The sequence below is a fragment of the Bradyrhizobium sp. 155 genome (assembly GCF_023101105.1).
In the GTDB taxonomy this organism is placed as follows: domain Bacteria; phylum Pseudomonadota; class Alphaproteobacteria; order Rhizobiales; family Xanthobacteraceae; genus Bradyrhizobium; species Bradyrhizobium canariense_D.
The window spans coordinates 921,694-977,661 of record NZ_CP064704.1; the positions used below are offsets into that span (position 1 = coordinate 921,694).

General features: G+C 63.9%; 51 protein-coding genes and 1 pseudogene (1 of these 52 only partly in view). 26 read left to right on the top strand and 26 right to left on the bottom strand.

The genetic code is table 11. The annotated features are described in order from the left end of the window. Nucleotide 1, top strand: a 1-nt sliver of a protein-coding gene (locus IVA93_RS04455) for a Rieske (2Fe-2S) protein (RefSeq protein WP_018453372.1). Its footprint begins 413 nt before the window's first position; a 1-nt sliver of its 414-nt coding sequence is all that appears in the window; its start codon lies off the left edge, out of view; its stop codon straddles the left edge of the window (only 1 of its three bases is visible, at nucleotide 1). A gap of 71 nt (nucleotides 2–72) precedes the next feature. After that, on the top strand, nucleotides 73–279 hold the full coding sequence (locus IVA93_RS04460; RefSeq protein WP_007615092.1) for a hypothetical protein: 207 nt from the start codon (nucleotides 73–75) through the stop codon (nucleotides 277–279). A gap of 164 nt (nucleotides 280–443) precedes the next feature. On the opposite strand, the gene IVA93_RS04465 is transcribed toward IVA93_RS04460, so the two are convergent. Beyond that, nucleotides 444–1,289, bottom strand: coding sequence for an SDR family NAD(P)-dependent oxidoreductase (locus IVA93_RS04465; protein WP_018453373.1), 846 nt, complete (start codon nucleotides 1,287–1,289; stop codon nucleotides 444–446). A gap of 194 nt (nucleotides 1,290–1,483) precedes the next feature. On the opposite strand from IVA93_RS04465, the gene IVA93_RS04470 reads away from it, so the two are divergent. From IVA93_RS04470 to IVA93_RS04485, 4 genes are all read left to right on the top strand, one after another. After that, nucleotides 1,484–2,980 carry an aldehyde dehydrogenase family protein gene (locus tag IVA93_RS04470; protein ID WP_247299325.1) on the top strand — a complete coding sequence of 499 codons (1,497 nt, stop codon included), beginning with the start codon at nucleotides 1,484–1,486 and terminating at the stop codon, nucleotides 2,978–2,980. Between the two features lie 119 nt (nucleotides 2,981–3,099). Next, the gene (locus IVA93_RS04475) at nucleotides 3,100–4,227 is read left to right on the top strand and encodes an alkene reductase (protein WP_026232520.1); all 1,128 of its coding nucleotides are present in this window, start codon (nucleotides 3,100–3,102) and stop codon (nucleotides 4,225–4,227) included. 217 nt (nucleotides 4,228–4,444) lie between these two features. After that, nucleotides 4,445–4,948, top strand: a complete 504-nt coding sequence (locus IVA93_RS04480) for a GFA family protein (protein ID WP_018453376.1) — start codon at nucleotides 4,445–4,447, stop codon at nucleotides 4,946–4,948. A 105-nt stretch (nucleotides 4,949–5,053) separates the two neighbouring features. Then, complete coding sequence (locus tag IVA93_RS04485; protein WP_018453377.1) at nucleotides 5,054–6,715, top strand: thiamine pyrophosphate-binding protein; 1,662 nt, start codon at nucleotides 5,054–5,056, stop codon at nucleotides 6,713–6,715. A gap of 160 nt (nucleotides 6,716–6,875) precedes the next feature. On the opposite strand, the gene IVA93_RS04490 is transcribed toward IVA93_RS04485, so the two are convergent. Next, the gene (locus tag IVA93_RS04490) at nucleotides 6,876–8,255 is read right to left on the bottom strand and encodes an LLM class flavin-dependent oxidoreductase (RefSeq protein WP_018453378.1); all 1,380 of its coding nucleotides are present in this window, start codon (nucleotides 8,253–8,255) and stop codon (nucleotides 6,876–6,878) included. A 241-nt stretch (nucleotides 8,256–8,496) separates the two neighbouring features. Here IVA93_RS04490 and IVA93_RS04495 point away from each other — a divergent pair, with 241 nt between their 5' ends. From IVA93_RS04495 to IVA93_RS04520, 6 genes are all read left to right on the top strand, one after another. Beyond that, nucleotides 8,497–9,906 (top strand): M20 family metallopeptidase, encoded by a 1,410-nt coding sequence (locus IVA93_RS04495; protein ID WP_018453379.1) that lies wholly within the window; start codon nucleotides 8,497–8,499, stop codon nucleotides 9,904–9,906. A gap of 99 nt (nucleotides 9,907–10,005) precedes the next feature. Then, nucleotides 10,006–10,917 (top strand): amino acid ABC transporter substrate-binding protein, encoded by a 912-nt coding sequence (locus IVA93_RS04500; RefSeq protein ID WP_026232521.1) that lies wholly within the window; start codon nucleotides 10,006–10,008, stop codon nucleotides 10,915–10,917. A 115-nt stretch (nucleotides 10,918–11,032) separates the two neighbouring features. After that, nucleotides 11,033–11,764, top strand: a complete 732-nt coding sequence (locus tag IVA93_RS04505) for an amino acid ABC transporter permease (RefSeq protein ID WP_026232522.1) — start codon at nucleotides 11,033–11,035, stop codon at nucleotides 11,762–11,764. A 4-nt stretch (nucleotides 11,765–11,768) separates the two neighbouring features. After that, nucleotides 11,769–12,461, top strand: coding sequence for an amino acid ABC transporter permease (locus IVA93_RS04510; RefSeq protein ID WP_018453382.1), 693 nt, complete (start codon nucleotides 11,769–11,771; stop codon nucleotides 12,459–12,461). A gap of 8 nt (nucleotides 12,462–12,469) precedes the next feature. Further along, on the top strand, nucleotides 12,470–13,201 hold the full coding sequence (locus IVA93_RS04515) for an amino acid ABC transporter ATP-binding protein (protein WP_018453383.1): 732 nt from the start codon (nucleotides 12,470–12,472) through the stop codon (nucleotides 13,199–13,201). A 122-nt stretch (nucleotides 13,202–13,323) separates the two neighbouring features. After that, the gene (locus tag IVA93_RS04520; protein ID WP_018453384.1) at nucleotides 13,324–14,184 is read left to right on the top strand and encodes a D-amino-acid transaminase; all 861 of its coding nucleotides are present in this window, start codon (nucleotides 13,324–13,326) and stop codon (nucleotides 14,182–14,184) included. Nucleotides 14,185–14,342: 158 nt separating this feature from the next. Here IVA93_RS04520 and IVA93_RS04525 read toward each other — a convergent pair whose 3' ends face one another. The 3 genes from IVA93_RS04525 to IVA93_RS04535 all read right to left on the bottom strand — a co-directional run bounded on the left by IVA93_RS04525 (nucleotide 14,343) and on the right by IVA93_RS04535 (nucleotide 17,746). Further along, a complete protein-coding gene (locus IVA93_RS04525) occupies nucleotides 14,343–14,804 on the bottom strand; it encodes a carboxymuconolactone decarboxylase family protein (RefSeq protein ID WP_247541490.1) in 462 nt (153 codons plus the stop codon). A gap of 29 nt (nucleotides 14,805–14,833) precedes the next feature. After that, complete coding sequence (locus tag IVA93_RS04530; protein ID WP_018453386.1) at nucleotides 14,834–16,447, bottom strand: MDR family MFS transporter; 1,614 nt, start codon at nucleotides 16,445–16,447, stop codon at nucleotides 14,834–14,836. Between the two features lie 117 nt (nucleotides 16,448–16,564). Then, entirely contained in the window at nucleotides 16,565–17,746 is a 1,182-nt protein-coding gene (locus IVA93_RS04535) for an HlyD family secretion protein (protein WP_247541488.1), read from the bottom strand. Between the two features lie 275 nt (nucleotides 17,747–18,021). Between IVA93_RS04535 and IVA93_RS04540 the strand changes: the two genes are divergently transcribed. Continuing rightward, nucleotides 18,022–18,933 (top strand): LysR family transcriptional regulator, encoded by a 912-nt coding sequence (locus tag IVA93_RS04540; protein ID WP_018453388.1) that lies wholly within the window; start codon nucleotides 18,022–18,024, stop codon nucleotides 18,931–18,933. Here IVA93_RS04540 and iaaH read toward each other — a convergent pair. Both iaaH and IVA93_RS04550 read right to left on the bottom strand, forming a co-directional pair. Continuing rightward, entirely contained in the window at nucleotides 18,928–20,352 is a 1,425-nt protein-coding gene (gene iaaH / locus IVA93_RS04545; RefSeq protein WP_018453389.1) for an indoleacetamide hydrolase, read from the bottom strand. The genes IVA93_RS04540 and iaaH overlap by 6 nt on opposite strands. Before the next feature lie 75 nt (nucleotides 20,353–20,427). After that, nucleotides 20,428–23,877 carry an indolepyruvate ferredoxin oxidoreductase family protein gene (locus IVA93_RS04550; RefSeq protein WP_018453390.1) on the bottom strand — a complete coding sequence of 1,150 codons (3,450 nt, stop codon included), beginning with the start codon at nucleotides 23,875–23,877 and terminating at the stop codon, nucleotides 20,428–20,430. Nucleotides 23,878–24,030: 153 nt separating this feature from the next. Here IVA93_RS04550 and IVA93_RS04555 point away from each other — a divergent pair, with 153 nt between their 5' ends. Then, nucleotides 24,031–24,486, top strand: a complete 456-nt coding sequence (locus IVA93_RS04555; protein ID WP_018453391.1) for an Lrp/AsnC family transcriptional regulator — start codon at nucleotides 24,031–24,033, stop codon at nucleotides 24,484–24,486. Between the two features lie 103 nt (nucleotides 24,487–24,589). Here the strand turns inward: IVA93_RS04555 and IVA93_RS04560 are convergent, their stop codons facing one another. From IVA93_RS04560 to IVA93_RS04575, 4 genes are all read right to left on the bottom strand, one after another. Further along, nucleotides 24,590–25,375, bottom strand: coding sequence for a fumarylacetoacetate hydrolase family protein (locus IVA93_RS04560; protein ID WP_018453392.1), 786 nt, complete (start codon nucleotides 25,373–25,375; stop codon nucleotides 24,590–24,592). Between the two features lie 15 nt (nucleotides 25,376–25,390). Then, complete coding sequence (locus IVA93_RS04565) at nucleotides 25,391–26,758, bottom strand: LLM class flavin-dependent oxidoreductase (protein WP_018453393.1); 1,368 nt, start codon at nucleotides 26,756–26,758, stop codon at nucleotides 25,391–25,393. Nucleotides 26,759–26,794: 36 nt separating this feature from the next. Further along, the gene (locus tag IVA93_RS04570; RefSeq protein ID WP_018453394.1) at nucleotides 26,795–27,847 is read right to left on the bottom strand and encodes an Ldh family oxidoreductase; all 1,053 of its coding nucleotides are present in this window, start codon (nucleotides 27,845–27,847) and stop codon (nucleotides 26,795–26,797) included. A 72-nt stretch (nucleotides 27,848–27,919) separates the two neighbouring features. Continuing rightward, nucleotides 27,920–28,096 carry a hypothetical protein gene (locus IVA93_RS04575; protein ID WP_157642888.1) on the bottom strand — a complete coding sequence of 59 codons (177 nt, stop codon included), beginning with the start codon at nucleotides 28,094–28,096 and terminating at the stop codon, nucleotides 27,920–27,922. 46 nt (nucleotides 28,097–28,142) lie between these two features. Between IVA93_RS04575 and IVA93_RS04580 the strand changes: the two genes are divergently transcribed. Beyond that, on the top strand, nucleotides 28,143–32,258 hold the full coding sequence (locus IVA93_RS04580) for a sensor domain-containing phosphodiesterase (protein WP_018453395.1): 4,116 nt from the start codon (nucleotides 28,143–28,145) through the stop codon (nucleotides 32,256–32,258). Here IVA93_RS04580 and IVA93_RS04585 read toward each other — a convergent pair. The 4 genes from IVA93_RS04585 to IVA93_RS04600 all read right to left on the bottom strand — a co-directional run bounded on the left by IVA93_RS04585 (nucleotide 32,232) and on the right by IVA93_RS04600 (nucleotide 37,120). Next, nucleotides 32,232–32,573, bottom strand: a complete 342-nt coding sequence (locus tag IVA93_RS04585; protein WP_018453396.1) for a hypothetical protein — start codon at nucleotides 32,571–32,573, stop codon at nucleotides 32,232–32,234. The two genes, IVA93_RS04580 and IVA93_RS04585, sit on opposite strands and share 27 nt — an antisense overlap. A 283-nt stretch (nucleotides 32,574–32,856) precedes the next feature. Next, entirely contained in the window at nucleotides 32,857–33,666 is an 810-nt protein-coding gene (locus IVA93_RS04590) for a WecB/TagA/CpsF family glycosyltransferase (RefSeq protein ID WP_018453397.1), read from the bottom strand. Next, a complete protein-coding gene (locus tag IVA93_RS04595; RefSeq protein ID WP_018453398.1) occupies nucleotides 33,659–36,028 on the bottom strand; it encodes an exopolysaccharide transport family protein in 2,370 nt (789 codons plus the stop codon). Before IVA93_RS04595 ends, IVA93_RS04590 begins: the two co-directional genes overlap by 8 nt. Before the next feature lie 291 nt (nucleotides 36,029–36,319). Next, nucleotides 36,320–37,120 (bottom strand): class I SAM-dependent methyltransferase, encoded by an 801-nt coding sequence (locus IVA93_RS04600; protein ID WP_018453399.1) that lies wholly within the window; start codon nucleotides 37,118–37,120, stop codon nucleotides 36,320–36,322. Nucleotides 37,121–37,514: 394 nt separating this feature from the next. Between IVA93_RS04600 and IVA93_RS04605 the strand changes: the two genes are divergently transcribed. Continuing rightward, nucleotides 37,515–38,543, top strand: a complete 1,029-nt coding sequence (locus tag IVA93_RS04605) for a glycosyltransferase family 2 protein (protein ID WP_018453400.1) — start codon at nucleotides 37,515–37,517, stop codon at nucleotides 38,541–38,543. Between the two features lie 15 nt (nucleotides 38,544–38,558). Here the strand turns inward: IVA93_RS04605 and IVA93_RS04610 are convergent, their stop codons facing one another. Then, nucleotides 38,559–39,545: a glycosyltransferase gene (locus IVA93_RS04610; RefSeq protein ID WP_018453401.1), complete on the bottom strand. Its 987-nt coding sequence runs from the start codon at nucleotides 39,543–39,545 to the stop codon at nucleotides 38,559–38,561. Nucleotides 39,546–39,791: 246 nt separating this feature from the next. Here IVA93_RS04610 and IVA93_RS04615 point away from each other — a divergent pair, with 246 nt between their 5' ends. The 4 genes from IVA93_RS04615 (at nucleotide 39,792) to IVA93_RS04630 (ending at nucleotide 44,472) form a co-directional block, all read left to right on the top strand. Next, a complete protein-coding gene (locus tag IVA93_RS04615; RefSeq protein ID WP_018453402.1) occupies nucleotides 39,792–40,859 on the top strand; it encodes a glycosyltransferase in 1,068 nt (355 codons plus the stop codon). A 41-nt stretch (nucleotides 40,860–40,900) separates the two neighbouring features. Beyond that, nucleotides 40,901–42,301 carry an O-antigen ligase family protein gene (locus tag IVA93_RS04620; RefSeq protein WP_018453403.1) on the top strand — a complete coding sequence of 467 codons (1,401 nt, stop codon included), beginning with the start codon at nucleotides 40,901–40,903 and terminating at the stop codon, nucleotides 42,299–42,301. Between the two features lie 65 nt (nucleotides 42,302–42,366). After that, nucleotides 42,367–43,512: a GNAT family N-acetyltransferase gene (locus tag IVA93_RS04625; RefSeq protein ID WP_247299339.1), complete on the top strand. Its 1,146-nt coding sequence runs from the start codon at nucleotides 42,367–42,369 to the stop codon at nucleotides 43,510–43,512. Nucleotides 43,513–43,587: 75 nt separating this feature from the next. Next, entirely contained in the window at nucleotides 43,588–44,472 is an 885-nt protein-coding gene (locus tag IVA93_RS04630; RefSeq protein WP_085350128.1) for a protein-L-isoaspartate O-methyltransferase family protein, read from the top strand. Between the two features lie 3 nt (nucleotides 44,473–44,475). Here IVA93_RS04630 and IVA93_RS04635 read toward each other — a convergent pair whose 3' ends face one another. The 4 genes from IVA93_RS04635 to IVA93_RS04650 all read right to left on the bottom strand — a co-directional run bounded on the left by IVA93_RS04635 (nucleotide 44,476) and on the right by IVA93_RS04650 (nucleotide 46,956). Continuing rightward, on the bottom strand, nucleotides 44,476–44,703 hold the full coding sequence (locus IVA93_RS04635; RefSeq protein ID WP_157642889.1) for a hypothetical protein: 228 nt from the start codon (nucleotides 44,701–44,703) through the stop codon (nucleotides 44,476–44,478). Between the two features lie 31 nt (nucleotides 44,704–44,734). Next, nucleotides 44,735–45,334, bottom strand: a complete 600-nt coding sequence (wrbA, locus tag IVA93_RS04640) for an NAD(P)H:quinone oxidoreductase (protein ID WP_018453406.1) — start codon at nucleotides 45,332–45,334, stop codon at nucleotides 44,735–44,737. Nucleotides 45,335–45,468: 134 nt separating this feature from the next. Further along, nucleotides 45,469–46,167: a pirin family protein gene (locus IVA93_RS04645; RefSeq protein ID WP_018453407.1), complete on the bottom strand. Its 699-nt coding sequence runs from the start codon at nucleotides 46,165–46,167 to the stop codon at nucleotides 45,469–45,471. A gap of 36 nt (nucleotides 46,168–46,203) precedes the next feature. Then, nucleotides 46,204–46,956, bottom strand: coding sequence for an SDR family NAD(P)-dependent oxidoreductase (locus tag IVA93_RS04650; protein WP_018453408.1), 753 nt, complete (start codon nucleotides 46,954–46,956; stop codon nucleotides 46,204–46,206). A 117-nt stretch (nucleotides 46,957–47,073) separates the two neighbouring features. Here IVA93_RS04650 and IVA93_RS04655 point away from each other — a divergent pair, with 117 nt between their 5' ends. Further along, nucleotides 47,074–48,009: a LysR family transcriptional regulator gene (locus IVA93_RS04655; protein ID WP_018453409.1), complete on the top strand. Its 936-nt coding sequence runs from the start codon at nucleotides 47,074–47,076 to the stop codon at nucleotides 48,007–48,009. A gap of 129 nt (nucleotides 48,010–48,138) precedes the next feature. Here the strand turns inward: IVA93_RS04655 and IVA93_RS04660 are convergent, their stop codons facing one another. Beyond that, nucleotides 48,139–48,396 (bottom strand): hypothetical protein, encoded by a 258-nt coding sequence (locus tag IVA93_RS04660; RefSeq protein WP_026232525.1) that lies wholly within the window; start codon nucleotides 48,394–48,396, stop codon nucleotides 48,139–48,141. A gap of 154 nt (nucleotides 48,397–48,550) precedes the next feature. On the opposite strand from IVA93_RS04660, the pseudogene IVA93_RS04665 reads away from it, so the two are divergent. After that, a pseudogene (locus tag IVA93_RS04665) lies at nucleotides 48,551–49,533 on the top strand (tripartite tricarboxylate transporter substrate binding protein). Between the two features lie 95 nt (nucleotides 49,534–49,628). Beyond that, nucleotides 49,629–49,985, top strand: coding sequence for a hypothetical protein (locus IVA93_RS04670; RefSeq protein ID WP_018453412.1), 357 nt, complete (start codon nucleotides 49,629–49,631; stop codon nucleotides 49,983–49,985). A gap of 68 nt (nucleotides 49,986–50,053) precedes the next feature. Here IVA93_RS04670 and IVA93_RS04675 read toward each other — a convergent pair whose 3' ends face one another. From IVA93_RS04675 to IVA93_RS04690, 4 genes are all read right to left on the bottom strand, one after another. After that, the gene (locus IVA93_RS04675; RefSeq protein WP_018453413.1) at nucleotides 50,054–50,893 is read right to left on the bottom strand and encodes an adenylate/guanylate cyclase domain-containing protein; all 840 of its coding nucleotides are present in this window, start codon (nucleotides 50,891–50,893) and stop codon (nucleotides 50,054–50,056) included. A 55-nt stretch (nucleotides 50,894–50,948) separates the two neighbouring features. Continuing rightward, a complete protein-coding gene (locus IVA93_RS04680) occupies nucleotides 50,949–51,416 on the bottom strand; it encodes a YbaK/EbsC family protein (RefSeq protein WP_018453414.1) in 468 nt (155 codons plus the stop codon). A gap of 21 nt (nucleotides 51,417–51,437) precedes the next feature. After that, nucleotides 51,438–52,187 (bottom strand): haloacid dehalogenase type II, encoded by a 750-nt coding sequence (locus IVA93_RS04685; RefSeq protein ID WP_018453415.1) that lies wholly within the window; start codon nucleotides 52,185–52,187, stop codon nucleotides 51,438–51,440. 92 nt (nucleotides 52,188–52,279) lie between these two features. Further along, nucleotides 52,280–53,290 (bottom strand): zinc-dependent alcohol dehydrogenase family protein, encoded by a 1,011-nt coding sequence (locus IVA93_RS04690; protein ID WP_026232526.1) that lies wholly within the window; start codon nucleotides 53,288–53,290, stop codon nucleotides 52,280–52,282. 84 nt (nucleotides 53,291–53,374) lie between these two features. Between IVA93_RS04690 and IVA93_RS04695 the strand changes: the two genes are divergently transcribed. Beyond that, nucleotides 53,375–53,722, top strand: coding sequence for a MerR family transcriptional regulator (locus IVA93_RS04695; RefSeq protein WP_018453417.1), 348 nt, complete (start codon nucleotides 53,375–53,377; stop codon nucleotides 53,720–53,722). Between the two features lie 112 nt (nucleotides 53,723–53,834). Here the strand turns inward: IVA93_RS04695 and IVA93_RS04700 are convergent, their stop codons facing one another. Continuing rightward, complete coding sequence (locus IVA93_RS04700) at nucleotides 53,835–54,719, bottom strand: amidohydrolase family protein (RefSeq protein ID WP_247299343.1); 885 nt, start codon at nucleotides 54,717–54,719, stop codon at nucleotides 53,835–53,837. Between the two features lie 322 nt (nucleotides 54,720–55,041). Between IVA93_RS04700 and ykgO the strand changes: the two genes are divergently transcribed. Together ykgO and IVA93_RS04710 are read left to right on the top strand one after the other, a co-directional pair. Further along, nucleotides 55,042–55,167, top strand: a complete 126-nt coding sequence (gene ykgO, locus IVA93_RS04705) for a type B 50S ribosomal protein L36 (protein ID WP_006611362.1) — start codon at nucleotides 55,042–55,044, stop codon at nucleotides 55,165–55,167. Nucleotides 55,168–55,284: 117 nt separating this feature from the next. After that, the gene (locus IVA93_RS04710) at nucleotides 55,285–55,923 is read left to right on the top strand and encodes a tetratricopeptide repeat protein (protein WP_026232527.1); all 639 of its coding nucleotides are present in this window, start codon (nucleotides 55,285–55,287) and stop codon (nucleotides 55,921–55,923) included. Nucleotides 55,924–55,968: the final 45 nt, after the last annotated feature.

The following is a 55,968-nucleotide window of genomic DNA, read 5'->3' on the forward strand; positions in this document are numbered from 1 at the left end:
AGCAGCCGTTTCGGATTGTGATTTCGCCGCAGGTGGGATAAGCCTCGCCCGCATTTATGGCGGAGACGAGCTTTGTCGAAACAATCACTGCGTGAGGAGGCCGAGCGCCTGATCCGCGAATCGATGGAAAAGAAAACCGTCGTCGTCAAGCAGGGCGATACTCGCATCGAGGCCGTCTGTGGTAAATGCGGCGCCCCGAACCGTGTGCAGGCGCCAAAGGGCCAGACCCGCATCAAGTTCGCCTGCAAGAATTGCGGGCATCAGCAAGAGACGCTGTAGGTTTCTTCGCCCTCTCCCCCTGTGGGAGAGGGTGGCTCGCCGCATAGCGGCGAGACGGGCGAGGGGTTTCTCTCTGCGAGAGACACTGCTCCTGAATTTGCGGATGCAACCCCTCATCCGGCGCTTCGCGCCACCTTCTCCCACAAGGGGAGAAGGAAAAACGCCTAATCCCCCTTCACGAACTTCGCGAATGCATCCGCATGGTCCGGGTGCCAGCGTGACAGCGGCGGGCGGTTCTCCACGATGTCGCCGGCGGCCCACAGCATGCGCTTTTCATCGAGCGCGCGCGGGACATCGTTGTCCGGGCACAGAATGTAGAAATCCCCGGCCTCCAGCCGCGCCAACATGAAATTCACGGTCTGCTCGGCCGTCCAGGCGCCGGCCGGCTTCTCTGTGCGGCCCTTCGCGGTAAGGCCCGTAAAGACGAAGCCGGGAATCAGCAGATGCGCGGTGATGCGGCAACCCGCAGTGTTGCGCAGCTCGTGCTGGAGCGCTTCCGTAAAAGCTTTCACGCCTGCCTTGGAGACGTTGTAGGCGGGATCGCCGGGCGGGGTGGTGATGCCCTGCTTCGACCCGGTGTTGATGATGAGCCCCGCGCTGCCGCGCGCGATCATGTTGGGCGCGAAGGTGCGCGAGCCGTTGATGATGCCCCACATGTTGACGCCGATGATGCGCTGCCAGTTGTTGGGTTCGCCGAACAGCGTGCTGCCGGGCTGGATGCCCGCATTGTTCATGAGGATGTCGGTGCCGCCGAAGCGCTCGTGGACGGCGCGCTCCAGTTCCATCACGCTCTCGGCCTTGCTGACGTCAATCGCGAAGGTCATCACATGTGCGGCGGACGTGAGGGATGAGAGTCTTGTCGCGGCGTCCGCCAGCCGCGCCTGATCCACATCGGCGATACACACCTTCACGCCGTTTCGCGCGAAGGCTGCGGCGGCGGCGAATCCGATGCCGGACGCGCCACCGGTGATCACGGCAACATTGTCTTTGATGATCGCGGGATGTGGCATGGATCGGTCTCCGGGGAGGGGCTCGGTCGTGCTATAACATGGCACTCGCGCGACCCCGCACAAGTCGGCATGGGAGGTGTTCGTTCCGCGCCGACTCTACGCCTCTACTTTACGCCTGTCCGGCATCGCAGTATTCTATCGATCAACGATCCCACCCAGATCGAACCAATCAATCATTGACAGGGAGTTCAGCCATGGCTGTGTCGCAGGCTATTCCGATCACGCGCCATCCATTCGCCAACGGATCCTACAAGCAGATGCTGATCGACGGGAAGTGGGTCGATGCTGCCTCAGGCAAGCGCTTCGAGACCCACAACCCCGCGACCGGCGAACTGCTCGCAACAGTGGCCGAGGGCGACAAGGAAGATATCGATCGCGCAGTTGCTGCCGCTCGCCGCGCCTTCGAAGGGCCCTGGAGCAAGGTCAAGCCGTTCGAGCGGCAGAATCTGCTCCTGAAGCTTGCCGACCTCGTCGAGAAGAATTTCGACGAATTGTCGCAGCTCGACACGCTCGACATGGGCGCGCCGCTCAGCCGTACCCGTGCCTATCGCCTGCGCGCCGTCGGCATGCTGCGCTATTATGCCGGCCAGACCACCGCGATCCATGGCGAGACCATCGAGAACTCGCTGCCCGGCGAAATCTTCTCCTACACGCTGAAGGAGCCGATCGGCGTCGTCGGCGCCATCATTCCCTGGAATGGTCCGCTGACTGCGACGATCTGGAAGATCGGTCCGGCGATCGCGACCGGCTGCACCGTCGTGCTCAAACCGGCCGAAGAAGCGCCGCTGACCTCGCTGCGCATCGCCGAGCTGGCGATGGAAGCGGGCGTTCCGCCCGGCGTCATCAACGTCGTGCCTGGCTATGGCGAGACTGCGGGCGCGGCGCTTGCCGCACACCACGACGTCGACAAGGTTGCCTTCACCGGCTCGCATGTCACGGGCCAGTCGATCATCCGCGCCTCGGCCGGCAACCTCAAGCGCGTCTCGCTCGAGCTCGGCGGCAAGTCGCCGGACATCGTGTTCGCGGATGCCGATCTCGATGCGGCCGTGCCGGGCGCTGCGATGGCGGTGTTCGCCAATTCGGGACAGATCTGCAGCGCCGGCACCCGGCTTTTCGTCGAGCAGTCGATCTATGAGGAGTTCGTCGGCCGCGTGGCCGAGTTCGGCAAGAAACTGCAGGTCGGCAACGGCCTCGATCCCAACACCCAGATCGGACCGCTGGTGTCCGAGCAACAGCTCGAGCGCGTCACCAGCTATCTCGACATCGGCCAAAAGGAAGGCGCGCGGGCGCTTGCCGGCGGTGGCCGCGTCACCGAAGGCGCGCTTGCAAAAGGCTTCTTCGTCTCGCCGACAGTGTTCGCGGGCGTCCAGGACAATATGCGCATCGCGCAGGAGGAGATCTTTGGTCCCGTCATTTCGGCGATCGCGTTCAAGGACATGGACGAGCTGGTCAAGCGCGCCAACGCCACCACGTTCGGTCTCGGCTCGGGCCTGTGGACGCGGGACGTCAGCAAGGCGCATGCGGTCGCGAAGAGGCTCCGTGCCGGTTCGGTGTGGGTGAACTGCTACCAGGCGATGGACCCGGCCGTGCCCTTCGGCGGCTACAAGATGAGCGGCTACGGCCGCGAATCCGGCAAGCAGCACGTCGAGGAATATCTCAACGTGAAGGCGGTGTGGATCAAGACGGCGTAACACTGGTCTTTCCCGCGTTCCGCGGGAGGGAATATCTGCTTTTGCAGGGGCGGCGCCTTCTCTCGGTAGCCGCCCCTCGCTATATGATGCGCATCCTTCCTTCGCCATTCGAGGCCAGCATGAAATTCGAGGCGTTGTTTCAACCGTTGCAGGTCGGTCCGTACACGCTCGCGCATCGCGTCGCGATGGCGCCGTTGACGCGCATGAGGGCCGAGCGCGAGAGCTTTTCGCCGCGGCCGCTCAACGCCGAATATTACGGCCAGCGCGCCACCCAAGGCGGCCTGCTCATCGCCGAGGCCTCGCCCGTGCTCTCGCACGGCCGCGGTAATCCAGCGACGCCCGGCATCTATTCGGAGACGCAGATCGCGGGCTGGCGCAAGGTGGTCGACGCCGTGCACGCCAAGGGCGGCATCATCTTTCTCCAGCTCTGGCACGTCGGCCGCGTCTCGCATTCCTCCTTCCACGGCGGGGAGCTGCCGGTCTCGGCCTCCGCGATCCCGATCAAGGCCGAAGGCATGAAGGCGATGACTGCCGACGGCAAGATCTCCAACTATGAGACGCCGCGCGCGCTGGACACGGATGAAGTCAAGGGCATCGTCGAGGCCTTCAGGCAGGGTGCGAAGAACGCGCTGGCCGCCGGCTTCGACGGGGTCGAGATCCACGGCGCCAACGGCTATCTGCTCGAGCAATTCCTGCAATCACGCAGCAACCAGCGCACCGATCAATATGGCGGTTCGATCGAGAACCGCGCGCGGCTTCTGCTCGAAGTGACCGAGGCCGCGATCGACGTCTGGGGCGCGGGCCGCGTCGGCGTGCGGCTGTCGCCCCACGGCATCGCCAATGATTCCGGCGAGCCCGATCCGATGCCGCTCTACACGCACGTGGTCAACGCGCTCGACAAGCTCGGTCTTGCCTATCTGCATTTCATCGAACCGCGCTCCAGCGGCTCGGGGCGCGCCGAAGTCAACTGGCAGAACGTGCCGTCGGCGATGCTGCTGTTCCGCCCGCTCTACAGCGGCGTGCTGATGACCGCCGGCGGATTTACCGGCGAGACCGCGAACGCCGCCATTGCGGAGGGGCATGCTGACATCATCGCCTTCGGCCGCATCTTCATCTCCAACCCCGATCTGCCGCTCCGCCTGCAGCACGATTACCCTCTCACGCCGTATAACCGTGCGACGTTTTACGGTGGCGAGGAGAAGGGTTATACGGATTATCCCGCGTACGACGAACTGACGCCGGTCTGACACTGCTGTAGCCCGGATGAGCAAAGCGATATCCGGGGTTCACTCAAGCTCTGGTCTTCCCGGATGTCGCTTCGCTCATCCGGGCTACAGAGTTATTGTGTTGCCCCGACTGACACCACGAACTCCGTCATTGCGAGCGCAGCGAAGCAATCCAGACTGCCTCGGCGGCAAGACTCTGAATTGCTTCGCTGCGCTCGCAATGACGAGAGGAGAGACAATGGCCAAAGCCGCAGCCGCCGCAGGTATAGCCACCGGCCAGTGCCTCTGCGGCAGGGTTACCTTCGAGATCGACGTTCCCGCACGCTGGGCCTGGCACGATCACTCCGCCGCCAGCCGTCGCGCCCACGGCGCCGCCTATGCAACCTATGTCGGAAGCTGGAAGAAGCGGTTTCGCATCACCGCAGGTAAGACGGCGCTGACGCGCTACGAGGACAAGGCAACGAAGACCGCGCGCAGCTTCTGCGCGCATTGCGGCACGCCGATCGCATATGAGCGCCCGCGCGGGCCGCATATGGTCAACATCCCCCGTGCGCTGTTTAGGGAACGCACCGGCCGCCAGCCGCTCTATCACATCGCGATCGAAGAGCTGCAGGAATGGACCTATACCGGCGAGCCGCTGGTGCCGCTGAAAGGCTTTCCCGGTGTGGTCTGGCAGCGCTCGAAAAAAAAGAAGCGGGCGAGCGGCGAGGATCCGTTCGAGTTGGGGCGCGAGGAGATGTAGCGCTGTCCCACGCAACGCAGCCATGACCGCGCTTCCTTGCGCGCCTCCCGCGATTTCGGCCATCATGCTTTTTGCCTTGCGGCAACGTCCGCCTCTGGAGGAAACATGAAGAACAAGATCACCGGCCGCTCCGCCTTTCTCGCGTTGCTCAAGGACGAGGGCATCACGCATCTGTTCGGCAATCCCGGCACCACCGAGCTGCCGATCATGCATGCGCTGAAGGATCACCCTGACCTCGCCTATGTGATGGCGATGCAGGAGAGCCTGGTGGTGGCGATCGCGGATGGCTATAGCCGCGCCTCCGGAAAGCTGGTCGCCTGCAACGTCCATGTCGCGCCCGGCCTCGGCAACGCGATGGGCTCGCTCTACAACGCCCAGTTCACGGGCACGCCGATGATCCTGACCGCGGGCCAGCAGGAGCAGGGCCACGGACTGATGGAGCCGGTGCTGTATGGGCCGCTGGTGCGCATGGCCGAGCCGCTGGTGAAATGGGCGGTCGAGGTGACGCGGCTCGAGGATCTGCCGCGCATCGTGCGCCGCGCCGCAAAAGTCGCAACCACCCCGCCGACCGGGCCGGTGTTCATTTCATTGCCCGGCGATATCCTCAACAGCGAGGCAGGGATCGATCTCGGTCGCTCCACCCGCATTGACGCTCGCACAAGACCATCGGATGAGGCACTGAAGGCGTTCGCCGCCCGACTGCTCAGGGCCGAGCGTCCCGTGATCGTCACCATGGACGAAGTGGTCAAGAGCGATGCGCTGATGGAGGCCGCCGAACTCGCAGAACTACTCGGCGCGGCTGCCTACCAATCCTCGACGCCCTATGGCTCGCACTTCCTCTCGGAGAGCCCGAGCTTCGTCGGCACGCTGGCACGTGTCCAGAAAGTCGCGCGCGACACGCTTGCGCCCTTCGACCTCTTGATCGCGCTCGGCGGCGATCCCTTGCGGATGTCGGTCTACAGCGAGGTCGACGCGCTGCCGGAGGGCCTTGGCATCGTGCAGATCGGCCTCGGCGATTGGGAGATCGCCAAGAACTACGGGGCTGAGATCGCGCTGAAGGCGGATTTGAAGGAAACGCTGCGCGCGCTGATCCCGGTGTTGAAGGAGATGGGCGGCGCTGCCCTGGCGAGCCGCGCGAAGCAACGGCTGACCGAACTCGCGCCGAGGAACTGGACCGCGCGGCGCACCGCGCTGGTCGAGCAGATCGGCAAGGCCGCGGACCGCAGCCCCATCGATCCGGACTGGCTGGTGCTGCAAATGGTCGAGGCCATGCCCGCTAATGCCATCCTCGTGGACGAAGGCCTCACCTCGAGCCGCCAGATCACGGCCTTGCGTGCGCACCGCGATCGCTTCGGCTATCACGGCCTTGCCTCCGGCGGCATCGGCTGGGGCCTGCCGGCCTCCGTCGGCGCCAGCATCGCCAATCCCGATCGCCCGGTGGTCTGCTTCTCCGGCGACGGCAGCGCGATGTATTCGATCCAGTCTCTGTGGACAGCGGCGCATCACAAGCTGCCGCTCAATGTGGTCATTGCCAACAATGGCGGCTACCGCATCATCAAGCAGCGCCTGCTCGCCTTCCACGGCGACGACAATTACGTCGGCATGGATTTTGTCGATCCGCCGGTGGATTTCGCGGGCGTGGCTAAGGCGCTGGGATGTGAGGCAATCAAAGTCAGCGATCCCCGAGAGTTGAAGGCGACGCTGGCGTCGGCGTTTGGCCGGCCGGGGACGAAACTGATCGAGGTGATGGTGGACGGGAAGCTGTAGGGCAGCGTCACCTGCGGCATTGGTGCCGCCACATTATCAGTCGTGATCACCCGCGAAGGCGGCTGATCCAGTATTCCAGAGCCGGCGGTGATTGAGTCGAGACGCTGCGGCGTACTGGATGTCCCGGTCAAGCCGGGGCATGACAGCGTACCTAGCGGCGCTACCCCTTTCTCCCCACTCTGAACCCTGCCGCCGGATGCGGCGCACCTAGCCGCGCCCGCCCCTCGCCGAACAGCTTCTCGCGTAGCGTGCCCTGCGCGTACTCCGCCTTGTACCGCCCGCGTCGCGTCAGCTCCGGCACCAGCATGTCGGCGATGTCCTCGAAATCGCCGGGTGAGATCGCGAAGGCGACGTTGAGGCCGTCGACATCGGTCGCCTCGAACCACGCCTCGATCTTGTCCGCGACCATTTCCGGCGTGCCGACCACGACGGGACCTGCGCCGCCGACGCCGACATGCTCGATGACGTCGCGCACGGTCCAGACGCGATCGGGATCGGCGCGGGTGACGTTATCGAGTGCGCTGCGGCCGGCATCGTTCTGAACATGGCGCACCTGCTGATCGAGCTCGTAGCCGGAGAAGTCGATTCCGGTCCATCCCGACATCAGCGCCAGCGCGCCTTCCGGGCTGATGTGGCGGCGATAGTCGGCATATTTTTCGTTCGCTTCGGCTTCCGTCCGCCCGAGGATGATCGTCATCATCGAGAACATCAGGATTTCCGCCGGATTGCGGCCGAACGCGGCGGCCTCCTGACGGATCGCCGATACGCGCGGCGCGATCACCTTGGCTGACGGCCCCGACATGAACACGCATTCGGCGTGCCGTGCCGCGAACTGCCGTCCGCGCGGCGAGGTGCCGGCCTGATACAGCACGGGCGTCCGCTGCGGCGACGGTTCGCTCAGGTGGATGGTGTTGTTGATGCGGTAGTTCGCGCCCTCGTGGTTGACGCGATGGACCTTTGTGGGATCGGTGAAGATGCCGCGCGTGCGGTCGCGCAGCACGGCGTCGTCCTCCCAACTCCCTTCCCAGAGCTTGTAGACGACCTCCATATATTCGTCCGCGATCTCGTAGCGGTCGTCGTGCCCGATCTGCTTGTCCTTGCCGGCGCCGCGCGCGGCGCTGTCGAGATAGCCGGTGACGACGTTCCAGCCGATACGCCCCTCGGTGAGATGATCGAGCGTCGACATCCGCCGCGCGAACGGATAGGGCGGCTCGAAGGAGAGATTGCTGGTGACGCCGAAGCCGAGATTCTGCGTCACGGCGGCCATTGCCGACAGCAGCAGCAGCGGATCGTTCGAGGGCGACTGGGCTGCGTTGCGCAAGGCTGCGTCAGGACTGTTGCCGTAGACGTCATAGACGCCGAGCACGTCGGCCAGGAACAGTCCGTCGAAACGGCCGCGCTCCAGCGTTCTGGCAAGATCGATCCAATAGGGCAGGCGGTTATATTCGGCAGTGCGGTCGCGCGGATGGGTCCACAAGCCCGGTGATTGGTGCGCGACGCAATTCATCGCAAATGCATTGAGCCTGATCTGCTTGGCCATGATGGTCCCCCGGCGCCCTGTACCGGGCGCTCTTCGAATGATAGAGCTGCGCCCGAACTTGGCGAAGTTCTTGCATATAACGCGACGTTGGCAAGGCCAAAATCAGCGGCGCTGCCGCGCTTGGCAAGCCAATCTCAAGAGAGCAAGAACGAAATCCCAAGACTATCGAAGTCCCCGCCACTTTCGGAGGCCTGCCCGTATCGGGTATGCTCCTTCGCCTCGCAACCTAAAAAAGAAAATAATGACCAGAGCCGATGCCATCGCCCGCGCCCGTGACGATTTTGAATCGGGCGCGTTCCTCGCCGAACTCGACCGCCGCGTCGCCTACCAGACCGAGAGCCAGAATCCGAACCGGAGCGTCGAGCTGCGCGCCTATCTGGAACAGGAGATGGTGCCCGCTTTTGCCGCGCTCGATTTCGAAAGCCGGATGATCGAATCTCCCAGCGGCAAGGCGCCGTTCCTGTTCGCCGAACGCCGCGAAAGTGAGACGGCGCCGACCGTGCTGATCTACGGCCATGGCGACGTCGTTGACGGGATGGAAGGCGAGTGGCGCGACGGCCGCGATCCCTGGCGCACCACGGTTTCGGGCACGCGTCTCTACGGTCGCGGCACCGCCGACAACAAGGGCCAGCACAGCATCAACATGGCGGCACTCCGCGCGGTGCGCGAGGCCCGCGGCGGCAAGCTCGGCTTCAACGCCAAGTTCATCCTCGAGATGGGCGAGGAGATCGGCTCGCCGGATCTCGGCAAGGTCTGCGATCTCAATCGCGATGCGCTCAAGGCCGATCTGTTCGTGGCCTCCGACGGGCCGCGCCTGTCCGCCGACCGTCCGACCCTATTCCTCGGCTGCCGTGGCGGCATCCGCATTCATCTCGATGTGAACCTTCGCGACGGCGGCCATCACTCCGGCAATTGGGGCGGTGTGCTCGCCAACCCAGCGACCATTCTGGTCAACGCGATCTCGACGCTGGTCGACGGCCACGGCCGCCTTCAGCTGGACGCGCTGAAGCCGCCGCGCCTCACCAACCAGATCCGCAGCTATCTTGCGGACGTGCAGGTGGTGCCGACCGAGGACGAGCCGGCGTTGGCCGAGAACTGGGGCGAGGAGGGTCTTTCGGCGGCCGAGCGGCTCTATGCCTGGAACACGCTCGAAGTGCTGGCGATGTCGTCGGGAAACATCGAGAAGCCGGCTAACGCCATTCCCGGCCACGCCAATGCCGTGCTGCAACTGCGCTTCGTGGTCGGCACCAAGGTCGACGGCCTGATCGAAGCCGTCCGTGCGCATCTGGTCGAAAGGGGTTTTCCGATGGTCGAAGTGCGGGCCGCACAGAGCTTCGCGGCATCGCGCACCGATTTCGACAGCCCCTGGATCGCATGGGCGGCGAATTCGGTGAAGGAGACCACCGGCAAAGTGCCGGCGGTGCTGCCGAATTTCGGCGGCTCGCTGCCCAATGACGTGTTTTCCGAGATATTGGGCCTGCCGACGATCTGGGTGCCGCACTCCTATCCCGGCTGCTCCCAGCATGCGCCCAATGAGCACATCCTGCTGCCATTGACCGAAGAGGCCTTGACGGTGATGGCCGGCCTGTTCTGGGATCTCGGGGAATTGCCAAGCCCGCTAACAAGCCCGCTAACGCGCCCGCCGGCCTGAGCCGTTAACCGGAGCCGCGATCCAGCCAAAAGTCACATTCTATTCCAACCCAATTTGTGCTTGCATCCCGCCGGCATCATCCTGAAAGGGGACCAAAACGTGAAACATTTCCGTAGCATCGGCCTCGCGCTCGCCGCGACCTTCGCCGTCGGCCAGGCCGGGGCCGAGGAGCTGACCGGCACGCTCAAGAACATCAAGGACACCGGCGCCATTACGCTCGGCTTCCGCGACTCCTCGATCCCGTTCTCTTATCTCGACGACAACCAGAAGCCCATCGGCTACGCGATGGACATCTGCTACAAGATCGTCGACGCCGTGAAGAAGGAGCTCAAGCTCGACAAGCTCGAGGTCAAGCTCAATCCGGTGACCTCGGCGACCCGGATCCCGCTGATGGCGAACGGCACCATCGATCTCGAATGCGGCTCGACCACCAACAATGCCGAGCGCCAGAAGCAGGTTGCCTTCACCAACACCCATTATTTGACCGCCAGCCGCTACGTCTTCAAGAAGTCGAGTGGCCTGAAGGCGATTGACGACCTCAAGGGAAAATCGGTGGTTTCCACTGCCGGCACCACCAACATCAAACAGCTCACCGAGGCCAATGTTGCAAAAAGCCTCGGCGCAAACATCATTCCGGCCAAGGACCACGCCGAGGCCTTCCTGATGGTCGAGACCGACCGTGCGGTCGCCTTCGTGATGGATGATATCCTGCTCGCGAGCCTCGTTGCCGGCTCGAAGTCGCCCGATGACTACGTCATCTCCAAGGACGCGTTCTCCAAGCCTGAGCCCTACGGCATCATGCTGCGCAAGGACGACGCGGCCTTCAAGAAGGTCGTCGACGCGGCGACCGCTGCGCTCTACACCTCCGGCGAGGGCCAGAAGATCTACGACAAGTGGTTCACGCAGAAGATCCCGCCGAAGGGCCTCAATCTCAACACGCCGATCTCGGCCGAGCTGAAGAACGAGTTTGCCAAGCCGACGGACTCGCCAAACCCGGACGATTATAAGTAAGCTATAACCTCGATCTTTCGATCGGGATCGTGTCCGGCCATCTTGACTCCAGGATGGCCGGACATTTGCATAGGCGCCAGGACATCGATGACTGGCGCGTTCGCGCGGGGGACACGTGAACTACAACTGGAACTGGGGAATCTTTTTCCAGCCGAACCCGATGGGGACCGGCACCTATCTCGACATGCTGTTGTCGGGCCTGGTGCTGACCCTCAAGACGGGTGCGCTCGCCTGGATCATCGCGCTGATCACCGGATCGATCGTCGGCGTGATGCGCACACTGCCGTCGAAGGGAGCGTACTGGTTCGGCTTTGCCTATGTTGAATTCTTCCGCAATATGCCGCTGCTGGTGCAGCTCTTCCTGTGGTTTTTCGTGCTGCCGGAAGTGTTGCCAAGGTCCGCGGGATTGTGGCTGAAACAACTGCCGAACGCGCCGTTCTGGACGGCCGCGATTGGCATCGGGTTCTTCATGTCGGCGCGCGTCGCCGTGCAGTTGCAGGCCGGCATCGGATCGCTGCCGCGCGGGCAGAAGATGGCGGCGACCGCACTCGGCCTGACGACCCTGCAGGCTTATCGCTACATCCTGCTGCCGATGGCTTTTCGCATCATCCTGCCGCCGCTGACGTCCGAGTTCCTCAACACCATCAAGAACACGGCTGTGGCCATCACCATTGGTTTGCTCGAACTGACCGGCCAGGCGCGCTCGATGCAGGAATTCTCGTTCCAGGTGTTCGAGGCCTTCACCGCTGCGACCATCCTCTATCTCCTCGTCAACGCCGTCGTCGTGACCGCGATGCGCTTCCTCGAGCGCTGGGTCGCGATCCCCGGCTACATCACGGGGAAGTAGCGCCATGTTCAGCAATTTTGATTTCGGGGTCATCATCCGCACGCTGCCCTATCTATTCTATGAGGGCATGACGTTCACGCTGATGCTGACCGGGCTTGCTGCACTCGGCGGCCTCGTCTTCGGCACGGCGATCGCGCTGATGCGGCTGTCCGGCTACAAGGTGCTGGGCCGCATCGCGGGCGTCTATGTCGACTTCATGCGCTCGCTGCCGCTGGTGCTGGTGATCTTCTGGTTCTACTTCCTGGTGCCCTATATCGGGCAATGGGTAACTGGCGCGTCGCGTCCGATCAGTGTCGGCGCGTTCGCGTCCTCGCTCATCACCTTCATCATGTTCGAGGCCGCGTACTTCTCCGAGATCATGCGTGCCGGCATCCAGTCGATCTCGCGCGGCCAGCCGGCCGCAGCCAACGCGCTCGGCCTGACCTACGCCCAGACCATGCGCTACGTCGTTCTGCCGCAGGCCTTCCGCAACATGCTGCCGGTCCTGATCACGCAGACCATCGTGCTGTTCCAGGACACCTCACTGGTCTATGTGCTGTCGATCACCGATTTCCTCGGTGCGGCTAGCAAGGTCGCGCAGCGCGACGGCCGTCTGGTCGAAATGTATCTATTCGCAGCGATCGTCTACTTCACCATCTCCTGTATCGCGTCCTTCGGCGTTCGCCGCCTGCAGGCGCGCATCGCCATCATTCGATAGAGTTTGCCATGATCGAGATCAGCCACGTCGACAAATGGTACAGCCCGGCCTTCCAGGTGCTGACCGACTGCACCACCAGCGTCGCCAAGGGCGAGGTGGTCGTGGTCTGCGGTCCGTCGGGATCAGGCAAGTCGACGCTGATAAAATGCGTCAACGCGCTGGAGCCATTCCAGAAAGGCGACATCAGCGTCGATGGCACTAAGGTCAACGACCCCAGGACCAATCTGCCCAAGCTGCGCGCGCGTGTCGGCATGGTTTTTCAGCACTTCGAGCTGTTTCCGCATCTGAAGATCATTGATAATCTCTGCCTCGCGCAGCAGAAGGTGCTCGACCGGTCGCGCGACAAGGCGGTGGCGAAAGGCATGCAGCTGCTGGAGCGGGTCGGCCTGAAGGAACAGGCGCAAAAATTTCCCGCGAACCTGTCCGGCGGCCAGCAGCAGCGCGTGGCGATCGCCCGCGCGCTCGCGATGGATCCCATCGTCATGCTGTTCGACGAGCCGACCTCGGCGCTCGACCCCGAAATGGTGAGCGAGGTGCTCGACGTCATGGTAGACCTCGCCCATGAGGGCATGACCATGATGGTCGTGACGCACGAGATGGGCTTTGCCCGCAAGGTCGCCAACCGCGTGATCTTCATGGACCGCGGCGAGATCGTCGAGGACGCCCCGAAGGACGATTTCTTCGGCAAGCCCCGCAGCGACCGCGCGCAGAAGTTCTTGTCGAAGATTCTGTCGCATTGATCCCACTGTCATTCCGCGACGTGCCTCCTGGCGCCGGTCGGGAATGACGGGTTGAGGGTTTCGTGGCACCGACAAATCCCTTATACCAGCGGGTAATCCCTATTCCCGCCAGGAGACCTGCCTTGGATCCGATCGCCTATGTCAACGGCTCATTCGTCCCGCTTTCGGACGCCAAAATTTCGGTCCTCGATCGCGGCTTCCTGTTCGCCGACGGCATCTATGAGGTCTCGGCCGTGCTCGACGGCAAGTTGGTCGACAATGCCTCGCATCTGGCGCGGCTGGAGCGCTCGGTCGGCGAGATCAAGCTGAGGCTCCCGGAGACGGTCGAGCGCATCACCGAGATCCAGCAGGAGCTGATTGCACGCAACAAGGTCGAGAACGGCCTCGTCTATCTCCAGGTCACCCGCGGCGCCGACAAGGGCCGCGACTTCGCCTTCCCCAAGGGCGACGTCAAGTCGAGCCTGGTGATGTTCACGTCGGAGAAGGACATCATCAACGCCGCCTCGGCCAAGACCGGCATCAATGTGATCACCGTGCCCGACATCCGCTGGGAGCGGCGTGACATCAAGAGCGTAGCATTGCTGGCGCAAGTGCTGGCAAAGCAGGCCGCGGCCGAAGCCGGTGCGGGCGAAGCCTGGATGCTGGAAGACGGTTACGTCACCGAAGGCGGTTCGTCTTCAGCGTTCATCCTGACCCAGGACGACGTCATCGTGACCCGCAAGAACTCCAACGCGATCCTGCCGGGCTGCACCCGCAAGGCGGTGGTGGCGCTGGCGGAAGAGCGTCAGCTCCGCGTCGAAGAGCGTTCCTTCACGGTCGCCGAGGCGCTCGCCGCCAAGGAAGCCTTCGCCACCTCGGCGTCGCTGTTCGTCCAGCCGGTGGTTGCGATCGACGGCAAGAAGGTCGGCGACGGCAAGCCCGGCCCGATCGCCATGCGGCTGCGCGAGATCTACGTGGAGTTCGCGAAGGCGACGGCGGTTTAAGCTACCTACCGCCGTCATCGCCCGGCTTGACCGGGCGATCCAGTACTCCGTGACGGGAGTGCTGGACTCGAGAAGCCGCGGCGTACTGGATGCCCCGGTTAAGCCGGGGCATGACAGGCGAATGTATTGAGGCAGTTTGGCCTCCACACATCAGCACCTCACGCCACCGATGCCTTCACCTTCACCGGATGAACCGCACGGAACGCGATCGCGATTCGGTTCCAGGCATTGATGGCGCCGATCAGCATGGTCAGGTTCACCGTCTCCGAGTCGGAGAATTGCGGGCGGACCTGCTCGTAGACGTCATCAGGCGCGTGCGTCTCGGAGATCAGCGTCACTGATTCCGTCCAGGCCAGCGCCGCGCGCTCGCGGTCGGTGTAGAGCGGTGATTCGCGCCAGGCGTTGAGCAGATAGATGCGCTGCTCGGTCTCGCCGCGCTTGCGGGCGTCCTCGGTGTGCATGTTGATGCAGAAGGCGCAGCCGTTGATCTGTGACGCCCGGATCTTGACGAGCTCGATCAACGATTTCTCAAGGCCCGTCGACTGGATCTGCTCTTCCAGTGCCATCAGCGCCTTCATCGTGTCGGGTGCGGCCTGGTAGAAATTCATGCGGGGTTTCATGGTCGTTCTCCTTGCTGGCTGGGTTGACGTCAGTGGGCGCCGCCGGCCGAGGCGTGGCCGGCCTTCTTCAGGAAGAGGGTGGCGATCAGCGCGACGATCAGGGCCACGCCGAGCAGATAAAAGGTGTCGCTGAAGGCGAGGATATAGGCCTGCTTCTGCACGATATGGCCGATCGCAACATAGGCGCGATGCAACGCGTCCGCCCGATCGAGAATGCCGTGATTGACGAAGTATTGGGTGAGCTGTTCCAGCCGCGTCCGCGTCGCCTGCTCGAACAGCGAGACTGACTGCATCAGCACGTTGGAGTGATACTGCTCGCGCTTGGTCAGCAGGGTCTGCAACAGCGCGATGCCGACGGCGCCGCCGAGGTTGCGCATCATGTTGAACAGGCCGGAGGCCGAGCCCGCGTTCTCCGGTTCGATGCCTGAGGTCGCCACCGCAGACAGCGGCGCCATTACCAGCGCCTGGCCGATCGCACGAACCACATTGGGCCAGAGCAATTGATCGGCGGCATAGTTGCCGGTCATGTAGATGTTCATAAAGTTGGAGGCCGCGAACAGGACGAAGCCGACGCCGATGATGAGCCGCGCATCGAGCTTCTGCATCAACCGCGGGACCAGCGGGATCAGCACCAGCTGCGGCAGGCCGGTCCAAGCCAGCACCATGCCGATCTGCTCGGCATTGTAGCCCTGGATGCGGGCCAGATATTGCGGCAGGATGAACACCGAGCCGTAGAGCGCGATTCCCAGCAGGAAATTCGCGAGCATGCCGAAGCCGAAATTGCGGCGGACCAGCAGACGCAGGTTCAGGAGCGGCTTCTTCACGGTGAGCTCGATGATCAGGAAGGCGCTCAGCGCCACGGCCGCGATGACGGACAGCTTGACGATGAAGGGCGAGCCGAACCAGTCGTCTTTGTTGCCTTCCTCGAGCACGGTCTGCAGCGCCGACAATCCGATCGCCATGGTGATGATGCCGGCCCAGTCGCCGTCGCGCAGCAACGACAGCTTCATGGGCTTTGCATCGAGCGCGTACCAGAGCATGCCGACCATGATCGTGCCGGGGACAACGTTGACATAGAAGATGTACTGCCAGCCAAAATTCTCGGTGAGATAGCCGCCGATGGTCGGGCCGATCGCGGGCGCGAACGTCGCCGACAGCGCGAACAGCGCAAGGCCCACGGGTTGCTTGGCGCGCGGCAGCAATGTGATGATGAGTGTGAACGCCATCGGAATCAGCACGCCGCCGGTAAACCCTTGCACCGCCCGCAGCACGATCATCTGCGGCAGGTCTTGCGCCAACGCACAGGCGGCTGACAGGACCAGGAACAGGACCGCATTGGTGAGGAGATAGATGCGGATCGAGAACACCTGCGCCAGCCAGCCGGACAGCGGGATCACCACGATCTCCGCGATCAGATAGGAGGTCGAGATCCAGCCGCCGTCATCAATGCCGGCGCCGATCGCGCCCTGGATATCGGCGAGTGAGGCATTGACGATCTGGATGTTCAGCACCGCCATGAAGGCGCCGAGCGTCGCGCCGATCACGGCGATCCAGGTCTTGGTCGAGACGGCGGGCGTTGCGGGGGCCGCGACGGGAGCGGGGATATCGGCCGTGGTATTAACGGTCGGTTGGAGCGTGCTCATGGAAGCCTCGTCTCGGTTACGGAGACAGGATGGATCAGGCAGTTCGTTTCGATAATCGACCAAGTTTGGGAAGGATCATCCGGTAGGACTTGATAGTCCCGCCGGACCTTTCCGGCTTCAACCGCCGTTCGGACGGGCCGCGTTGTCGGCGAGATGCTTCGCCGTCTCACGCTCGGCCAGCACGGTCTGCTTGGTGTCGACGGTCGGCACCGCGGACATGCCGGGGCGCAGCAGGCCGGTCAGGCTGTGGTCGTCGAGCACGATCTTCACCGGCACCCGTTGCACGATCTTGGTGAAATTGCCGGTGGCGTTGTCGGGCGGCAGCAATGCGAATTCAAGGCCGCTCGCCGGCGACAGGCTGTCGACATGGCCGCGCAGGGTCTGGTTGCGGAAACTGTCGACGTGCAGCTCGACCGGCTGGCCGGCGCGGACATGTGTGAGCTGCGTCTCCTTGAAATTCGCCACGACATAGACCGCATCGAGCGGCACCACCACCATCAATTGCGTGCCGGCCTGCACGAACTGTCCCACGCGCAGTGAGCGGGCGCCGACCGTTCCGTCGACCGGCGCGGTAATCTCGGTGTAGGAGAGATTGAGCGTCGCCTGCTCCGCGACCGCACGCGCATGTTCGAGCTGGGCAGTAGCCTGCGCGCGCTGGGTCGTGAGCACGTCGACCTTGCGTTGCGCGGCCACGAGGCCCGACATGGCATGTTGCAGTTGCGCGTTGCTGGCGCGCAACGCGGCGTCAGTCTGTTGCGCGCGCTGAATCGTGCCGGAGCCCGACTTCATCAGGTCGTCGTAGCGGGCGCGCTCCTCCTGCGCAAATTTCAGATTCGCGTCCGCAGCAGCGACATCGGCTGTGCTCTGCTCGATGATCGGCTGCTGGAGTTCGAGCTGGGCGTCGAGGTTCCGCACTGCCGCTTCCGCCGCAGCGACATCGGCGCGGGCCTGATTGAGCGCCGCCTTGAAGTCGCGGTCGTCGATCTTCGCCAGCAGCTGGCCCGCTTTGACCTTTTCGTTGTCGCTGACCAGCACCTTGGCGATGTAGCCCGAGACCTTTGGCGCGATGATCGTGGAGTCGGCCTTCACATAGGCGTCGTCGGTTGTCTCGAGATAACGGCCGTTGACCCAGTAGTCGTGTCCGTAATGGACAACCGCAGCCGTGCCCGCAAGGAACGCGAGCGCCAGCGCCGCCCGCCGGACCGTATTCCGGGCGGGACCACGCACCGGCGCCGTCGGGGTAGCTTGCGGTATTTCAGTCGCTTGCTGAAAGTTTTTGGTGCGGGGCATCTCGGACATGGCAGTCTCCTTCGGCTGACCCAGACTATCGGTCTTCCTCGTCCGATCGATAATCAGCGAAATGCCGAAAGGATTATCCGCTGACAGTGGATAGTCCCGGGATCTCGCCTTGGCCCGTATGATCTATCGAGCCGGAGGTACGACTGCCCCAGAGCGATTGCCGCGCCTGTCGAGGGATTGCGGCTAACGCATCCGCGCTGCCCGCAGGAGCGGTTTGATGGATAATCGGACGGAATTCCTTGCGATTATCTCTCAAGAGCGGATAATCAGTCGGCATGGACCGATTGACCAGTCTCGAAGTCTTCAGCCGGGTGGTCGAGACCGGCGGCTTCTCTGCAGCAGCCCGCAAGCTCAACATGTCGACCACCATGGTGAGCAATCACGTCCAGGCGCTGGAAGACCGGCTCGGCGTGAGGCTGCTTCAGCGCACCACGCGCAAGGTCAGCCTCACCGACATCGGCAAGGCCTATTACGACCGCTGCATCCAGATACTCGCCGAAATCAAACAGGCCGACGATATCGCGAGCGAATTGCAGTCGGTGCCCCGCGGCACGCTACGGATCCACGTCGCCACGCACATGGTGCCGTTCGTTGCGCCCGTGGTGGCGAAGCTCCTGTCGACCTATCCGGAGCTCAAGATCGATCTGCGGATGGGCGAGGCCGAAATCGACCTCATCGAAGAAGGCTATGACGTTGCTCTGCGCATGACCGCGCCGCCGGATTCGAGCCTGATCGTTCGCAGCCTCGCAACCTGGCGGCACGTGCTGTGCTGCTCGCACGACTACCTCGAAAGGCACGGTCGCGTGCAGAAGCTCGATGAGCTCACCGCGCACAATTGCGCCCGTCACTTGAATTATCCGTTCGGCGAAGATTGGCGCTTCTTCGATCGCAAGGGCACGCCGGCATCGGTGCGCATCTCCGGCAGCTTTATCACCAACAGCGGTGAGGCCTTGCGAAAGGTGGCGCTGGAAGGCGCTGCCGTCTGCCTGATGGCCGGTTTTCTCGTCCAGGGCGATCTCGAAGCCGGTCATCTCGTTCGCCTTCTGCCCGAATATCGTCCCGTCGAGATGTCGATGAACGCGGTCTATCCGCACCGGCATCATCTGTCGGCGAAGGTCAGGACCTTTATCGACATGCTCGTGCATCACAGCGCCGAGCAGCAGAAGCTGATCAATCCCTATTCATGAGCGGGGTGGCGCCGGCAGCCGTCCGAACACTTTTTCAAGCGCCATGCCGAGCGCAAGCAGGCGGCGGTCGCTGCCTGCAGGGCCATCCAGCTCGAGTCCGATCGGAAGTTTGCTGACCGCGCCGAGCGCAATCGGGATCTGGATGCCGGGAATGCCGGCATTGCTGCCGGGATCGGTGTTCTGGATGAACAACCCGAAATTCTCGAGGCTGCTGGAATCCGGATTGGAGGCAATGGCGACGCGCGGCGTGGTCGGGAAGGCGATGGCATCGAGCCGGTTGTCGGCGAAAGTCCTGCTGTAAAGCACCTGGAGCGCGGGGCGTGCACTATTGATCGCGGCGTCATAGATCGGCTTGGCGTCAACCAGCGTGCCATCGGGGGCAGGCAGTTTGCGCGGGATCACCAGGCCATCATAGGTGCCCTTGACGTCGGCGCTGGAGATGTCCCTTGCCATCGCCTCGATGCTGAGGCCCGTGCCGGTGTGGTCCAGATAGGCGACCAGATCGTCATAGGCTTCGTACAGCGCGACCGGAAAGCTGACCTGGCCATTGAACTCGGCCAGTTGCGGCATTTCGATCTCGACCATCGTGACACCCTGCGCTTTCATCTTCGCCACTGCTGCCTGGAAAGCGGCGTTGGTGTCAGCGTCGAGATTTGTCAGCATCGACCTCACGATGCCGATTCGCATCTGCTTCAGATCGGCCGCCTGAACGGCTTCGCCACCTGCTATGACGCGGTCGAGGAGTTCGACATCCGCCGCGGTCGCCGCCATCGGGCCCGCGGTGTCGCGGGTGTGCGAGATCGGCGCGATGCCAGCTTGCGGATAGCGTCCGACCGTCGGACGCAGCGAGGCACATCCATTCAGTGCGGCGGGGACCCTGACCGATCCGCCAGTGTCGGTGCCGAGCCCGCCCGCGACGATCCGCGCGCCGATCGCGACGCCCGTTCCTGAGGAGGAGCCGCCCGCGATCAGGGTGCGGTCATAGGCGTTGCGCACGCCGAACTCCGCGCCGGTCTTGAATGCGGTGTTGTAGCCGGAGATGCCGAAAGCGAGCTCGTGCATGCTGGTCTTGCCGATGATGACCGCGCCCGCCGCGCGCAATTTTGCGACCACCGGCGCGTCGGCCCTCGGAACGTAATGCTTCAGCGCCGGCGTTCCTGCGCTGCAGGGGAGCCCCGTGACCTCGATATTGTCCTTGATCACGATGGGAACACCGCCGAGCGGCTTGTCCTTGTTGTCGTTCGCGTCGAATGCGGCCGCAGCCTTCAGAGCGCCGGCCTCGTCCAGGGTGACGAAGGCATTCAGATCGGCATTGGCCTTGGCGCGGGCGAGAGCTTCCGTCGTGAGCGCGGTGCTCGTGACTTTTCCGGCGCGGAGGTCGGCCACAGCCTGGGTCAGGGTCAACTGGTCGAAATCCATGAGGCGTCACCCGGTTGCAGGAGCGCCATCAGGGCGCCCCTCGGCTCCAGAGGCTGAAGTCTCGTCGGCGCTCCGTCAACCGTAGGCGCGCATCCTTGCAGGTGATGGCGCATTGAGCTCGGCGAACAGCCGTTCGACCTCGGCCTTCACCTTCCCGATCGCGGCGTCCTTAACCGGCCCGTAGCCCCGGATATCCATCGGCGCTTTTGCAATGGCGACCAGGCTTGGCAGTTGCGCCGCGTCGAGTCCGCCGAGCAGCCGTTTGATGACGCCATCGTACCAGGTGATGAGTTCCCGCTCGGCGCGCCGCTCCGCCGTGTAGCCGAACGGATCGAACGGCGTCCCGCGCAATCCCTTCACCCGCGCCAGCATGGCGAGCGGCATCTGGATCCACTGTCCGAAGGCGTGCTTGCGCGGACGTCCGCGGGCATCGCGCTTCGACGGCAGGAACGGCGGGGCAAGGTGATATTGGATGCTGAAGTCGCCTTCGAATTCGCCTTTCAACTCGTCGAGGAAGCCGGTCTGCATGTGCAGGCGCGCCACCTCGTACTCATCCTTGTAGGCCATCAGCTTGAACAGGGCGTGCGCGACCGCCTGGGTCAATGCCTCGCTATTCAGGCTGGCTTCGGCATGGCGAACACTTGCAACGCGCTCTCGATAGCGCGCTGCGTAGGCATCGTTCTGATAAGCCGTGAGGAAGTCGGCGCGGCGGTCGATCAGCTGGTCGAGCGTCTCGGCCTTCGGCGCTTCGTCCACCTTCGGCAAGAAGTCGGGATCGGCGGCTGCAATCCGGCCCCAGGCGAAAGCCTGCTTGTTGCTTTCGACCCCGACGCCGTTGAGCTCGATCGCGCGCAACAGCGCCGACAGCGAGACCGGCAGCAGCCCGCGCTGCCAGGCAAAGCCCAGCATGACGATATTGGCATAGACGGCATCGCCGAGCAGGCGCTCGGCCAGCGCATTGGCGTTGATGGTGTCGAGATTGCCGTCGCCGATCACCTGGCCGATCGCACGCAGGCGGGCGGGTGAGGCGAGATCGGCGTCACGGAAGCGGACGACGTCGCCGGTCGGCATCTCCGCGGTGTTGACCGCGGCGCGCGTACCTTTTCGATAGGTGCCGGACGCCTTCGGCGAGGAGCTGACGACGAGGTCGCAGCCGATCAGCGCATCGGCCGCGCCCTGGTCGATACGGACCTGGTGCAATGCGTCGGGGGATGCGGCCAACCGGATGTAGCTCAGCACCGGCCCGAATTTCTGCGCAAAGCCGGTAAAATCCAGCACCGAGACACCGTTTCCTTCGAGGTGGGCCGCCATGCCGATCAGCGCGCCGACCGTGATCACGCCGGTGCCGCCGACGCCGGTGACGAGCAGATCATAGGGACGGTCGAGCGTTGCGGGCGCGGGCAGGGGAAGCGTGGCCGCGTGGCCGACCGCGTCGATCCGACTCGCGCCCTTCTTCCGGCGCCTCGCGCCCTCGACGGTGACGAAGCTCGGGCAGAACCCGTTGAGACAGGAAAAGTCCTTGTTGCAGGATGAGAGGTTGATCCGGCGCTTCCGGCCGAACGGCGTCTCCTTGGGCTCGACGCTGAGGCAGTTGGATTCGACCGAGCAGTCGCCGCAGCCTTCGCAGACGAGATCGTTGATATAGGCGAAGCGTTTGGGATCGATCATCTGTCCACGCTTGCGGCGACGCCGTTTCTCTGTCGCGCAGGTCTGCTGATAGATCAGCACCGAGACGCCGGGAATATCGCGCAGCTCGCGCTGCACGCTGTCCATCTTCTCGCGCGGATGGAGGGACACGCCGACCGGAAGATCGCCTGGCGGAAATTGCGCCGGATCGTCCGACACCAGCGCGATGCGCGCAACGCCCTCGGCGCGGACGCTGTGCGCGATAGCGTGGACGCTGATTGGGCCGTCGACGGGTTGGCCGCCGGTCATCGCCACGGCATCGTTGAACAGGATCTTGTAGGTGATGTTGGCCTTGGCGGCGATCGCCTGCCGGATCGCCATCGAACCCGAATGATAATAGGTGCCTTCGCCCAGATTCTGGAACACGTGCTTGTTGCCGGTGAAGCGTGACGAGGCGGCCCAATTCACGCCTTCGCCTCCCATCTGGATCAGGGACGATGTCTCGCGGTCCATCCAGCTGGCCATGAAATGACAGCCGATGCCGGCCAGCGCCTTCGAACCCTCGGGCACTTTCGTCGATGTATTGTGCGGGCAGCCCGAGCAGAAATAGGGCGTACGCGTCGCACCGCTGACGTTGATCGTGCGCGAGGCCTCAGGCATCAAGCCGGCTGCGCGTGCGGCGAGATTGAGGCCTGGGAACATCGGATCGAGACGGCGTGCGAGCACCCCAGCGAGCGCACGCGGTGACAATTCGCCGATCCAGGAGATCAGCCGCGCCCCTTGCTCGTCATGCTTACCGACCATGCGCTCGGGTTTTTCGCCCGGATAATCGTAAAAATATTCCTTGAACTGGCTTTCGATGATGCCGCGCTTCTCCTCGACGACAAGGATCTCGCGCTTGCCCCTCACGAACGCCATCGCGTCATGCAGCGCCAGCGGCCAGACCATGCCGACCTTGTAGATGTCGATGCCGATGCTGCGGCAGTCCGCTTCGTCGAGACCCATCAGCCGCAGCGCTTCCATCAGATCGAGATGGGCCTTGCCCGTGGTGACGATGCCGTAGGTGGCGTCCGGGATGTCGTAGATGTGACGATCGATCGGATTAGCCTTTGCGAAGGCGTAGACCGCGTGCTTCTTCGCCTCCAGCCGCTCCTCGATCTGCGGGCCGGGCAGATCGGGCCAGCGATAGTGCAGGCCGCCGGGTGGCGGCGTGAAGTCTGGCGCGTGGAAGGCCCGCGGTGGGCGCAGCGCGACGGACGCGCCGGATTCCACGATCTCAGAGATCGCCTTGAAGCCGACCCACATGCCGGTGAAGCGGCTCAGCGCGTAGCCATATTCACCGAATTCGAGATATTCGCTGACGCTTGCGGGGTGGAGCGTCGGCATGAACCAGCTCATGAAGGCGACGTCGGACTGGTGCGGCATCGAGGACGAGACGCAGCCATGGTCGTCGCCGGCGACCACCAGAACGCCGCCATGCGGTGAGGAGCCGTAGGCGTTGCCGTGTTTCAGCGCATCGCCGGAGCGATCGACGCCGGGGCCCTTGCCGTACCAGAGAGCGAACACGCCATCGACCTCGCGGTCGGCTTGCGTCTCGACCTGTTGTGAGCCGAGCACGGCGGTCGCGGCAAGATCTTCGTTCACTGCGGGGAGGAATTCGATGCGGTCCCGCTTCAGTCGCTCGTGGATGCGCCACAGCTCGAGGTCGATCCCGCCGAGTGGCGAGCCGCGATAGCCTGAGATGAAGCCCGCCGTGTTCAGCCCCGCGGCACGGTCGCGCCGCACCTGGTCGAGCGCGATGCGGACGATGGCCTGCGTGCCGGTGAGGAAGACGCGGCCCCGTTCGCGATCGTAGCGGTCGGAAAGCTCGTAAGGATCGAGAGACGAAATGGCGGCCATGCGGACCTCCCCACGGCATCCTTGCCGGATGGGAGAAGGGTAAGCCTGGGCAACTGGTAGGTCTTACCTTTCTTTCCGAATGGCGTACCTATTATGGTAGAGTTATCCAAAACGATCTACGGGAAGGTAGATTAATCCATTTTGGTGGTTTCCATGATCGAAGACCAGGACGCGCGGATTCTCGCCTATCTTCAGAAGGACGGCCGCGCCACCAACCAGCAGCTCGCCGACGCAGTCGGCATGTCGACTTCGGCATGCTGGCGCCGGGTGCGCGCGCTGGAGGAGAGCGGTGCCATCCGGGGCTATGCGGCCCTGGTCGCGCGCGAGCAGGCCGGCTTTGCGATGTCCGCGATCCTCCACGTCTCGCTGGAACGGCACGACGCAAAATTCGTCGACGAGTTCGTCGCGCGGGTGACCACGCGGCGTGAGGTGCTGGAGTGCTTTGCGACCACGGGCGATGCCGATTACCATTTGCGTGTCGTCGTGCAGGATATGGCGGCGTACAACAGATTCCTCGACGACTTCATGTTCCGCATTCCCGGCATCCGCTATGTCAGAAGCAACGTGGTGCTGAAGGAGATCAAGACGGGCGTCGCGCTGCCGTTTTGAGCTTGTGCTGAGGAGGCCGCGTAGCGGCCGTCTCGAAGCGCGACGCCACAACCGGGCCTTCATCCTTCGAGACGCTTGCTTCGCAAGCTCCTCAGGATGAGGATCACCGCTCCTCCCGCACGAACCTGTTCCGCAGCGTGCCGATGCCGGTGATGTCGATCTCCACGACGTCGCCGTGCTTGATATCAGGCGAGGCACCATCCGTGCCCATCCAGATCACATCGCCCGGCCATAGCGTAAAATACTTGGTCAGCTCGACTAGGAACGGCACCACGCCAAAGATCATGTCGTTGGTGTGGAAGCGGTTGGTCTCCTTGCCGTTGACCCGGACGATCGTTTCCATCTTGTCGAGGTCGGCCTCGGTCTCGATCCACGGGCCCATCGGCTTGAACGTGTCGGCGTTCTTCGAGCGCCACAGGCTGCGGTCGGCCTTCTGCCAGCTGCGCTCGCTGACGTCGTTGCCGATGGTGTAGCCGAAGACGCAATCCATCGCATTCTGATTGGTGAGATGCTTCACCTTCTTGCCGATGACGACAACGAGTTCGCCTTCGTAGTGGATCTTGTCCGTCGCAAAGGACGGGATCGCGACGTCCTCGTCATGCGCAATCAGCGCGTTTTGCGCGCGATAGCCGATCTCGGGGCGGTCGGGGACAGCAGGCACTTCGCCGCGCTTGTCGGCGGCTTCCTTCAGATGCTTGAGGTAATTCAAGCCGACGCAGTAGAAGGTGCGCGGAATCAGCGGCAGTTCGATCTTGACCTGCGAGAGCTGATACGTGCGCGAGGTGCGTTGCCATTCTCCGAAGGGATCGCCCTCGATCGCGATGACCTGGTCACCCTCGACGATCCCCCAGGACGTCTTGTCCGCAGCGGTGAATTTCAGCCAGCGCATGCCGTGTCTCCGTTGTTATTCCGCGGCATCGCGCGGCTGCACTTTCCAGTCGCCGGCAGCCGGCCGCTTGAGCCCGAGATTTTCCCGCAGCGTCTTGCCGCGATATTCCTTCTGGAACAATCCGCGCCGCTGCAATTCCGGGACGATATGTTGCACGAAATCGGCATAGGAGCCGGGCACATAGGTCGCGGCGATGACAAAACCGTCGCAGCCGCGCTCAACGAACATTTCTTCGAGCTTGTCCGCGATCTCCTTGGGACCGCCGACCATCGCATCCTGGACCTGGCCGCGGCCGGAGAAGGTGACGAAGTCGCGCGCGCTCGGATTGCTTTTGCCGGAGTTCTTGAGCACGCCGTCGCGGATGCCCAGAATGCCCTGCATGCTCTTCAGCTCTGCAGTCGTCAGCGGCTCGTCGAGATCCTTGGAGGCGAAATCGTAGTTGAGCGCTTCGGCCAGCAGCGACAGCGCGTCGATCTGCAGCGGCAGCTTGTTGATCAGCGCCATCTTGTCTTCGGCCTCGGCTTTGGTCGCGGCGCAAACCGGTGTCGTCAGGTTGCAGAGGAACATCGCCTCCGGATCGCGGCCGGCTTTCGCGGCCTCGTTACGCACCGACGCATAGCCTTCCTTGGCGGCGGCGAGATTGCGTGCAGCGGTGAAGATCACCTCACCCCATCGTCCTGCAAAGCGCTGGCCGCGGCCGGACGCGCCGGCCTGGATGATCACGGGATGGCCCTGGTCGGAGCGGGGCACCGTGAAGGGACCGCGGGACTTGTAGAATGGGCCCTTGTGATCGAGCCGCTTCACCTTGGCCGGATCGGCAAAGCGGCCGCTCGTCTTGTCCATGATGAGCGCGCCGTCTTCCCAGGTGTCCCAATGGCCGAGAACGATCTCCATGAATTCGTCGGCGCGGTCATAGCGGGCGTCGTGCTCGGGATGAGAATCCCGGCCCATGTTGAAGGCCTCGCCGTCATTGAGCGAGGTCACGACGTTCCATCCGGCGCGTCCGCCCGACATCAGGTCGAGCGTTGCGAAGCGGCGGGCGATGTCGAAGGGCTCGAAATAAGTCGTCGAGCCGGTCGCACCCAACCCGAGCTTCTCCGTCACCATGCCCATCGTCGTCAGCACGATCAGCGGATCCATCTTCACGCAGCGGATGCCGTATTCGACGGTGTGGGCGTGATCGTTGCCGTAGCGGTCCGGCATCGCCAGCCGGTCGTCGAAGAAGGCCATGTGGAACTTGCCGGCTTCGAGGATTTTGGCGATCTCCTGATAATAGTCCGCCGACATCGAATCGTCGCGCGAGTCCGGATGTCGCCACGAGCTCGGCAAATTCGTGCAGTTCTGGGCCTGAAGGAAGCCGACCAGTACCATCTGCCGCGTCATGCTGCTGTTCTCCGAATTGCGTCAGGCCGAAATCCGTCAGGCCAGGTCGAGGACCGTGTCGAGCCTGTACTCGCGCGCCAGCGCGCGCAGTTTTTCCCAGGTCGCATCCTCGATCTCGATGCCGTCGCGCAGGCGCTGCTGCTCACGCAAGCCCTCGATCTCACCGGGATAGAACACGCCCTTGCTGCCCTCGGAGGGCGGGGTCGATTTGAGATAGTGTGCGAACTCGGCGACCTCGCGCTTGAAATCCTGCAGCGGGCGAAACGCGGCGACGTTGAACACGGCCATGAAGCAGCCGTCATTGTGCCGGCCCGTGGGCTCGACGCCGAAACCGAGGCCGGTGAGCAGGCCGCACAGGACCTCGACCATTGCGGCGAGGCCGCTGCCCTTGTAGCCCTCGGTGCCGCCGAGCGGCAGCAGCGCGCCGCCCTTGCGATACTGGGTTGGATCGGTAGTGTGCCGTCCCTCGGCATCGATGATCCACCCCGGCGGGATTTCCTCGCCGCGGGCGACCGCGAGCTGGATCTTGCCGGCCGCGACCGCAGAGGTCGCCATGTCCAGGTAGAACGGCGCATCGAGGTCGGACGGCACCGCGATCGAGATCGGATTGGTGCCGAGCCGTGCCTCCTTGCCGCCGAATGGCGCCACATGCTTCGGCGAACGGCCGGAATCCGCCGTTGCGATCCCGATCATGCCTTCGCGCATTGCCATCAGCGGATAGGCGGCGAGGCGGCCGACATGGCTTTGCCGGAACACGGTGCAGGCGGCGACATTCGCCGTCTTCGCTTTCTCGATCGTCAGCGCCATCGCCTTGGCGTTGACGTGGAAGCCAAAACCCCACTGGCCGTCGATCACGGTCGTCGTCGGCGATTCCTGCACGATGGTCCATCTGGCGCCGGGCACGATGTGGCCGGCCTTGATCCGGTCAACATAGGTGGGAATGGCGATCACGCCGTGGGAATCGTGGCCGGCGAGATTGGCGTTGACGCAGCCGTTTGCGACCGCGTCGGCCTCTTCCTCGGAAGCCCCGGCAACCCGAAGCAGCGCTGCGCTGATGCGCGTGAGGCGGTCGGCATGGACGATCGGCATGGCGCTTCCCCGGCATGGTGCCCTTAACAGGCTGCTTGTTGGGCGCCATGGTCTCAAAGCGCGGCTGCGATATCAATCTCCTGTAAACCAATACAGGGCTGCAAATTCGCAGCGAGCAGGGCCGTCGGGCGAAGATTCGTCCCGCGCGGTGGCATTTTCGACAGATTGGCGCAGGTCGTTCGCAGCTCGTTCACTTTGATCGATGGTTTGCAGCGCGCAATAACGACCACTTAGGCGATCGCCGGTCATAACGTCATCCGGGAAAAAAAGGCAGAAATGCCCGGGAGCTGAGATCGTGCCGACGACACTCGCGCGCACCTTTGCGGCGTTGAGCGCCATCAACGAAGCGATCCTCTACGCGAAATCGCCGGATGAGCTGTACCAGAAGGTCTGCGACGCCGGGTTTGCGAGTGGAGACTTCATGGCCGTGGCCGTGTTCCTTGTGGAGCCGGATGGCCATAAGCTTCGCTTTGCCGCTGGTCGCGGCGATGACGTGGCGCGGCTGAGCGCGATCGAGATCACCACGCAGGCTGGCACGCCGGAAGGCTTGGGCGTGGGCGGCGAGGCGTTCCGCAGCCAGAAGCTCTGCATCAGCAACGATTTCCTGAACGATCCGCGTTCGCTGGCATGGCGCAACGGCGCGGTGGCGGCGGGTGTCGGCGCGGCCGCGGCGCTACCCCTGGTCTGCATGGGACGCAGTATTGGGGTGTTGTATGTTACGCGGTCGGGCGCCGGCTCGCTCGACGAGGCGATGGTCTCGTTGTTCGAGCGGATGTCGGCCAATATCTCTCACGCGCTGGAGAGCTTCGCGACCGAGGGAGCCCGCCTGGATGGCGAGCGGGCAGTGCGGCGGCTCAACCGCATGTTCGGCGCGCTCAGTGCGACGAACGAAGCAATTCTGCAAGCCAGCACTGAGCTGGACTTGTACCAGCGGGTCTGCGACGCCGCTGTTTATAGCGGCAAATCGCTTGCCACTTTCGTTCTGCTGCACGAGCCGGATTCCGAATGGCTGACGCCGGTGGCAGCGACCGGACATAATCTGGATCTGATCAGACAGTCGCGCTACTCGATTGATCCGGAGAGTCCCTACGGCAAGGGCATCTCCGGCGAGGTGTTCCGGACCCAGCAAGCGATCGTCGAGGACGACCTCGTCAATCGCACCAAGGGGACCACCTGGGAGCAGGCCAACGTCAATGCCGGCGCCGTCGCCTGCGTGGCTGCTCCCTTGATCAAGCGTGGCACCAGCATCGGCGTGCTGTTTTTCTTCGTGAGCAAAGCCTGGGCGAAAGACGAAGGCATCGTCGCATTGTTGCTGCGCATGACCGAAAACGTGTGCTTTGCGCTCGAGAACTTCGACCGCGACAAGGAGAAGGCCCAGATCGCCTTGGAGGAGGATCGGCTGGCGCGTATGTACGCAGCGCTAAGCGCGACGAACGAAGCCATTCTGCGGGCAAGGTCGCGCAGCGAACTGTTGGATCTGGTTTGCGAAGCCACGGTGCACGGCGCCAAGTTCGCCTCGACCTCCATTGCATTGCTTGACCGCGATGCGGGACTGCTTCGTGTTGTTGCGTCCTTCGGACCGAACGCCGAGGAAGTGCGATCCTTCAGGCTGTCGGTCAGCGACAAGGAGCCGGAAGGACGAGGGCTGACCGGCACCGCGTTCCGGACGCGGCGGCCCTGTATCAGCAACGACGTCCTGGCAGACGCCCGCCTCAAGCCTTGGCACGCCAGCGCGCGTCGCAATGGCATTAGGTCCTCAACCGCGATGCCGCTATTCAACGGCGACAGCGTCGAAGGCGTATTCCTGTTCAATTCGCCCGAGTGCGGCACTTTCACGGACGAATTCGTCGAGCTATTGCGCAAGCTCCAGGCCAATGTCGCCTTCGCGTTGGAGAACTTCGACCGTGCCGACGAGAAGGCGAAGGCCGACAGGCAGCGTGACAGGTTGAGCGGCATGTTCGAGGCGCTGAGCGCGACGAACGAGGCAATCATGCGCGCCAAGACGCGCGAGGAGCTGTTCGAAGGGGCGTGCCAGGCAGCCGTGCTCGGCGGCGTATTCGCCTCGGCGACAATCGGCATTATGGACGACCAGCGTGAACTCGTTCGCGTGGTCGCCGTGAAGGGGCGCCTCCAGGAGCGGATGGTGGGACGCACCTGCTTTGTTTCCGCCGACCATCCTGAGGGTCGCGGAATCATAGGGATGTCGCTGCGGACCCGCGGGCCCAGCGTCATCAACGACTATCTCCACGACCTCCGAGCGGCGCATTGGCACTCTAAGGCGATCGAAGATGGAACGCGAGCGGCTGCCAGCTTCCCGCTGCTGCGCGCCGGCCAGGAGCCGATCGGCATTCTGCTTTTCCTCGCGCCGGAAGAGAATACGTTCACACCCGATATGGTCGAGTTGCTCGGGCGCCTCGCCGAGAACGTGTCATTTGCACTCGATAATTTCGATCGCGCCGAGGAAAAGGCCCGCAACGAGGCGCGGACGGAGCGTTTGGCTCGCATGTTCGCGGCGCTGAGCGCGACCAACGAGGCGATCATGCGGGCGAAGTCGCGCGCCGAACTGTTCGACCTCGTCTGTCTCGCCGCATCGAACGGCGCCAAGTTCACCTCGACCACCATTGCGCTGGCGAGGGTCGATAGCGATCAGCTGGAGATCGTGTCGAGCGCCGGACCGTCGTCTGACACCACGCGCAATGTCCGCCTATCAATCGACCCCGAGCGCCCCGAGGGGCGCGGAATGAGCGGCACGGCGTTCCGCACCCGCCAGCCCTGCATCAGCAACGACTATCTCAATGACGATCGCGTTCGCGCCTTTCATTCCATTGTCCGCAACGACGGCGCGCGGTCGGGCGCGGCTTTTCCCCTCGTCGCACACGATCGGGCCGTCGGCGTCATGATCTACATGTCGACCGAGCCCGGCACCTTCACGGCCGAGTTCGTCGAGCTGTTGCAGCGCCTCGCCGACAACGTCTCCTTCGCGATGGAGAATTTCGACCGGGCCGACGAGAAAAACCAGGCCGACGAGCGAATCGAATACCTCGCTTCGCACGACAGCCTGACCGACCTGCCGAACCGCGAGACCTTCAACGGGTTGCTGCATGAGGCGATCGACGAGGCGCAGCGCCACGATCAGCGCTTTGCGGTGCTGTTCATCGACCTCGATCGTTTCAAGGTCATCAATGATTCGCTGGGCCACGAGGCCGGCGACCTGCTCCTGCTCGAAGTGGCCAACCGGCTGCGTGGTGCCCTGCGCGCAAGCGACGTGGTGGCGCGGCTCGGCGGCGACGAGTTCGTAGTGATCCTCGATCAATGCGGCGAGGTCGACGACGTCCAGCGCATCGCGACCGGGCTGCTGACGGCGCTTGCCGAGCCCATGGAGCTAGCGGGGCACGAGTGCCACACCACGGCCTCGATCGGCATCGCGATGTATCCGACCAACGGCTCCGACGTTCAGATGCTAACAAAGAACGCCGACATGGCGATGTATCTCGCCAAGGAAGATGGCAAGAACGGCTATCGCTTCTTCTCCAAGGAAGTGAAGACGCAGTCGATCGAGCGGCTGTCGTTGGAGAGTGCGCTGCGCCGGGCGCTGGAGCGGAATCAGTTCACTTTGAACTACCAGCCCAAGGTGGACATGGAGACCGGCCAGATCACCGGCGTGGAAGCCCTGCTGCGCTGGAGGCATCCCGATCTCGGCAGCATCTCGCCGGCGCAGTTCATTCCGCTTGCGGAGGAGACCGGATTGATCGTGCCGATCGGCCGCTGGGTGGTGAAGGAGGCCTGCGCGCAAGCCATGGCCTGGCAGCGCCGCGGCCTTTTGCCGGTATCGATGGCGGTCAACCTGTCGCCGCGCCAGTTTGTCGACGAGCATCTCTTGCAGGACGTCGACGAGGCGCTCGCCGCAAGTGGAATGTCGCCGGTGCTGCTCCAGCTCGAAGTCACCGAGAGCATGATGATGCGCAACGTCGGGCGCGCGCTCAAGGTGCTCGACGCCATCCAGAGTCGCGGCATCCGTCTCGCCATCGACGATTTCGGCACCGGCTATTCGTCGATGTCTCTGATGAAGCATTTCCCGATCGACACCATCAAGATCGACCGCTCCTTCGTGCGCGACCTGCCGCAGGATTTGGAAGACCAGGCGATCGCGCAGGCGATCATCAGCATGGGCAAGGCGCTCGGCATGACCGTGGTGGCGGAAGGCGTCGAGAATGCCGAACAGGAGGCATTCCTGCGCGCCCATGGCTGCGACGAGATGCAGGGCTTCCTGATCTCCAAGCCGCTGCCGGCGCGGCAGATGGCCGAGCTGCTGCAGCCCATGGAGCTGCCCTACGCGCCGCCGCTCCAGCCGGAGCCGGACCATGCCGCCACCGCGGCCGCGGCGCTACGGTTGAAAAGCGCTGTCGTCTGACGGCTGCGGGTGCAGCTCGCGGGCGTCGTCTTCCTTGATTTCCGCCTTGCGCGGAAAATCATCCGGCCAGGTCGGCGAGGTTTGCTTGGCGAACAGGGCGAGCAGGGCGTGCGCGCCTTCGGCAAAGCTCGAGTCGTGGCTCAGACCGAGTTCAGAACACCACGCGTGTGGCATCGGCTCGTGCGCGTCGAGCACCGCCATTGCCGGACCCCACCACCAGGCCGGCGCTGGCGATCGTTCGCCCTCCGGTACGGCCTGCCAGAGGACGAGCTCGTCCATCATGCGCTCGAATTGCAGGTTTGCGGCCTGATGCATTCGTTCCGTGCTCCCTTGGGTCGCGCCTGAAAGCAGGCCGATGCGCGGACTCGATCGTGGCCTTCGCTGTGAAAAGCTGGCTCGCGCAATTGGCTGAGCCGATTGTGCCGCTTGTGTCGGCGGCCATACAAAACACGCGGCGGCCGGGAAAGTTGCCGACACCGACTGTGACAGTCTCTTTAGCCGCTTATGAGCCCGGCCCGCAAGGCGCAATACCGGCGCCGCTGGCGTTGAAATAGCGCAGGCGGGGCTGGCAACCGGCGGCGATCATGTCGTCGTCTACTCAGCGATTATTAAAGGGCCGATGGCGGCTGAACAGCAGATAGATTGCGCGTGGGTTGGTGGTTAAATAGCGCCAGAACAGGCGGCGGGGCTCGAGCAAGGTGCGCCAAGCCCATTCCAGCCCGATCTTCTGCATCCATCGCGGCGCGCGGGCGCGGCTTCCCGACAAGAAGTTGAACAGGCCGCCGGATGTCTTGATGACGCCGACATTGGTGAGATGCGGGGTGAATTCCTCGACGAACGCCTGCTCGTTTGGCACGCCCAGCGCAACCCAGAGATAATCCGGCGCAAGCGCGTTGATCTCGTCGACCTTCGCGCGCAGCGCGTCGCCACGGAGATAACCGTGGCTGTAGCCAACGATCTTGAGGTTTGGATACATCTTTCGGACGTTCTCGACCGCAAGGGCGTTCTCGTCCTCGCTGGCGCCGAACATGTAGAAGGTGCGGCCGACCGCTTCAGCCTTGCGCGCGACGACGTGAAACAGGTCCGTCGTGGCGACCCGCTCGGGCAACGGAAACCAGGATTGTAGCCTGGACGCCGCCACCAGCGGCTGGCCATCGGCGTTGATCAGGTCAGCGCTGCGGAACAGGCGCTCGGTCTCGGGTTCGGTCGAGCACCGCGCCAGCACCTCGCCATTGGCCGAGGTCAGGTGCAGCGGACGGCCGATGCGATGGCGCGGATCGGTCGCCTCGATCATGAAATTTGCGGTCGCTTCCAGATCGAGTGCGGCCATGCGAAGGCCGCCGATGGTGATCCGCGGCACGTCGGCGGTTGCGGCCCGGCCATCGAGATTGATGCGGCGCTCAAGCATATTGTCTGCCTCGTTGGCGAGCTTGGGCCATAGGGGTGAGTTCGTCGAGCACGACGCCGACGAGCTTGCGCTCCGCGCGGCCGAGTGTGCTCAAGATCTCCTCCAGGCCGTCGTTGATGTCGAGGCTGGTCGGCAGCACCGCCACCAGCGCGTCGGCATCATCGAGCAGCTTACGGCTGCCGGCCGTGAGTGGCGCCGCGGGGCCGTCAAGGATCACAAGGTCATAGCCGCCGGCGGAGCGCGCCTGCTCGATGGCCTTGCGGATGGCGTCAGTGGCCTTGCCGGCGTCGCGTTCGGCGGCCGGCAATATCGAGATGCCGTTGAGTGTCTTGATCTCGCGCGCGGCCTTGCTGCCGATCGAAAGCCATCCGACCTTGCTGGGCTCGCTCTTGACGGGACGGCTGACCTTGTTCGAGAGCGGGTGCGCCTGATGGTCGGCATCGATCATCAGGACCCGGGCGCCGTCGCGCGCGGCCGCGAGCGCGAAATTCAGCGCGGTCACGCTGCGCCCGGTGGTCTCACCGGCACCGACGAGCGCGATGACCGGCATTGTCTTTCCGCCGGCGCGCCGGGCCGCCGTAGCGCGCATGTCGCGCCAGGCGTTGAGCAGCGTCGTCAGTGGAAAGCAGGGGCGCAGCGTTGGCCAGCCGAGCCGGGTGAGGTCGATGCCGCCGCCGGTGGCGAGAATGGCACCGAGCGTGTGGATGACGTCGGCCTCCTGGAGGCGCGCGATCAGCGGCTTTTCGATCAGGGGCTTCTCGACCATCGAAGGTTGCAGCGGCGGGGCGGCGAGTTCCGGCAGTGCCTCCGCGACTTCCGGGGCTCGCGAGACCGGCTGGGACCGGGCAGTCTCCGGCGCCCGCGAAGGCTCTGGAGCTCGCGGAGCTTGCGGCAACGGAGTGCGATTGGGACGGGCCGGCGCCGGTGCGAACGCACCGGCCACCAGCAGCTCTGCCGCGACGAACCAGCTCGATGCAGCGATTGCGCCGAAGATGAAGCCGATCATGGCGAACAGGCTCATCGCCGGCGGGAACGAGCGCCGCTGCGGCACCGTCGCTTCGCCGATGATTCGGGCCGCCGAGGTGTTCAGCGTCTCCTGCTCCTCGGTCTCGCGCGAGCGCTTGAGGAAGGATTGATAGACGTCACGGCTGGCATCGGCTTCGCGCTCGAGTTCGCGCAGGCGCACGGCGGCCTGGCTGAGCTGGACGCTCTGCCGCTTCTGCGCCTCCAGCGCCCGGCTGAGCGAGGCTTCAAAGTCGCGGGCGCGCGTCAAATCGTTCTTGGCGGACTGGGCGAAGCGGTCGATCTCTTCGTTGATGGTGCGCTTGAGATCCTCGACCTGCTTTTCGGTCTGGCGCAGCGCTGGATGACGCGGGCCGAGTTCGCCGGCCTGCTCCGCATATTTCTTGCGCGCGTCGGCATATTGCGCGCGCAGGTTGGCGATGGTTGGCGATTGCAGCGCCTCGGAGTTCGCGCCTGCATCTGCCGTCGTGCGCCGGCTCGCCTCGATCTGGTCGAGGCGCGCCTGCGCGTCCATCGTCGCGGCGCGGGCGGCGGAAAGCCGCTGGTTGCTGGCGGAAAGCTGCTGGTCGCTGATCAGCGCGTCCTGGGTGCCGACGAAATTGTTCTGGGCCTTGTAGGTCGCGAGCACGGTCTCGGCGTTGCGCAGCCGCTCGCGCAGTTCCTTCAGGCGGCCGGAGAGATCGTTGGTGGCGCGCCGCGCGGCTGACGCCTGCGAGTTGCGGGACTCCGCGAGGTAGGCGCTGGTCAGCGTGTTGGCGAGCATTGCCGCTTTCGCCGGATCGGTCGACCAGACTTCGATATCGACGATGAAGCTCTTCTCGGTCTTGCGGATCGTGATGTGCCGGTTCAGCGCCTCGAGGGCGGCGAGCTGCACTTCCTTTTTCTCCGCGGCGGAGGGCGCGTGGGGCTGAAGGCCGATCAGGCCGAGCAGCGACGACATCACGCCTTTGCCGTCGGCGCCGCCGCCGAATTCGGGATCCTTGTCCAGATCAGCCTGCTGGATCACCTGGAGCAGCACGCTGTTGGAGGTGATCAGGCGCGCCTGGCTCTCGACCACCATCGACATGCCGGAGACGTCCTGCGCGCGGGGCGTTAGCTCGCGGTCGACGAGCTGAAGCTCGCGCGGGTCGACATAGAGCTGGGCGGTGGCGGTGTAGCGGGGCGTCAGGCTCTTGCCCACGGTGACGGCAAGCGTCGCACCGAGCAGCGCGGCAACGGCAATCGCGATCTTCCGCCGCCAGAGCAGATTGACCAGCTCCAGCACGTTGAAGCCGGCCTGAGGCCGGTGCTGCGGGGCCTCCGGTCTGGCCCGATCTATCGGCTGGTTATAGTCAAGCATGATCCCCAGCTTTCATTCCAAGTGCCGCGAGCTGAGGGGGTACTCTTCGCTCTACGCCACGCACCTCAGATATAGGTGCCCACTCAACGCAACAGGGAAAATTAACCATACTCATTGAGGGACTATTCACCGAAATGGCAAACAAAGCGTTTAAGCGCGTGCCTCTCTTCGACGCGTCGTCGTGACGCGTGCGATGGCGCGGTCCTTCAGAGATTAACGGTTCGTTACCCCGTGCGGCGTGGCCGCGAGGCTTCGCTGGTCTTGCGATCGGCCGCGCGCGCACCATGGCCGTCAGCTTTTCCGCAGGATGACGTGATAATCGCCGCGGCGGACGTCGGTCCCGCGCGGGAGCACGGCGTTGAGAACGGCGGCGCCGGCGTCGACCAGGGCTGCGAACAGCGGCTTGCGCCGGCGCATCTCGGGATAGCGCGGGCTCTCGACCTCACGGCGGTAGATCATCTCGAGGCCACTGGCGGCGGCGAACGCTTCGAGCCTCGGCAGCGACACCAGGGGATGGAAGAAGGTCGGGAACGGCGGCTCGCCCGGCAGGCCGGCATCCTTGATGCCTCGAATGTGCCGGTAGAACCAGACGTGGAACCAGTGCGGCGAGTATTTGGTGACGACCCCGGACAATGAGCGCGGATTGGGCGCGCCGATCAGAATCATCCCGCCGCGCTTGAGCGCATCGCGGAAATTCAAGAGTGCGGCGTCGACCTTGGGAAGATGTTCGATCACGTTGTAGCAGATCACCAGATCGAAGGTCTCGCGCCCGAAGCGGTAGGTCTGGACGTCGCCGAGGATCGCTTCGTCCGCGTAGCTGTTGTTGCGAACCTGGTCCTCGTCGATGTCGACGACGGTGACCTTGCTGCGGTTCAGCAATTCCGGTGGCAGGACGCTGCACGAGCCGCCTCCGGCTTCGTAGGTGGCGAGCTGGCCCCGTGGCAGTTCGCGGCGCAGTACGTCGTGAACGGCGAGCAGGCTGTCGCGGGCTTCACCGGGGACGAGATCGTGCAGCGCCTGAGTGTGTGCAATGGCCGCGGGAATTTGGACCGCCGTGGTTGTCGCGAAATCGATCGTGGCTGGCTTGTTCATTTTTTTCGGACCGCGCTTGTTCGACTTAAATTTACAGGAAAAATCTCGTGTGCCCGTAGAGCAAATCCGATGCCGCGACGCTTCACCCGCCGCGGTGCTTACGATGGGGTTAATGAGCATGTGCGTTAACTACGGCATCCTCCGCGCCAGCCGCCGTCGGCACGGTGGACCGCGAATTGCAGTATCACGCGTGCAAGGTTTCGCGGCAGAAACACCCGAAAGCGGTTAAGTGCATGGATGGCGGAACATCGGCGGCCTTGGCGCCGTCGTCAGGCTCAAACCGGCCGTTCATTTTGGGACGCATCCGTCCCGGGGCGATGTGCCGTCGCGGGACGGCGCTGATCCCGGGATCGAAGCAGGGCTTTTTCAATCTATCTCGGACATCTAGAACGTCATGACATTGATCCCGACAGACCTGTCCGCCACGCGTATCTCGCATGCCGTGCGCGATCCCAACCGGGAGATCGCGGCCAGCTCCCGGATCATCGACCTGTCGGTTGGTATCGTCGTCTGCATCCCCTGCTTCCGCCGCCCGCAGCATCTGCGGTTGACACTGGACTCGCTCGCCAGCCAGCGCACCCCGCGCTCTTTCGCCGTCGTCATGGCCGAGAACGATGCGGTCCGGCGCGAAAGCGCGCCGGTGGCCGCGGAGTATCTCGCCGATGGCAGACTTCAGGGTGTCTGCCTGGTCGAGAAACGGCAAGGCAACGTCCAGGCGATCAACGCCGCCTTCGAGACGGCGCTGGCGCTGTTTCCCGCCGCGACCCGGTTCCTGATGATCGACGACGACGAGATTGCCTCGCCCGATTGGCTCGAGCTGATGGTCCGCACCGCGGAGGCGACCGGCGCCGATGTGGTCGGCGGGCCGGTGCTGCCGGTCTTCGAGGACCACCGCATGCCCTGGCTTTCGCGCCACCCCGTTTTCTGTCCCGCCTATGATTACAGCGGCGCTGTGCCCTTGATCTACGGCTGCGGCAATTGCCTGATCACGCGTGCGGCGTTCGAGAGCTTTGCCCGTCCCGCCTTCGACCCGCGCTTCAACTTCCTCGGGGGCGGCGACTGCGATTTCTTCGTGCGCTGCCGCGACGCCGGCATGACCTTCCACTGGACGGCGGAAGCAGTCATCACCGAGACCGTGCCGCAAAGCCGCACCAGTTTCGGCTGGATCGTGAAGCGAGGCCTGCGCATCGGCGCGATCAATTATCGTGTGCAGTCCAAGGCCGCGCAGGGCGCTGCGGCGCGAGTGTGGGTGTTTGCGCAGATGCTCGGGAGGTTGCCGCTGTCGCTGTTGCGCGCGGCCGCTCTGCTGAAATCGTCGAAAGCCGTCGTCGCGATGCATCCCGTGATGGTCGCGCTCGGCTCGGCGCTCGCCGCGTTCGGCATCGAGCCGAAGCCCTATGAGGCCTCGAAGATCGTGTCCTGACGCCGAGGCGGCGGGCTAAATACCGAAGCAGGCGAGGGCGACCCTGACCGCGGAACGCGGCAGCGATTTGAGCGAGCGGCGCCCGACTATCCCGAGATAGGCGAAGGCCTGGCGATATCTACCGAAGCGGACCGCTTGCATTGCCGAATACGTGACGAGATGAACCTCGGCGGCCTGGCGCAGCCCGGCCGCCATGCCCGCGGGCAATCGCGCCATGATCAGCCCGTCGTCGAACACCCGCGCGATCGCCGGAAAGAAATCCTGTGGCGTCCGCACCGCCGCGTTCATGGTGTTGGCCGTGTGAAGGCGGTAGTCGAGCAGAAGGTTCGGCGCAAATTCGAATTCGCCGATCGCGGCAAGGCGGCACCAGCAGTGCCAGTCCTCGCAATATCTGAGCGAGACGTCGAACCCGCCGATGGCGCGGAAGGCCTCTGCACGTGCGAGCGCAATGCCGCCATTGACGATGAAGTTGCCGGCGGCGAGCCGCGCCAGCACGTCGCCGGACGGTTTGCGGCGGCCCTTGAGCAGATCCCGACGGCCGATCTGCCGTCCCTCGCTGTCGATCGTATTGTAGTCGCCGTAGACCAGAACCGCTCGCGGCGCGCCACGCGCAGCCGCCAGCAGCGCCGCGACCGCGCCGGGCCGCAGGCGATCGTCGGCATCGAGGAAGAGCAGCCATTGGCCGTTCGCATGCTGCGCGCCGAGATTGCGCGCTGCCGATACGCCGGCGGCGCCGTTGGTCATCAGGCGCAGTCGAGGGTCACGAATGGCGCGGACGATGGCGGGGGTATCGTCGGTCGAGCCGTCGTCCACGACGATCACTTCGGTGACCTCGGTTTGTGCCAGTGCGCTGGCGAGGGTTTCGCCGACATAAGCCGCAACATTCTTGGCCGGAATGACGACGGACACCGACGTGGTTGAGCCGACCTGCAGCGGGACGCGCGCCGCTGGAACGACGCGCGATGTGGCAGGCAATTCGAGAATGTCTTCCGCGGTGATCAAGATACGGCTCGCCTTTAACGGTCTGTTAACCAGGGCGCATCTGCGCTTGGCAATGCGATCGATCGCAACCCTGGCCGCCCTCGATGATACTCGCATCGGGAAAAAAGCGTCGCCACGAAGGCTGCCGCAGCGTTGGTTTCGTCAATTAGCGTTAAGCCGCCGGCATTAAGCCTGTGGCAAATTAGGAAGAGTGCGACAGCCGGTCCCATGCGAGAATGCGCATCAGGCCGCCGCGGATGGACACCAGTGCCCGCAAAGACATTCGACTACGATCCCGACGATATGGTCCTCAACCTGTTCTACGAGGACAAGGATGATCGCTGGTTTCCCGGCGACCGGCATCTGCGGCGCATGGCGCGTCGCATGCTGCTTGGCGAGCCGCGCATGAGCGGGCAGCTGCGCGTGTTCCTCAATCTCTGTGCGGGGCTCGATCGGCTCGGTATCCGCTATCGCGTCAACGACTATGGCTACATCGCGCGGCATCCGGGCGAACTCGCCTGCATCATCGGCCGCACCTTCTTGCTCGACAAGTTCGCCTGGAAAAATCCGATCCTGCTCGGCGTCGCCGCCCACAATCATCCGCTCGACGATCCCGACCTGTTCAAGCGCCTGCCGGTGAAGAAGGTCGTGGTGCCCGGCCCGTGGTACGCCGACATGTATCGGCCGCATTGGCCCGACACGGAGGCCTGGCCGATCGGCATCGACACGGATCTCTGGGCACCGCCGGCGACGTCGCAGAAGAGCGTCGACGTCCTGATCTACGACAAGGTGCACTGGGACCGCGATCGCTACGCGGCGGAGCTGATCGAACCCGTCCGCGCCCGGCTCACGAGGGAAGGCCGCTCGTTCGCCGAGCTGCGTTACGGCAGCTACAAGGAAGAAGACTATCGGGCCGCGCTCGCGCAATCGCGTGCGATGATCTTCCTCTGCCAGAACGAGAGCCAGGGCATCGCCTATCAGCAGGCATTGTCTTGCGGCGTGCCGGTGCTGGCCTGGGATCCAGGCGGGCCGTGGCGAGACCCCGACTACTATCCGCATCGGGTCCAATTCGCGCCGGTGTCGTCGGTGCCGTACTGGGACGATCGTTGCGGCGCCAAGTTCGTCGACATCGCCGGGTTTGAGGCGGGCTGGGATGATTTCTGGGCCGGGTGCGCCGCCGATACGTTCGATCCCCGCGGTTTCGTGCTGGACAACCTGACGCTGGAACAGCGCGCGCTTCAATATTACGAGATCGCGCGGAGCATCGTGCGGCAGCAGGCGGTGCCGCAGCGCCCCGCTGGACTGGTTGACGGATGCTTAACAGGGATCGGCTAAGACTTCGAGCTTCCCCCGGGCTTCACCACCAGCCTTGAGCCATGGATCGCAGCGCCATTGACATGACCGACGTCGAGGCCCGATCGTTCGGCGGCGTCCTGCGCGATGGGCTTGCAGGGGTCGACGCCGTGCGGGCGGCGCGCTGCCTCGTCGCAGTCGCAGCGCTGCTCCTCGTGCTGGTGACGCTCGATCCGTTTCCCGACCTGCGCAGCGAGGATGTCACCACCGTCGTCGGCGGACGAATGGCGCTCACTTATGTCGCCTGGGGCCTGCTGGCCGCGCTCGCAGTCCTGTTGGTCGCCGCAACGGATGCGCCCGCGCTTAAGACGCTGGTGACGCCGCTGCATCTCTGCCTGGTCGGCTGGCTGTTGATCAGCATCGTCTTCTCCGAGAATCGCGGAGTCTCGATGCAGCGCTTCATGCTCGCAGCCAGCGTGATGTCGCTCGCGGTGCTGTTGCCGTTGCTGCCGCCGACGCAGCGCAGCTTCAACCTGTGCCTCGGCGGCGCCGCCCTCGTACTGCTTGCGCTCTGCTATCTCGGCGTCTTCGTGGCGCCGCAATACTCGATCCACACCGCACTCGACGTCACCGAGCCGCAGTTGGCCGGCGACTGGCGCGGCAGCTTTGGTCACAAGAACATCGCTTCGCCGGTGATGACCATCCTGATTTATGTCGGCATTTACCTGTCTGCCATTGGTTCGTTCTTGATGGGGCCGGCCATCGCCGCGCTGGCTGGAATCTTCCTGATCTTCACCGGCGGCAAGACGTCGTCGGTACTGTGCCTTGCGATTTATGCGCTCGCCTCGCTGGTCTGCGTGACGCCGGGCCTGTGGCTGAAGCGGATCATCTGCTTCGTGCCGCTGATCGCGATGAACCTGCTGACGGTCGGCAGCGTCATGAGCCCGGCGCTCGGAGCGATGACGCGGCTGCTTCCGCTCGATCCCACCTTCACCGGCCGTTCCGCCATCTGGGAGTTCGCGCTCGCAGCTGTCGCGGAGAAGCCGATCATCGGTCACGGCTACGCCGCGTTCTGGGACGACGTGACCGCGCGGCAGACCGCCCAGGGCGCCGAATGGGCGACGAGCGCGGCGCACAGCCACAACAGCTATCTCGACCTCGCGGTCACCATCGGCCTGCCGGGGCTGTTGCTGGTGATCCTCGTCTTCGTGCTCGCGCCGCTCGGCAATTTCCAGACGGCCCGAACTCACAACCGCAGCGGTGCGTTGGCAAAGCTGTTCCTGACCGTATGGCTGTTCGGCCTGTATTACGGGGCCACCGAGACCTTCTTGCTCGAACGGCAAAATCCGATCTGGTTCATGTTCACTGTTGCCGTGGCCGGCCTGCACTTCCTGGCCAGGTTCCAATGCGTCGCGGAAATGGAACCGGACGACTTGTCGCAGCCGGTGCCGCCGCAATGGCATCGGCTTAACGATAAGCTGTGAGCTCACTTGTGGCCGCGACAAAACATAATCTATCTGGAAACGCCCAGTAATCGTATGTCCCGCGGATGACGATCCTCAGCGTCGAGCAACCAGATGGTCTTGTGTCCAGCGCGTCGGCAATCGCGGTCGATTTCGTGCGTGATTGGCCGCGGGCCGCATCGCGCCTGAACGCAGGCCATCGCACTGCATTCCAGCATGGCTACTGGCTCGGCGCCTGGTACGAGGCGTTCCACGATCTCTCGCCGCTGATTGCATTGATCTCCGATGCCACGACCGGCAGGGACATCGCAATCGTGCCGATGATCAGCCACCTCAGGCGCGGCATCCGCATCGTCGAATTCGCCGATCTCGGCGTTTCCGACAACAACGCGCCGATCCTGGCGCTCGATGCCGCGTTGGACGCGGCGGCGGCGGATGCGATCGGCACGGCGCTGATCGACGCATTGCGCGCATTGCCGGACCGCTTCGATTTGCTGCGCCTGAAGAAGATGCCGGCCCAGATCGGCGGCAACCCGAACCCGCTGGTGTCGCTCGGCCGGATCGGGTCCTGCTCGCTCAACGGCAACCTCGTGCTGACCGGCGACGACTATGAAGATTACCAGGCCTCGATCAAGCGCATGCAGATGCCACGCTGCTGGCGCGTCTTCAACCGTCACGCCGGCGCGCGATTCGAGATCGCCACCGATGTCGCGCGTGCGCGCGAGCTGCTGGACGTGATGGATGCCCAGCAGCAGGCGCGCATGCGAAAGCTCGGCTCGCGCTTCGTCCTCAACGACGAAACCCATGCGCAGTTCTATCGCGAGGTCGCGCGTCGGGGCGTCGCGAACGGTTATGCCGTCATCTCGGCGCTGGTTTGCGACGAGGCCATTGTCGCCACCGCGCTCGGCGTCAGGTTCGGTGAGACCTATTTCCTGCTGCGCATCAGCCACACCGGCGATTCCTGGTCGAACTGCTCGCCGGGGCTGCTCGTGACCGAGCGCACTATGGCGGCGCTGCATGCGGAAGGCGTGCGCCGTTTCGACCTCAGCATCGGCAACCAGGACTACAAGCGCCGCTTCGGCGCCGAGCCGGTGCCGCTGACGGATGTCAGCGTCGCGCTGTCCTGGCGCGGCATGCCCTTCGCGTGGCGCGACCACGCCGCGCAGGGCCTGCGTCGTCACCCCAGGCTTGCCGCCTTTGCGGCGCAGGCGATGGGCAAGAGGACGCGCTGACGCGCCGCCCTGGATTGTAGGGTCACTCGATTATCGCAATCGTTGTGTTATCGTCGCCTGTTTCCCGGAGGCGACATGGAAGATCGTTCGGCAAAATATCGCGCATTCTATGCACAGTTGATCAGCGCCGCGGCGAGGGCCGCGGACCCCCGTATCGAAGAAGCGTTTCGCACCGTCAGGCGCGAGACGTTCGCCGGACCCGGGCCGTGGTCGATCTCGGTTGGCGGCCACCCCTATGTTGTCACACCCGATGATGATCCCGCTTTCCTCTATCAGAACACGCTGCTCGCGCTCGACAGCGCGCGGGGTCTCAATATCGGGATGCCCGGCGCGCACGCCTATTGGCTCAGCGGTTGCGCGGTGAAGGAAGGCGAGACTGTGATCCAGATCGGCGCGGGGAGCGGCTATTACACCGCAATCCTCGCGCATCTCGTCGGCCCCGGCGGCCGCGTCCATGCCTACGAGATCGACGAACGTCTGGCAGGCCTCGCGCGCGAGAATCTGAAGGACATCGCCCATACGGACGTGCGGGATCGATCGGGCATCGCGTCCGATCTTCCCAAAGCCGACGTGATCTATGTCTGCGCGGGTGCGGCGCAGCCGGCCACCGAATGGCTCGATGCCTTGCTGCCCGGTGGGCGGCTGGTGTTTCCACTCGCGCCCGAAGGCATGATCGGCGGCATGTTGATGATCACGCGCCCCGACGAGGGGGCGGTCTGGCCCGCCAAATTCCTCGGGCGTGCCCAATTCATCGGCTGCGCGGGATTGCAGAACGCGGATGCCGCCCGGCGACTGGCCGAGGCGTTCGCAAGGGGGTGGGAGGGCGTGCAGTCGTTGCGGAGAGAGGGCGCTCCCGACGAGACCTGCTGGTTCGCCGGTGAGGGCTGGTGGCTGTCGACAGCGCCGGCGCCTGTCGCGACTGCGCCCATTAAGCCCAACGCGGACATCACGCAGGCCTAGTGGCTAGAGCATCATGACTTCGCGCAGCCGGCACAGTGAAAGCGGCCGCGTGAGGCCTTGAACAGGCTCCGGCAATACCAGCGCCGCGCCAGCGCCTGAGCGGGCCTGCGGATCATCTGCGCGATCAACAAGAGTTCGAAAGCCATTCGTATCGCTTTTGGTGAAATATCCTGGCCACAGAGATGGGGCGGCATCTCCAGAAGAGAATGCCGCCCAGATCGCACCTGCCATGCAGTGGTTCGGACGTAAAGCTTAACCGCGCTCAGCCGTGCAGCTTCCTGGCTGTCTCCGCGATCTGGCGGCCCTGATAGCGTGCGCCGGCGAGCTCGTTGGCGCTGGGCTGCCGGCTGCCGTCGCCTCCGGTGATCGTGGTGGCGCCGTAAGGCGCGCCGCCGGTGACCTCGTCGAGCTTCATCTGGCCGGCAAAGCCGTAATTCAGGCCGACCACGACCATGCCGAAATGCAACAGGTTGGTGATGATCGAGAACAGCGTCGTCTCCTGACCACCATGCTGGGTCGCGGTCGCCGTGAAGGCGCCGCCGACTTTGCCGTGCAGCGCGCCCTTGGCCCAGAGACCGCCGGCCTGGTCGAGGAAGTTCGCCATCTGCGAGGCCATGCGGCCGAAGCGGGTGCCGGTGCCGACAATGATCGCGTCGTAATTGGCGAGGTCGTCGATCGTGGCGACGGGGGCGGCCTGGTCGAGCTTGTAATAGGACGCCTTGGCGACCTCGGCCGGCACCAGCTCGGGTACGCGCTTGATGTCGACGGTGGCACCGGCTTCGCGCGCGCCTTCGGCAACGGCATTGGCCATCGTTTCGATGTGGCCATAGGCGGAATAATACAGGACGAGAACTTTGGTCATGATGTCTCCGATGGGATTGAGTGAGTGCTTTTTTGGGTCGTCATGCCCGGGCTCGTCCCGGGCATCCACGTTCTTGTTCGCTCGTCGCGGGGCGTGGATGGCCGGGACAAGCCCGGCCATGACAGAGAGAGCCGTTACGCCGCGTCGACGAGCACGATCTCGGAATCTTCGAGTGCCGTGATTTTCAGCCTGTCCTCGTCGCGGATCGCGGCGCCGTCGCGGGCGTTGACGCGCACGCCGTTAATTTGGACTGACCCCGCCGCGGGCACCAGATAAAGGTGCCGCGACTTGTGCGGCACGTACTCGGCGCTCTCACCGGCCTTCAGCGTGGTGGCGAGCACCCGCGCATCGGCGCGGATCGGCAGCGCGTCCGTGTCATGCTCGAAGCCGCTCGCGATGGTGACGAGCTTGCCCGAGCGGTCTCCTTTCGGAAACGGCTTCGAGCCCCAGGTCGGCTGCCCGCCGCGCGCGGTCGGCTCGATCCAGATCTGGAAGATGCGTGTCTTGGTCGACTCGAGATTGTACTCGGAGTGGCGGATGCCGCTGCCGGCGCTCATCACCTGCACGTCGCCCGCTTCGGTGCGGCCTTCGTTGCCGAGGCTGTCCTGATGGGTGATCGCGCCCTCGCGCACATAGGTGATGATTTCCATGTTGGCGTGGGGATGGGCGGGAAAGCCGGTGTTCGGCGCGATCTCGTCGTCGTTCCAGACCCGCAAGGCGCCGTGACCCATGTTGTCGGGGTCGTAATGGCTTGCGAAGGAGAAATGATGCTTGGCATTGAGCCAGCCGTGATCGGCGCCGCCGAGCTTTGCGAAGGGTCTGAGTTCGATCATCTGCGTAATTCCTTGTTTTGGCGGATGGCGCCTTGATCAGGCGCCAAAACCGCCGTCGACGTTGAGCACCGTGCCGGTGACGAAGGAGGCTTCCGGACTTGCGAGGAACACGACGCCAGCCGCGACTTCCTCGGGGCGGCCGAAGCGCTGCAACGCGTGCTGCTTGCGCTGGGTCTCGGCGAACTCGCCGCCGTCCTTCGGGTTCATGTCAGTGTCGATCGAGCCGGGCTGCACCACATTCACGGTGATGCCGCGTGGGCCGAGGTCGCGCGCTGCGCCCTTGGTGTAACCGACCACGGCGGCCTTGGTGGCGACGTAGTCCGCAAGACCCGGGAACGAGGCGCGATCGGCGAGCATCGAGCCGACGGTGACGATGCGGCCGCCTTCGCCCATCAATTGCGAAGCGGCGCGGATCGCAGCGATCACGCCATGCACGTTGATGGCATCCTGGCGGGCGAGCGCTTCGGTGTCGGCATTGGCGTCATCGATCGCACCGCCGCTCGCGACGCCGGCATTGTTGACGAGGATGTCGAGATGGCCGAACTCCTTCGCGACGTCGTTGACGAGCTGCGTCACGTCCTTGGCCGAGGCCTGGTCCGCCTTGAAGGCGCGGGCATTGACGCCTCGGGCCTTCAACTCGGTGACGACGGCTTCCGCCTTTTCGGGAGAGGCAACGTAGCTGATCGCGACATCCGCGCCTTCATCGGCGAGGGCGCGAGCAGAGGCCGCGCCGATACCGCGCGAGCCACCAGTGACGAGGGCAACCTTGCCTGAGAGCTTCTTGGTCATTGGATTTCTCCATTCCTGAATTTCTGATGACCCTTGGATAAGCCTCTGTTTGTGGTATAGAAATAGAAACTGTCGAAACACATTGTTTCCTTAAACATCCCAATTGGATCCGCTTTCATGGCCAAACTCCCCGATTTCGAGGCGCTCGCGATTTTCGCAAAAGTCGTGGAATTACGGTCGTTTGCGGGGGCCGCTGGTGAGCTCGCGATGTCCAAGGCAACGGTGTCCAAGGCGGTCACGCGCCTCGAAGAGCGGCTCGGCGCCCGGCTGTTCAACCGCACCTCACGCCGGCTCGCGCTGACCGATGCCGGGCATAAGCTCGCCGAGCGTGCGACGCGCCTGCTGTCCGACGGCGAGGCGGCGGAGAACGAGGCGCTGGCGCAATCGGTCGCACCGCGCGGCCTCGTGCGGCTCGCCGTGCCCATGACATTCGGGATCAAGGCGGTGGCGCCGCTGCTGCCGGAGTTCTTCGAGGCGTATCCGGAGGTCTCGGTCGATCTGCACTTGAGCGATGCGACCATCGATTTGATTGGCGAGGGCTTCGACATGGCGGTGCGGATCGCGCGGCTGCCGGATTCCTCGCTGATCGCCCGCCGGCTCTTCACCATGCCGCGTTTCACGGTGGCCGCGCCGTCATATCTCGAGCAACACGGGCGGCCGACGCATCCGATGCATCTGGCCGAGCACAAATGCTTCAGCTACGCCTATCTCTCCACGCCCAACGTCTGGCACTACACCAACTCGGCCGGCGAGCAGGCCAGCGTACGTCCGGGCGGACAGCTCCGCGTCAACAACGGCGAAGCGGTGATGCCGGCGCTGATCGCCGGCCTCGGCATCGCCGACCTTCCGGAATTCATCGTCGGTGACGCCATCTCCTCCGGCGAGGTCGAAGTGATCCTGAAGGACTGGAAGCAGGTCGAAGGCGCCGTGCATCTGGTGACGCCACCTGGCGGCCCGCGCCCCGCGCGCGTCGAGGCGCTCGGTGATTTTCTCGCGGCGAAGCTGCCGGGGACGTGCAAGCGGCGAGTGCGCGAAAAGGCAAAGCCGTCTTAGAAAAGCCGTCGTAGAGCGAGCGGCTTCATCGACCTCCATCATTGCGAGGAGTGAAGCGACGAAGCAATCCAGAATGTCTCCGCGGAGGTATTCTGGATTGTTTCGCTGCGCTCGCAATGACGGGTTGGACTAAGACACCTTCTCACCATTACGCACCACAATTCGCAAGCTCGGCTTCAACGTCTCCTCCAGTTGCGACTTCAAATCATGAACACGCGGATCGCGCGAACGCTTCGCGCAGACCGCGTATTGGTGCACGGATTGCGCCAAGGCGCGTCGCGCTTCCGGCGTTCGCGTCACGTCCGGCTTTGAAAGCCGCAAGACGATGGCGGCGAGATTCACCAGCATCTCGTCCAGCGCCACGTCAATGGTCTGAAGTCTATTCATCGCTCCACTCCCTGGGAGGCAACGGTGAGCCCAGGGGGGCGTTCCTGACCGGGCGGAACATGGATAATGCTTCGTTAATCCCGCCGCGCGGCTTGTTCTTGCGGACGGTCACGCTAGGCTGGCAGCGAAATAAGAAAACAGGGGGAAATCTGCCATGGATCGACGCGATGTCCTGCGCGCGGCTGCCGCATTGCCGTTGTTGCCTGTGTTGTCGAGCGCGGCTTTCGCGCAAGCCTATCCCTCTCGCAACGTCACCATGATCGTGCCGTTTCCGGCCGGCGGCCAGGCGGATCTTGCGGCGCGCCCCGTCGCACAGGCGCTGGAGCGAATCCTCGGCAAGGCGGTCATCGTCGACAACCGCGCCGGCGGTGGCGGTGGATCCGTCGGCAATGCCGCGGCGGCGCGCGCCGAGCCCGACGGCTACACGCTGCTGATGACGCTGTCCTCGCTCGCGGTGCTGCCCGAGGCCGACCGGCTGTTCGACCGTCCGGTCGCCTACGAGCTCTCGCAGTTCATGCCGATCGCGCGGGTGCTGGCCGATCCCACGCTGCTCGCGGTGCCCGCCTCGGCGCCATGGAAGACCGCGCAGGATTTCGTCGAGGATGCCAGGAAGCGTCCCGGCCAGATCACCTACGGCTCATCGGGGCCTTACGGCACGCTGCACGTGGCGATGGAGATGTTTGCGAGCAGCGCCGACATCAAGCTGCTGCATGTGCCGTTTCGCGGCGCCGGACCGGCGCTCACCGCGCTGCTCAGCGGCACCGTGCAGGCGATCGCCGCCGCACCGGGAACGCTGAAGCCGCAAGTGGAGGACGGCAAGCTGCGCGTGCTCGGCAATGCGGCGCCAAGCGCGTCGCAAGCTTCCCCGATGTGCCGACCTTCCAGGAGCTCGGTTACAAGGACGTCGAGATGTACATCTGGGCCGGACTCTTTGCACAGAGTGCTCTTCCCGCGCCGATCGCGACTCGCCTGCGCGAGGCGATGGCGCAGGTGATGACGAGCCCCGACGTGCTCAAGGCCTTCGAAACGTCGGGCAGTCTCGTTGCCTATCAGGACGCGCCGGCGTTTGCCGAGTTCGTGGCGGTCGACAGCGCGCGGCTGATTGCTGCGGTGAAGAAGATCGGCAAGGTCGAATAGGTTCCTGGCCCATTTTCACAATTTCTTGTTGGTCCAGAACCTCTCCGCGTCTCATTGATTGAACAGAATTCGAGAGACTCGCGAAGGAATCGGACATGCGAACAGAGCGGATCGCGCTGGGTGTGGCGCTTGCAATCGGCGGCATCGTCGCGCAAGGCGCTGCATCCGCTGAAGAGTATCGCGGAACCATGGAGCAGCAGATGGCCTGCACGCCGGATGTGTGGCGGCTGTGCAGCGATCAGATCCCTGATGTGAGCCGCATTACGGCCTGCTTGCGGCAGAATACGCCCCAGCTCTCCAGCGGCTGTCGCGCGGTGTTCCAGTCCAACAACCAGATGCCGCCGCAGCAGCAGGTTCCGGGCAATCGCGCCGCGCCGGCGCCGCGATACAACAATGTGCCGCCACCACCTCCGCAGGCGCAGCCGCGGCCTTATGACGATAGCGACGAGTAGTGCTGCCCAAGCATGATCGGGGCGCGCGCGCGCAGCAGTGGGCGCGAAGCGCGGTTGTGCCGCCTCGTTCAGCGCTCGCCCTTGCCGTCCGACTCAGGTCGATCCCGGAGCGCCGTCCGCATGATGGCGCCGAAGAGCAAAGCTGCCACCGGCCAATGGAACCAGATCTTGTGCATGCCGGTGAAAATATTGATCAGAATCAGAAAGGCCGACACCGTGAGGGCCGCCGCAACCGGGCGGGGCAGCTTCGCCAGTCCGTCTGAAACGAAGCCCATCCAATTGGATGACTCGGATCTGTCGCGGTGCGCGGCGTCAGTTTGCGAGCCCGCACTTGCGGTCTGAGATGTCAGGCGTTCGCCAGGCGGAAAGCTCCGTGCTTGAGCGGCTTGGCCGCTCATGGTCACACGATAGCTGGTCACGGGAGCAATGTTTTTCATTGGACGCTGGCCGAGGCAGTCGAAGCCAACAGATAATTTGTTGTGCACCTGATCATAGGCGGAGCTGGAGATCACGATACCACCGGGTTCGGCAAGTTCTTGCAGACGCGCCGCGATATTGACCCCGTCTCCATAGAGGTCGGAACCATCCACCATCACATCGCCGAGATTGATGCCGATGCGAAACCGCATCGGGGGAGGTGGGCCCGAATCCTGGTTGGAAATTTCCTGCTGAATCTCGACCGCACACTGCACGGCTTCCACGACGCTGGCGAATTCGGCGATGACGGCATCGCCCCAGGTATTCACGATCCGGCCGTCATGGCGCTCCACCAATCGCGCGATGGCCGTGCGATAGCGGCGGAGTGTCTCCAGCGTTCCCGCCTCGTCTGCTTCCATGAGACGAGAATAGCCGTGCACATCAGCGCATAGCACGGTGGTCAGCCGCCGTTTGACCTTATCATCGGGCATGGTCCGTACATTAGCGTCCCTGACCGGCAAATGCATCAGGCATCCCCCAGCTGCCTTACGGCCTGACTTCGCAGACATCGACCCATTCAGCCCGGGTCAGCTCCGCCATCCGCTCCGGCGTGATGCGCACGGCGCTGTGGGTCGAGCCGGCGGCCGGCACCACCACGTCGAACGCTTTCAGCGAGACGTCGCAATAGACCGGCAGCGGCGCCTTTAATCCGAACGGGCAGACGCCGCCGACCTCGTGGCCGGTGATCTCGGCGACCTCTTCCAGTCCCAGCATTTTCGGCTTGCCGCCGAACGCCGCCTTCACCTTCTTGTTGTCCATGCGCGAAGTGCCGGCCGCGACGATCAGGATCACGCGCTCGCCGATCCGCAACGACAGCGTCTTGGCAATCCGTCCGGGCTCGACGCCATAAGCCTCGGCGGCCAGCGGCACTGTCGCGGAGCTGATCGGGGATTCGATAACTGATATGTCGGGGGCTTTCTCGGCGAAGAAGGCGCGAACGGATTCCAGGCTCATTCAGGTCGGCTCATTCCAGACTTACCGTTGGGCGGCGATGCCTAAGCAACTTGGCAGTTCCGAGAGCGCCCGGACGCGATGATCCGGCGCAAAGCCGAGCTCGTCCATCTGGGTGCGGATCGCCTTAAACATCGTCAGCGGTGCCACGAGTTCGTTCTCGACGCAAGCCAGCGCCATCGCTTCCGGCGTCACCCGTTCGATCCAGGCAACGTTCAGTCCGAATGCTTTCGCGCCCGCGACATCCCAGGGATTGGAGGAGACGAACAGCACCTCGTCAGGCGCGGTGCCGAGCACCTCGCCGATCAGCTCATAGGCCTCCGGGCTCGGCTTGAAGATCTTCTTCTCGTCGACGCTGATCGTGGCGTCGAGCAGGGCGTCGAGGCCGGAGTTGCGCACGAGCGCATTCAGCATGTCCGGACTGCCGTTGGAGAGGATGGCGAGCTTTCGCGGTTTCAGAGCCGTGAGCGCCGCCGTCGCATCCGGATAGAGATCGAGATGAAGGTACTTCTCGACGACGCGCTCGAATGCCTCATTCTCGTAAGCGAGCCCGAGCACGCGCAGCGTATAGGCAAGCGAGTCGCGCGTGATGGCTGCAAAGTCCTGGTAGCGCCGCATCAGCGAGCGCAACCAGGTGTATTCGAGCTGCTTGATTCGCCAGATCTGCGTGATGATCTCACCGTAGCCCGGAAACGCATCCTCGGTGGTCTCGGCGACCGACTGGATATCGTAAAGCGTTCCGTAGGCATCGAAGACAACGGCTTTGAGACTCAATTGACCTGTCCTCCGGGATCGTTGCGGTCCACGGACTATACAAGGCGCCGCGGTATCGATCCAACACGGAAACGCGAACTGAGCCCTCGCTTTTAAAGCCTGATCACGATCTTGCCGAAGTGTGAGCCGGTCCGCAGGTGCGCATACGCTTCGGGAACGTCGTCGAAGTCGTAGACCCGATCCACGATCGGGTGGATCGCGTGTTCGGTCAGGAAGCGATTCATCGCGGCAAAGTGTTCGACCGATCCGACGGTGACACCAATGATGTCGGCATTCTCCCACTGCAGGCGCGCGAGGTCGGGCTTGGGACCGAACCCCGTCAAGACACCGATCTGGACGATCTTGCCACCCGAAGCGACCGATCGCAGCGATCGGTCATAAGTGCCGGGACCGCCGAGTTCGAGGATGTGACTGGCACCTGCGCCATTCGTCGCCTTCATGAGGACGACATCCCAGTCAGGGGTGTCGCGGTAGTTGATGAGGATCGAGCCGCCCAGCGCCTTGGCGCGGGCGAGTTTTTCATCCGAGGAGGATATCACGATCGCACGCGCCCCCAGCGCCGCTGCGAATTGAAGCCCGAACAGCGCGACGCCGCCTGTTCCCTGGACCAATAGCGTGTCGCCTTTGTGCATCCCGCCGCGTGCGATGAGGCCATGGAAAGCCGTGACGCCGGCACAGGGCAGGGTCGCTGCCTCCACCGCGGACAGATGGGCCGGCACTGAGACCAGCGCGGTCGCCGGCAGCACGACATACTCAGCCAGCATTCCGTCCATCGTGTTGCCACCGAGGGATGACGGAATATAGCTGGACTTGAACGGCCCCGAGATCCAATCGCGGAAGAACGACGCAGCGACGCGGTCTCCGAGTCGCCATTGCGCGACGCCGGCGCCGATGGCGTCAACGACACCCGCACCGTCGGAGAGTGGCACGCGGCCGTTGATCTCGCCTTGGCCTGCACGGTCGAGGATCAGGAGGTCGCGGTAATTCAGACTTGCCGCTTCGACCCGAATGCGGACCTCGCCATTGGCGGGTTCGGGTTTGCTGATTTCGGCGCGCGCAAGGCGGCCAGCACCAGCATGGCCATTCAAATGGTAGGCTTTCATCGTTGCTCCCTTCACAAGTGGCATTCACTTGGACGAGCAAAGTCTTTAGGGTCTGACAGTGCTGTCAGGGTCAAGGGGCTTCAGATGAAAATCGGCGAACTCTCCCGGCGGACGGGGGTCAGCGTCCGAATGCTGCGCTACTACGAAGGCGAAGGACTGCTCACGCCGCTGCGGACGAACTCCGGCTATCGCGACTATGGCTTGGCCGAAGAGGAAACCGTACGGCGCACCAAGATGCTCGGCGGCGCGGGAATGACGCTCGAAACCATCAAGCGGTTGCTCCCATGCGTGAGGAACAACGATCCAGCTTTCACGCCGTGCAACGAGCTGCGAAAAATACTCACTCAGCAGGTCGGCCTGATCGACGAACGTATCGAGACGCTCAGCCAAAGCCGGACAATCCTGGCCGGCTTCCTCGCAGGCGTGAACTGATCGCATAACATAGCCATCAGATTCACCGCGCCAAAGTCTTAGGCCCTCAGGGCCGGAGCATGAGGGCTTCGATAGCAGCGTCGAAGCCCTCGATGCGCTGACGAGTACGCGCCTAGATCCCCAGCAGCTTGCGCGCGTTGGCCTTCAGCACCTTCGGCCGGATCTCGTCGCGGATCTCGATCTTGGCGAAATCCGACAGCCAGCGGTCGGGCGTGATCACCGGCCAGTCCGAACCGAACAGCATCTTGTCCTGCAGGATCGAGTTGATGTAGCGCACCAGGATCGGCGGGAAATATTTCGGCGACCAGCCCGAGAGGTCGATGTAGACGTTGGGCTTGTGGGTCGCGACCGACAGCGCCTCTTCCTGCCAGGGGAAGGAGGGATGGGCGAGAATGATCTTGAGCTCGGGGAAATCGGCCGCGACGTCGTCCATGTACATCGGGTTGGAATATTTCAGCCGCATGCCCATGCCACCGGGCATGCCCGAGCCGACGCCGGTCTGGCCGGTGTGGAACAGCGCGATCGCGCCGCCATTGTTGATCTCTTCATAGAGCGGATAGGCCATGCGGTCGTTGGCGTAGAAGCCCTGCATGGTTGGGTGGAATTTGAAGCCGCGCACCCCGTATTCCTCGATCAGCTTGCGCGCCTCGCGCACACCGAGCTTGCCCTTGTGCGGGTCGATCGAGACGAAGGGGATGAGAACGTCGAGATGGTCGGAGGCGATCTCCAGCATCTCCTCATTCTTGTAGCGGCGGAAGCCGGTCTCGCGCTCGGCGTCGACCGGGAAGATCACCGCGGCGATGTTCTTGGACCGATAGTAGGCGGCGGTCTCCGGCACGGTCGGCGGATGCTTGTGCGGCGACTTGAAATAGTCCGCCATCTGCGCCTGGAAGTCGTCATAGCCGTCGTCGGGATGGGTGCCGCAGGGCTCCTCGGCGTGGGTGTGGATGTCGATGGCAACGACGTCGTCGATGTTCGGCAGCTTCAGCTTCGGCATGGGTTTCCTCCCGACGGGTTGTCGAATTGATTATATGATATAACGAATTTGGCAAGGCATTGTGGGGACAAGGCGTTGTGGGATCGGCGTCGTCCGAGATGATTGAGCCCGATCCGGCCGCTTCTACTTTGCATCGGGTTGTTTTCCTGAATTTGCTGGGTGCGATCGGGCCAGTTAACATTGACATCCGGTCCTCCCATGCCTTAAGAACCGCCCCGTCCCGGGCGGTCGGTCCGCCAGCGGGAAAATCTCATTTTGCCTCATTCGCGCGTGCCGAAACGGTAGTGCCGAACACGGCCTTTCGAACGTTCAGGATTCTGCCATGAAGGTCCGTAACTCGCTGAAATCGCTGCGCGGTCGCCATCGCGCCAACCGCCTGGTCCGCCGCAAGGGCCGGGTCTATGTGATCAACAAGGTGCAGCGCCGCTTCAAGGCTCGCCAGGGCTGATCTGGGCGGCTGATTTCGCCCTGCCTGACGCTCGCGCGCCCGCAAGACCACGGTCTCACACGAGTTTGACGCCGCCCCTGCTTTGCAAGGGCGGCTTTGCGCGTTTAGACTTCGACCATGGCAGTGAGATTCCTCTTCGCGCGCACCCTGTGTCTGGCTCTTGTGCTGGGAGCCGCCGGCCTCGCTCCGGCGCTGGCGCAGGCTGATCCGCCGGCTCCGCCCGGCAAGCAGAAGAAACTTCCGGAAGCGCCGGCCAAGCTGCCCAAGGTCGACCGCACCAAGAATCTCGATTTCCTGTTCGGCGCGCTGAAAGCTGCGCCCGACGAAGCCAGCGCCAAGCATGTCGAGGCGCGGATCTGGGCGATCTGGATCCAGACCCCGAGCGACACCGCGGCGCTGCTGATGGCGCGGGCCAAGACCGCCGTCGACGCAAAGAAGATCGAGGTTGCGATCAAGCTGCTGGATTCGGTCGTCAAGCTCAGGCCCGACTACATCGAGGCCTGGAATCGTCGTGCGACGCTCTACTACATGCAGAACGATTATGGCCGCTCGCTCGCCGACATCCGCGAGGTGTTGATCCGCGAGCCTCGTCATTTCGGCGCGCTCGCAGGCCTCGGCATGATCATGCAGGAGGTCGGCGACGAAAAGCGCGCGCTCGAAGCCTACCGCAAGGCGCTCGCCGTCAATCCGCACCTCGAGAAGATCCCCGACCAGGTCAAGGCGCTGACCGAGAAGGTCGAAGGCCGCGATATTTAGCGGACAAGTCGATCATTGCTCGAGCGAATGCGGCGCAGGCGGATT

What these genes read in the sequence shown, in the direction of transcription:
- IVA93_RS04465 (WP_018453373.1), bottom strand. Translation starts at nt 1,289, where the DNA reads ATGCCACATCCCGCGATCATCAAAGACAATGTTGCCGTGATCACCGGT.
- IVA93_RS04470 (WP_247299325.1), top strand. Translation starts at nt 1,484, where the DNA reads ATGGCTGTGTCGCAGGCTATTCCGATCACGCGCCATCCATTCGCCAAC.
- IVA93_RS04475 (WP_026232520.1), top strand. Translation starts at nt 3,100, where the DNA reads ATGAAATTCGAGGCGTTGTTTCAACCGTTGCAGGTCGGTCCGTACACG.
- IVA93_RS04480 (WP_018453376.1), top strand. Translation starts at nt 4,445, where the DNA reads ATGGCCAAAGCCGCAGCCGCCGCAGGTATAGCCACCGGCCAGTGCCTC.
- IVA93_RS04485 (WP_018453377.1), top strand. Translation starts at nt 5,054, where the DNA reads ATGAAGAACAAGATCACCGGCCGCTCCGCCTTTCTCGCGTTGCTCAAG.
- IVA93_RS04490 (WP_018453378.1), bottom strand. Translation starts at nt 8,255, where the DNA reads ATGGCCAAGCAGATCAGGCTCAATGCATTTGCGATGAATTGCGTCGCG.
- IVA93_RS04495 (WP_018453379.1), top strand. Translation starts at nt 8,497, where the DNA reads ATGACCAGAGCCGATGCCATCGCCCGCGCCCGTGACGATTTTGAATCG.
- IVA93_RS04510 (WP_018453382.1), top strand. Translation starts at nt 11,769, where the DNA reads ATGTTCAGCAATTTTGATTTCGGGGTCATCATCCGCACGCTGCCCTAT.
- IVA93_RS04515 (WP_018453383.1), top strand. Translation starts at nt 12,470, where the DNA reads ATGATCGAGATCAGCCACGTCGACAAATGGTACAGCCCGGCCTTCCAG.
- IVA93_RS04525 (WP_247541490.1), bottom strand. Translation starts at nt 14,804, where the DNA reads ATGAAACCCCGCATGAATTTCTACCAGGCCGCACCCGACACGATGAAG.
- IVA93_RS04530 (WP_018453386.1), bottom strand. Translation starts at nt 16,447, where the DNA reads ATGAGCACGCTCCAACCGACCGTTAATACCACGGCCGATATCCCCGCT.
- IVA93_RS04535 (WP_247541488.1), bottom strand. Translation starts at nt 17,746, where the DNA reads ATGTCCGAGATGCCCCGCACCAAAAACTTTCAGCAAGCGACTGAAATA.
- IVA93_RS04540 (WP_018453388.1), top strand. Translation starts at nt 18,022, where the DNA reads ATGGACCGATTGACCAGTCTCGAAGTCTTCAGCCGGGTGGTCGAGACC.
- iaaH (WP_018453389.1), bottom strand. Translation starts at nt 20,352, where the DNA reads ATGGATTTCGACCAGTTGACCCTGACCCAGGCTGTGGCCGACCTCCGC.
- IVA93_RS04550 (WP_018453390.1), bottom strand. Translation starts at nt 23,877, where the DNA reads ATGGCCGCCATTTCGTCTCTCGATCCTTACGAGCTTTCCGACCGCTAC.
- IVA93_RS04555 (WP_018453391.1), top strand. Translation starts at nt 24,031, where the DNA reads ATGATCGAAGACCAGGACGCGCGGATTCTCGCCTATCTTCAGAAGGAC.
- IVA93_RS04560 (WP_018453392.1), bottom strand. Translation starts at nt 25,375, where the DNA reads ATGCGCTGGCTGAAATTCACCGCTGCGGACAAGACGTCCTGGGGGATC.
- IVA93_RS04565 (WP_018453393.1), bottom strand. Translation starts at nt 26,758, where the DNA reads ATGACGCGGCAGATGGTACTGGTCGGCTTCCTTCAGGCCCAGAACTGC.
- IVA93_RS04570 (WP_018453394.1), bottom strand. Translation starts at nt 27,847, where the DNA reads ATGCCGATCGTCCATGCCGACCGCCTCACGCGCATCAGCGCAGCGCTG.
- IVA93_RS04575 (WP_157642888.1), bottom strand. Translation starts at nt 28,096, where the DNA reads ATGACCGGCGATCGCCTAAGTGGTCGTTATTGCGCGCTGCAAACCATC.
- IVA93_RS04585 (WP_018453396.1), bottom strand. Translation starts at nt 32,573, where the DNA reads ATGCATCAGGCCGCAAACCTGCAATTCGAGCGCATGATGGACGAGCTC.
- IVA93_RS04590 (WP_018453397.1), bottom strand. Translation starts at nt 33,666, where the DNA reads ATGCTTGAGCGCCGCATCAATCTCGATGGCCGGGCCGCAACCGCCGAC.
- IVA93_RS04595 (WP_018453398.1), bottom strand. Translation starts at nt 36,028, where the DNA reads ATGCTTGACTATAACCAGCCGATAGATCGGGCCAGACCGGAGGCCCCG.
- IVA93_RS04600 (WP_018453399.1), bottom strand. Translation starts at nt 37,120, where the DNA reads ATGAACAAGCCAGCCACGATCGATTTCGCGACAACCACGGCGGTCCAA.
- IVA93_RS04605 (WP_018453400.1), top strand. Translation starts at nt 37,515, where the DNA reads ATGACATTGATCCCGACAGACCTGTCCGCCACGCGTATCTCGCATGCC.
- IVA93_RS04620 (WP_018453403.1), top strand. Translation starts at nt 40,901, where the DNA reads ATGGATCGCAGCGCCATTGACATGACCGACGTCGAGGCCCGATCGTTC.
- IVA93_RS04625 (WP_247299339.1), top strand. Translation starts at nt 42,367, where the DNA reads ATGACGATCCTCAGCGTCGAGCAACCAGATGGTCTTGTGTCCAGCGCG.
- IVA93_RS04630 (WP_085350128.1), top strand. Translation starts at nt 43,588, where the DNA reads ATGGAAGATCGTTCGGCAAAATATCGCGCATTCTATGCACAGTTGATC.
- IVA93_RS04635 (WP_157642889.1), bottom strand. Translation starts at nt 44,703, where the DNA reads ATGGCAGGTGCGATCTGGGCGGCATTCTCTTCTGGAGATGCCGCCCCA.
- wrbA (WP_018453406.1), bottom strand. Translation starts at nt 45,334, where the DNA reads ATGACCAAAGTTCTCGTCCTGTATTATTCCGCCTATGGCCACATCGAA.
- IVA93_RS04645 (WP_018453407.1), bottom strand. Translation starts at nt 46,167, where the DNA reads ATGATCGAACTCAGACCCTTCGCAAAGCTCGGCGGCGCCGATCACGGC.
- IVA93_RS04650 (WP_018453408.1), bottom strand. Translation starts at nt 46,956, where the DNA reads ATGACCAAGAAGCTCTCAGGCAAGGTTGCCCTCGTCACTGGTGGCTCG.
- IVA93_RS04655 (WP_018453409.1), top strand. Translation starts at nt 47,074, where the DNA reads ATGGCCAAACTCCCCGATTTCGAGGCGCTCGCGATTTTCGCAAAAGTC.
- IVA93_RS04660 (WP_026232525.1), bottom strand. Translation starts at nt 48,396, where the DNA reads ATGAATAGACTTCAGACCATTGACGTGGCGCTGGACGAGATGCTGGTG.
- IVA93_RS04670 (WP_018453412.1), top strand. Translation starts at nt 49,629, where the DNA reads ATGCGAACAGAGCGGATCGCGCTGGGTGTGGCGCTTGCAATCGGCGGC.
- IVA93_RS04675 (WP_018453413.1), bottom strand. Translation starts at nt 50,893, where the DNA reads ATGCCCGATGATAAGGTCAAACGGCGGCTGACCACCGTGCTATGCGCT.
- IVA93_RS04680 (WP_018453414.1), bottom strand. Translation starts at nt 51,416, where the DNA reads ATGAGCCTGGAATCCGTTCGCGCCTTCTTCGCCGAGAAAGCCCCCGAC.
- IVA93_RS04690 (WP_026232526.1), bottom strand. Translation starts at nt 53,290, where the DNA reads ATGAAAGCCTACCATTTGAATGGCCATGCTGGTGCTGGCCGCCTTGCG.
- IVA93_RS04695 (WP_018453417.1), top strand. Translation starts at nt 53,375, where the DNA reads ATGAAAATCGGCGAACTCTCCCGGCGGACGGGGGTCAGCGTCCGAATG.
- IVA93_RS04700 (WP_247299343.1), bottom strand. Translation starts at nt 54,719, where the DNA reads ATGCCGAAGCTGAAGCTGCCGAACATCGACGACGTCGTTGCCATCGAC.
- ykgO (WP_006611362.1), top strand. Translation starts at nt 55,042, where the DNA reads ATGAAGGTCCGTAACTCGCTGAAATCGCTGCGCGGTCGCCATCGCGCC.
- IVA93_RS04710 (WP_026232527.1), top strand. Translation starts at nt 55,285, where the DNA reads ATGGCAGTGAGATTCCTCTTCGCGCGCACCCTGTGTCTGGCTCTTGTG.